Here is a 55,650-nt window from a genome sequence, read left to right on the forward strand (position 1 = left end):
ATGAATGGTCCGCCGACCGGGCGTTCGGGCTCCCGGCGGTGTTCGCGGCCATCGTGGCGCTGGTTTTCGTGGGGGCCGGATGGATGGCCTGGCGGCATGTCCCGTCGGGATTCATGCCCGCCATGGACGAGGGCGGGTTCATCCTCGACTACAAGGCGCAGCCCGGCGCGGCGCTTAGCGACACCGACCGGCTGTTGCGCCAGGTGGAGCGGATCATCGTGGCGACGCCGGAAGTGGCGAGTTACTCGCGGCGCACCGGCGCACAGCTGGGCGGCGGGCTTACCGAAGCCGACGAAGGCGACTACTTCATCCGCCTGAAGGGCGGGTCGCGGCGTCCGATCGACGCGGTGATGTCCGATATTCGCCAGAAGATCGATTCCGACGTCCCCGGGCTTCAGGTCGAGACCGCGCAGCTCATGGAAGACCTGATCGGTGATCTCACCGCGGTCCCGCAGCCGATCGAGGTCAAGCTGTTCGGCGATGATCCCGCGGTGCTGGCGACGGCGGCAAAGCAGGTCGGTGACGCCATCGGCCGCATCAGCGGGGTGGTCGAAGTCGTTGACGGGCTTCGGGTTGCCGGCGACACCGTGTCGATCGCGGTAAATCCGCAGCTTGCCCTGCAACAGGGTCTCGATCCGACCGCCGTCGCGGGGCAGTTGGAAACGCTGATCGGCGGCACGCAGGCGACACAGGTCCGGCTCGGCGAACAGCTGGTGACGGTGCGCGTGCGCGCGCCTCAAGCCCTGCGGTCACGCGCCGACGAGATCGCCAGGCTGCCGCTCGTCGCGCCAGATGGTCATTTTGTCCGCGTCGGACAGGTCGCGAGAGTTTCTATCGTCGGCGGCCAGAAGCAATTGACGCGAGAGGATCTGGCGCCGTTCGTGGCGGTGACGGCCCGGCTCGAGGGTCGCGATCTTGGTTCCGCAATGACCGAAGTCCGCAAGAGCGTCGCCAATCTCAAGCTGCCCGCTGACGTCCGGGTCGATTATGGCGGCCTCTACACGCAGCAGAAGCAGAGCTTCGCCGACCTGACGTTGGTGTTCGTCGCCGCGTTGCTGCTCGTGGCGTTGCTGATCACCTTCCTGTTCGAGCAGCCGATGTGGACGATGGCGGCGGTCGGAACCGTGTTGCTGTCGGCTGCGGCAGTCCTGATCGGCCTGTGGGTTACCGGGATCGAGCTGAACATCTCGGCGCTGATGGGCCTCACGATGGTGGTCGGGATGGTGACAGAACTCGTGATCTTCCTTTTGGCCGAACTCGATCCGTCCAACCCGCTCGACGCTGCCGGCTTGCGGGAAGCGGCCGGCAAACGGCTTCGACCGATCGTCATGTCGGCGCTGATCGCGATCCTGACGCTCAGCCCGCTGGCGCTGGGTCTCAGCCGTGGCACCGGTCTTCAGCAGCCGCTCGCGACCGCGATCATCTTCGGACTGACGGCGGCCGTACCGCTCGTCCTGTTGTTTCTGCCCGCGGCGCTCCTTGCACTGCGGTCGCGCAAGAACGGTGCCGTCACCGCCCTATGATCGCCTTCCTATTTGCCGCGGCGCTGGCCCAGGCACCGACGCTTCAGCAGCGCCTCGCGCTCCCGCTTCCCGAGCAACGCCGGCTAATGGTCGAGCGGATCCGCACCGATGTTCGTAAGAGCGCCCCAAGCGCCGCCACGCCCGCGCTTGACCGCGCGCTGGAAATAATCGGTAAGCTGCCCCGCGAGGACTTCGTGGCGCCCGAGGGTCGCCGCTTCGCCTATGTCGATACGCCGCAGCAGATCGGATATGAGCAGACGATCTCCGACCCCTATGTGGTCGCGATCATGACCGCGGCGCTCGACCTTCCGCCGGCTGCCAATGTCCTCGATGTCGGCACCGGTTCGGGATACCAGGCGGCTGTTCTTTCGAGCTTGGCTGCCAAGGTTTGGTCGATCGAGATCGTGGATCCACTCGCCAAGGCAGCGGCAAAACGCCTGAAACGGATGGGCTATCGCAACGTCGCCGTCAGAAGCGGTGACGGGTTCGCCGGATGGCCTGAGAGCGCGCCTTTCGACGGGATCATCGTCGCTGCAGGCTCTGCAACCGTACCGCAGCCGTTGATCGACCAACTCAAACCTGGCGGTCGGCTCGTCATGCCGATTGGAAAGTCGCAGGTCTTCGAGCAGCTCCTAGTCATTACGAAGCAACTCGATGGTTCGCTAAGCCGCTGCTCGCTTGGTTGGGCGATGTTTGTACCATTGACCGGCAAGGGACAGACCCCCGATGATCCACGGGCGCTGTTCGACCGATCGATTCCGCTGTGTCATGGTAATCCGATCACCTGAGTGGATGCTTGCCGACCCGCCGCTTGCGGCGCGTCTGCTACAAGGGAATGACGTTCGTCGCGACGCACGGTTAACATGCTATTGGAAAGCCCAATGAGATCGTCCGACGACGGTACGTCGATCATCGGGCCATAACTTCCGAAAAGATTTGATCGGCGATCGAAACGTAGCGCGACGATGGGAACCCCGTGAGCCAAGGCATCGAGCAACCGGTGTTCATACCCGTCATGCAACCGCGCGAAAATAAATACGGCGCGAGGATCGCAAATCCAATAATCGCTGTCGTCTGCATCGGCGAACGAGGTGACACCGTCGATCCGAAGCGCCTCGACCCATTTCGCCATTTTGCGCCGCTTCTGCGCGCATCCCACGATCGTCAGCCGCTCGCCTAGCTTGCCCGCAAGGGCGAACGCCCGGATGATTCTGATGAGCTGGCGGACGTCGCCGCTGTCCCCGAATGCGATGAAGGAACGGTCCATAAAGGCAGGACGATGCTGTGCGGCGCTACCGCAGTCCGCCTCGTTAGGTCTCAGAGCAGGTCGAACGTGGCGGCTGCGGCTCGATTTATTGGGGTATCATCCGAAGCACGGGCCAAAGTTTCTACCGACAACCCGGTTGCGAACGTTTTTTCGATCAGGTGACTGCGGCAAGGCACTCACCGTGCCGTCCGGCTGCGAGGTCATGGAAGGAGACGTTCGCCAACCGACGGGCGATACCTTGCGCACCTCGCCGGAGAACGACCGTATGCTGATAACGATGCCGCTTTCTGCGATGGTTCAGCCTGTCGGTCCGCTATCCCCGGACGTGGCAACTGACCAGTCCGCTTCCGCGCTGCCTCCGGCATCGCCGCCGACCGCCGCGACCGACATCGCGCAGACCGTGCCGACGGGGCCCTCCCAGCCCGACGCGACCGGGGAGATTGTCGTGACTGGTCGTCGTCGGTCGGCAGGTGACCCGCTTGAGGCGATCAACGCGAAGTCCTTTGAGGCGACGCAGGCCGTCGACAAGGCCGTGTTCGGTCCTGTCGCTTTGGCATACAAGCGGGCCATGCCAAGCCCTGTTCGAAGCGGCCTGCGCAACTTCTTCAAAAACCTGCGCGAGCCAGTCGTTTTCGTGAACTACGTTCTGCAGCTTAAACCCGGCAAGGCCGCCGAGACTGCTGGTCGCTTCGCGGTGAACACGACGATCGGCGTGGCAGGATTCGTCGATATGGCGAAGCGCAAACCATTTAATTTACCTCGGCGCCCGAACGGCTTTGCATACACTCTGGGCTATTATGGGGTAAAACCTGGGCCTTTCATATTCTTGCCTTTTCTTGGTCCGACCACGGTGCGTGATGCCATCGGCGGGTTGATCGACCGCGCGGTCGTACCGGGTATCGGCGGACCGCCATTTAATCAGCCTGCGTATGTCGTGCCAGCAACAGGGCTGGGCGTGCTCGATCGACGGGCTGAGTTCGATGAAGACCTGCAGCGCATTCGTGCGAGCGCAGATCCCTATGTTGCGCGTCGCGATTTTTATCTTCGGAAACGGCAGCGTGAGATCGACGCGTTGCACGCGTCGTCGCTGTCACATACCAAGGTGACCGACCCGTCCTCTGCGCCTCCGCCGGCCTCTTCAGTCATGGTGCCGATTAACCCCGCTGCGGTCAAACTAACGCAGGGTTCGCCCACGATGGATGCACCAGCGTCCTCACCGATGTTGTAAGTCAGGCAGTTGATCACGCACGCGGGCTGACGACTCTGTTCGCAGAGGTGTAGACGATAGTGGCTAAAGACTCACTAAGTTCATCGCCATTCGGCGGTATCGGCACATCCACTACTGCCAACAAGGCTCAGAGCTTGTCTTTAAGGCCTTTGGCAGCCGCGAATGATACTTTCTTGGACGCGGCGATGTCCATCGGCTTACCGGTCGCGGGGTTACGGCCCTGGCGTGCCGGGCGATCCTTCACCGAGAATTTGCCGAAACCAGGAATCGATACTTCCTCCCCGCGTCCGGCCGCCTCAGCGATCTCGATAAAGACGGCCTGTATCGTCGCCTTCGCCTGCGCCTCGGTGGAGTTGGTTGTGGCAGCGAGCTTCTTCGCGAGGTCGGACGTGTTCATACGAGGCATTCTCCGGTTGATCGTGTGCAATCATAGTGGCTGCCGGTTGTGAGACAACCAAGTTGCTCGACCACATCAACGCCGGCATTTTTCGGCGGGATCGATGGGTTCGACGATCGTGAAGGAGAGAGACGGCTGCAGGCAAATTTCGTTTCGTCCGGCTCGAGGAGTCGCGGACACCCTTGGAACGCCGACAATCGGACAGCCAAGCCCGAGGCGTGCGTGTTGACGGATCTCCTCTAAAGCGGCGCGCCTACGCGCACAAATGCGGTGATCGTTCTAACCGGCCCGACGTGAGATCGCGTAGGTTCCGCACCCGAAAGCACGAACCTCTGCGACATAACGCCCGCCCGGTCGGTCGAGGCTCCCAACTCGCTCTTCAGTTCGGTCCTGCGATCGTTGACCTCTTTCATGACGCTTAAGCAACGGGGCGAAAGTGGCGAGCTGCTGTTTCACGATCGATGTCGAATCCGATCTCCATCTCGCCTGCTTCCGACTTGCCGGCACTTTCGCGGCCGCGGACGTTGAACGGTTGATCGTCGAGCGCGACCGAGCATTCCACGCCTTGACCTCAAAGCAGAATCGCCACCTCGCGCTCGTGGACATACGGCATATGACGCCTCAAGGGTTGAGCAGCTTCGCTGCGTTCGGCCAGCTGTTGTTGCAGCGCGAACCGCGCGCGCTGCGCCTCGCCTTTCTCATCGTGACAAATCTGGCGAGCATGCAGGCCCAACTCGCCGCCCATGGTCGAGGAGCACAATTTTTCTTTGACGAGGATCAGGCGCGATCATGGCTGCTTGCCCATGACACCCCGCCTCTCGCGTTCCCGATTGTCGCTTCTGGCAGCGTGCTGCAGCTTGATCCGCCCCCATGTTCGATTGCTTAGAGAACAATGCAACCTCCTGCTAGTGACGGCCGAGAAGCGCGGCCGCGTGTTCCGGGATCCGAAAGTGGAGCGCCGCAGCCAAGCCGCCCGTCGCGAAAAGGAACCAAAGCGCGGGCGGAAGCTGCGGGGTGCGGACGTTCGGCGCCGTGCCCCACACGGACTCGCGATAGCGCTGCCAGACCCGATTGATCCGATGGCGATCACGACTCTCGCCCGAACCCGACCTACCCGGTCGCATAGAGCGCGATCGCCAGAGACATGCAGAAGATCGAGAGCCAGATCACGATCTGGCCGAAGATGTGGAGGACGAGCCCCATCCAGCCGTAGCGACGGCGAAGCGCGATCCCGCTCGCGACCGCGACGAAGAACGCGATGGTGACGGGCATCGAGATCGACGGCGAACGCTTCAGGCTCGCCTCGACGATCGGCACGAGACCGACCGCCATCACGGCCCCTGTACATTGTTCGGACACAGATTCACGGTAGCGGTTTGACGAGCAGCGGCATGAGGCCGTTAGCGTCGAGATCGAGGCGATCGGACCAGACATAATCGCCAGTGAGATTGATGCGGTCCCATCCAAGCGGCGAAAGCCGAGTCAGCATAGTGGGATCGATCGGCGTGCCGCGACGGCGCATTTCTTCAATCGCGCTGCCGAGATATCGGCAGTTGAACAGTATGATCGCAGCGGTGACGAGGTTGAGCGCAGCAGCCCGAGTTTGCTGGTTTTCCAAGCCACGATCACGAAAACGGCCGAGTCGGTGGAAAGCGACTGCCCGGGCCAGACTGTTGCGCGCCTCGCCCTTGTTCAATTCGGCGGTAACGGTGCGGCGCAGAGCCGGATCGTCGAACCAGCGCAGCGTGAACGGCGTGCGCTCAATCCGCCCGACCTCGCGCAGTGCCGCGGCAAGGCTGTTCTGCTGGCGGTAGGCGGACAGCTTCTTCAAGATCAAGGATGGCGTGACGGTGCGGTCACGCATCGCTCCGATGACACGTTCGATATCCGGCCAGTGGTTGACGATCAGGTCCGGGTTGAGCCTGTGACCGAACAGCGATGCGAGCCTGCCATAACGCTTCGGGGGTTCGAAGGCGTAAAGGCGCCGATCTGACAAACGGGGAATGCGCGGCTCGAAATCGAGCCCGAGCAGATGCATCGTCGCGAACACGATATCGGAAACGCCGCCCCCATCGACGTGCAGCGCGGTTAGATCAGCGTTGCTATCGTGGCCGAGAATGCCGTCGAGCGCATGGATAGCTTCCCCTGCCGTACCGGCGATCACAGTCTGGTGAAGTGGCGCGTACCGATCGGTGATGGTGGTGTAGATCTTGACCACCGGGTCGCGACCATAATGCGCATTGACCGCTCCGCCGGCTTCACCCGGGCCGCCTAGGTAAAAGGCCTGACCATCTGCCGACGCCCGGTGCCCCTGCCCGAACCATGCGGCGATCGGTTCGGCGTGGATGGCATCGGTCAGACAGGCGAGCGCTGCTCGAAAGGTTTCCTCGCGCATGTGCCATGTCTGCATGCGCAGCAGCGCCCGGCGTGACCCTGCGCCGCATACCTCGGCCATGCGCGACAACCCGAGATTGGTCGCCTCGGCAATTAGGGTGGCGAGGAAGGCGCGCTCGTCAGCAGGCGGCAGCCCGGTTGAAACGTGACCGAAATGCCGGGTGAAGCCGGTCCAGTGTTCGACCTGGGACAGCACGTCGGTGATACGGGTAGCAGGCAGCATACCGTAACAGGCGAGCGTCAGGTGCCGCCCTTCATCTTGCCTGCCGTCATCATCCTTCTGCTCTTTGGGAAAGCGTAATCTCTCCCCGGCGAATAGGGCGGCATCACGCCCGTCCAGATTGCGGGCAACGCCGCGCAAGGCGCTGTCGAGTTGCTCAGCGCGCTGATCGAGCCATGCATGTGGGTCGCCGAGTGAGAACGGCGGTTGGACTGTTGCGCCTGGCGATGGCGCAAGCAGCACGTCCAATGACCGATGCATCCGCGACGTCGGCACCCAGATATCACCCGATGCCAGCGCATTGGCGAGCGCGCCGTAAGTCGCCATCTCCCAATGCGTCCGGTCGATCTTTCCTGCGACCACGACATGGCGTTGCCAGCGCCGCTCGACATGACCGAGCGGAACGTCGGCGGGAAGGGGTTTGCGCCAGTCGCCATCGAGATCCGACAGGACCATCATCGCATTGCGCAATGTCGCGGTGCCGGCCCGGCCGTAGAAATCGAGCGCTTGCAACCATGCGGACGCGGTGCTCGGCCGCGACGATGATCTGCTGCATGCCGTGGCTGCCTGGGAAGCGAGAACACCGGAAGCCGTTCGGCTGCGTGAGGTCCGCCGTTCGTTCGTCGAGCAGCATCCCGAACTCTATGGCAGGCGCTGACTGTCGTCGGGCACCTCACGGGTGTCTGCGGCGTCCGGCTCCAAGCGCCTCCACGACCATCCAGCTCCCGCGAGCACCTCCTCAATCCACTGCGCGACCTGCCCCGGCTCGCCGCTGCAATACCAGGTGAGGTCGTCCCCCTCCTCGCGCACCCAAGCCACGGCATGACCGGCCCGCCGAAAGCCGTAGGAGACCTCCACTCCATCCGGCCCGAACCAACGAGTGTTGGTGAGCGCGCACCAGAGGTCGACGCCGCACGCGCCGTCCGCTCTCACCTGCTCGCCGAGAAGACGGTCGAGAACGGCCTCGAACGCCTTGTAGGGCCGGTAGGCGCGGCTGCTGGGCTGACCTTGAAAGTCGGTGCGGCTAAAGAACGGAAAGGCTGCCTCCATACGTTGGTCCGCACTGGCGCGGTCCCAGGACCATATCACCTTACGCCTTGCGCCACACCGCCGATCGCTCGGGCGGCTAACGCCGGCTTCCCGCGTCCGGAAACAACCCCGGCATCCAGCTCCCCGCCAGCTTGGCTGGAAAGGCGATCTGGAGAGGTGCCCGGGAGCTGTCGGCCGTCAGCACGCCGAGGCTCGTCAGCGCCGAGGTGACCCGGCGCGCCTGGCGTTCGCCGGTGCCGACGATGCTCTCCACCTCGCCACGCGGGAGCTCGCCTCGGTACAACGCTGCGTCGATCACCTGGATGGCCTTGGCCGGCAGCCTTCCCCGATCCGTCTCTTCGGCCGCCCAGCGCCGGATGCGACTGCGCAGCTGCTCGGGCTCGACCAAGCCGGCCATGAAGTCGACCTGGTCGATGCAGGTTTTGAGGAAGAAGGTTGTGAAGCTCGCCAGCTCCTCCTCGCTCAGCGTGCCCCTGCCATCGAGGTCGTTGCGGCGGGCCAGGTCGCAGGCGGCAAGGTGTCGCTTGTAGGCCTGCACGTTGCGGCCGAGGCCGCGCGCGATCGACCACACGCCGCCCGTGTCGAGCGCATCGAGCAGCATGCCATGCGACATGAGGCGGGCGACCCGACCGTTGCCGTCGAGAAACGGATGGATCCAAGCGAACCGGTGGTGCGCGGCCGCCAGCGATACGATGGCGTCGGTTGCGCGGCGCTTCTGATACGCCCAGGCGAAGTGCTCGAGGAAGCGCGGCACGGCCCCGGGACTAATCGCAATGTGCTGCCCGACCCGGACATCGCGGGTCCGCAAGGCACCGGGCTCGACCGGAACGCGCTCGCCGCCGTCGACCGGTTCGATCCAGAGCATCGACTCGGGCAGATGCTCGCAGAAGCGCCGATGGACCTCACGCAGGCCCTCCACGCTCGTCGCGCGGCCCCCCAGCCCTCCCCCATCAATCCAGCCCTGGACTGCGATGTGCGCGGTCGCTTCCAACTGGAGGTCACGCTTGGCCGGGTCGGCGCTGAAATCGTTCTTCAGCGCCCGTTCGATGTCGACGGGATGAGTGTCATGCCCCTCGATCAGGTTGCTGTAGTAGCAGTTCATCGCCCGGACGAGGTCGGCGAGCCCCATCCGCATGGCGGGTGGCAGGCTGCTGCGGAACGCGGCAGATTTGGCGGTCAGTTCGAGCGCGAGATCGACGGCTTCACGGTATCGTGAACCGCCCTCCCCTATCTTCATGGGCTGCATGGCCCCGATGCCCTCGCCCCGGTCGGCGACCGCCTGGATGTCCGGTTCTTTGGCCATGTCCCGCAGCCTCTAGATCACTCTCTTGCCTTGCTAACGTTGTCCTATGCACGTGATACCGGGCCGCTACAATGTCCGGTTTGGAGGCCGGCAAATCAGTGAACATTGAAAAGAACAAAGCTGATCCGCCCGCCCATATCGCCTTGCGATCCCTCACATGTCGAAGTCGTAATCGTGGTCGATTTCGATCTCGGGCTCCTTTATCAGCTCTTTCACGGGAACCGGCGCTTGCCGGATAGCCTCCCGGGCTGGTTTGGTAGGCTCGCTGCCAATGGATCGGAGGGCGGCGCTCATTGCGTCCAGCTGGCGACGATCGCTTGCGCCTGGATCGTCCAGTCGGGGCAGCTCGCCCGTGGCTGGATCGAACCGCTCCCTGCCGGAAAGTGAGAGCTCGGGTGCCACGTCGCTTGCGTGCGGAACGTCACCACGATGCGCTTCGATCGCGCTAGCGAGTGCTTTCTTGTCGTCGGTGTGCAGCGACACGTCCTCGCGCGCGCGGGTCTGGAGCACGTAGTAGAGGCTCTCGCTGTTGAGCAGCCTGTCGCGGCTGTCCATCACCGTGATCGCGCGATCGACCGTCATCCCTTGCGCACGGTGCATGTTGATCACGGCGCCATGGCCAAGCCGCTCGCGCATCGGGTCGTCGGGCCCGATCACATGATTCCGGTCACGGCCGCACAGGTGGAGCGTGTCGCCATCGATCGCAGTAAGGGTCACTGCGGCACCGTTCGACATCCCACGCTTCAGGTCGCTGGCCGTAAAGACCAGGCGATCACCCTCGCGCACCTCGATCTCGCCGGGAACGGAGAGCGCGGCCCCCTCCCCTCCCGATCGGAGGCTCTTGGGATCGAAGAGCCCGGTGTGACCGTCACGGGCGAGCTCGAGCATACCGCTCGCCCGATCGATCAAGCCAACCTCGTAGGATCCCGGCACAAGCCCTGACTGGTGGCGGTAGATGTCGAGCCGCATACCCTCAGCCCAGTGCCGGATCTGGCGCAGCTCCTCACGGGTAAGGTTCAGCGTATCCCAGCTGCGCAGGCTCACGGCATCCTCGCCAAGCTTGCCCTGAGCAAGCAGCTCGGCCCTGACCGTTTCCAGCACGGCTTCGCGCAGGACGTGGCCTGAGGTGAGCAAGGCGGTGCGGTCGCGCTCCTCGGGCAAAAGCTTCAGATACTCGACGACGGCCGCTCCCGCCGGATGAGCGCTCTCCTGCACCTTGTCCGCGAGCCGTTCGAAGGCGGCAACGACCCTGCCCTCGCGCGCAAGGGAAGCGGCATCACGGAGCACATCGGTCTTTTGGCGCCGGTTCTCGGTGAGCCGCACCGTCGGAGCTCCCGCCTCCTGCAGCAGCGCGAAGGGTCGCCCCGCCTCAACCGCCGGGATTTGCTTCACATCGCCTACCAAGACCAACTTGGCGACGTCGCCGTTCCGGGCGACCTCGAACAGCCCGGCAAGCTGACGCGAGGACACCATGGAGGCCTCCTCCAGCACCACAACCTTACCCTTCACCAGCGCCGAAAGTTGCTCGTTCGGCTTGGCCGGGCCGACGCGGCTACCATGCTCCTTCAGCACGGATGCGAGCGAGCGCACCTCCAGCCCCCGTCCGGTCAGGTCATCCAACAACTTGTTCTGCGGGACCAGTACCAGCATCCGCGCCCCTACTTCCGCGCCAATCTCCCGTACGAGTTCGAAGAGGAACGACTTGCCGGTGCCGGCATCGCCTTGGACGACCTGGATGCGGTTGGTGCCGGACAGCATGGCGTGCGCCGCAACGCGCTGTTCAGCGGAAAGTGTGACCTCGCGCCGATCGGCCGCGCGGTCGAGTGCGGTGTCGACCGAGGCCGCATCGAGGATGGGTGTCCCCTGCCCCACCCCGCCATGCGCGGCCGCAACCAGCGCCTTTTCCGTCACCAGCATGTCGCGGGTCGTGAGCCGGTCTGCGTGCAGGCTGCCACGCGGCCCCGAGATGAGGACACCCGCCTCGCGCAGCCGCTCGATGCGCGCCTCGATACCGCGCACCGTCGCGCCCTTCTCGGCCAGATCGAGGCTGCTCTTCAGCAGGTCCGTGTAGGTGAAGCTCGCTTCTCGCTCGCCGAGGTGCCGAACGCCGGCCGCGACCGCGTAGCCGCTCGCCAGTTCGCCGCTCCGGCGCACCGCATCCGTGCCGTGGAGCAGCGGCTCGGGTCGTGGTCCGAAGGCATGGGTGATGCGCTCGAGCAAAGCGGCACCCCAGGCACGCACAGTGCTCAATACCGACCGCGGCCGCTCGACTCCTCGCGCGGCGTCCACGACGGCGGAGATGGCGGCACCATGTACCTCGGCCTTCTCGGCCCACATGGCGCGGGCAACCGTGGCATCGCCCGCCTGTTTGGCATCGCGGGTACTGACCGCGATCGTCTCCATCGCCTTGGGGCCGGAGGCGCCGAGCTCAGCCGCCCGGCTGAGGATCTGTTCGCGCCGGGCGCTAAACGCATCGATTGCGGCACGCGGTATGCCGCTGATCTCGAATTGGCCGTGCTTGCCGGTTATCTCGGTCCGGTAGCCGAGCTGCTCCAACCGGGCACGGAAGTCGGCGTGGAAGACGGCACCGATGGTGCTAGAGTGCTTCCACAGGGCCGGATTGTGCAGGGCGACCCAGCGGCCGTCGCCGCGTTGCGCGGCGTTCGCCACGACGACATGGGCATGTGCCTGCGGATCGAGCTTTCGGCTCAGGTCATGGTGAAAGATCGCGTACACCAGGCGACCGGGCTCGATCACCGCGCCGGCCTTGCCTGACCGCACCTCCCCGAACCGCTCCTCGGCCCACGCCATGGTGCTCCGAATAGCTTCGGCAAATGCCGGCATGACCCGCTCATCGCGTCCGATCAAGGCGACCAGCGACACTGACTTCGGCGCGCTGAACGTCAGCTCGAAACCCGGCGCTCGCTCGCCGTTGCCGCCTCTTGCAATGACGGCCCCGTTGGGCAGTTTGCCGTCCAGCACCTCGGAGAATGTTCCGGCATCCACGGTGCCGGACAGACCGAGTTCCTCGGCCCCTCCCCCGCCCCATTCGGACGGTCCCGCCTGCTCGCCGGTGTAGTAGTTGTCGGCCGCGTAATAGCTCGCCGCATCCCCGCCGCCGGCGATCGAGTTTGGGCGAACGGTCACGGCGTCTTGCTTTCCAGAGGCGGAAAGGTGAGCCGGCAGGGAAACGGCTTCTTCATGCGCTTAGCATGGGCCGCGCACTCGGCGTACCGGACCCGAAATGTGTCACTGGCGAGAAGGCCTTTTGTCTCCGCCATGAGCTCGCCAGTCGTGCGCCCATCGCCTGCCAAGCTCCATGCCGCAGGTACCGCGTCACTTTCACCCAGGAGACGAATTGAGAGCCAGCGGGTAGGTGCGGTATTGGCGAACAGCAGACAGATCAGAACAAGTCCGGCGATGCCAAGGGCGGCACCTACGCCAAGCTTTGTACGCGTATCCGACTGACGCTTCTCAATCCGGTCGAGCTGCTTTCCGAAGCCCTTTGCCTGCTCCTCGACGGCTTTAGTGACATTGCCAACGGAGACGGCGAGAGCACCCTGCGCTTCCTTGAACAGGACCGTGAAGTCGGTCTGGAACTTCGCGATCAAATCGCGGAGATGTCCGGTCCCGCCGGTCTCCTTGATGGTGGTCTTGATCGCGTCGAAACCTGCGTTCAAGGCGCCGGGTAGGTCCTTCGATTGTTGGGCGATCAGGGCCGAGACGCGACGGGTAACCTCGCCGATTTGAGCGGTCTGTTCCTCCATCCGATCGGCATGGCGGCGCTCGCGCTGTTGACGCACGGACAAGGCCGCTTGGGCCTCCCTGTCGAACATGGTGGTGACCGCCTGTTCCACGAGATCACGGATGGGGATGTTGCGCCGCTTGGACTCGGCGTCCAGCCGGCTGTGGACGTCACTCGAGACGTCGATGCGCCTGCGACCAGCGTCGGTCATCGCCGCAGTCTCGAACGCGCTTCGGCCAGCATGCGGGTCGCCAGCTCGGCCCGTCGTTGCCGCAACTGGGCAAGACCCTTCTTGCTGTCGGGGCCACGCCCGACCTGCGCTTCCGCGACGACCTCCAGGCCGGCACGGACCTTGGTCAGCTGGTCGAGAAGGATCTCGTCCAGCGGCAGCAGCTCGTCTTCGAGTGAGCGCACCAGCGTGTCCGCTACCCAGGCGCTGCGCGTCTTGCCGACCTGGCCCGCGCGGCGCTCAATGCCGGCGAGCTGGTCGGGTTGCAGGTACACCGTGATCGGTACGCGCGCCATGCGGACACCCCTTCTGCCCGGTAGCGAGTGTGCATTGCGCCTACGGAGCGCGCAAGGAGGAAGTGCAGAGCAGCGCAAGCAAAAACTGCGGGTTTCCTTGCCCTATCCGCTCTGTGGACCAGGACGGACCAGATGGTCCGGGCGCAGTATCCGCATAGGACCATGCGGCCGGAACGACGCAAATCTGCCCTTTTCTGCACCCCTTCGGGGTGCATCGGGTGTGCCCCCTAACCCTACTTCTCAGGTCGCTGGATGTTGCTGCTGTTCGGCTGGTCGGGGCTGATCCGGCGTCCGGCGGGGCAACCAGGCCGGCGTACAAGCCGGCCAGTCGGATCAGTACCGGCTCACCTTGTCGAGACTGCCCGTAAGGCCGCGAGGGTCTCCCCGTCCATCGCTTCAACCCTTTGCACCAATCGATCCCGCATGGCGCGGCGCGCTAACCGGATGAGCAAGGCCAACTCCGGCGCTTCGAACGGGTCGTTGATCGCCAGCTCGCGCGACCGCTCGCCGGCGGTGATGGTGAGGTGGAAGATGCGGGCGTCGGCTGCCGGCAACGCCGGGTCGGGCCGCGTAAAGAAGTCGATCGCATAGGCATGAGCGACGAGATTGAACCAGTCCTCCGGCGTGATTTCGTCGAGCCTGCGACCCTCCTCATGGTAGAGGGTTCCGTGCGCAGTGAACCAGCCCGAGATACCAAGGGTGACGGCGTTCGTCATGAGCTTGTACCCTCCCCTATTCCAGCACCACGCTGATGGTCATGATGGTCGGATTCAGCACCCGGCGACTCAGTTGAATGAAGCGGCATCGCCGCGTTCCCCGGGACGGCTTCGACCGTGTCGATCGCGTGCTGAAGCCGGGCGGCGGCAAGGGTGCATCCTGCCCGATCGAGCAGCGCCATGGCCATGCGCATCAGGGCCAAAGCCGTCCTGGTATACCGGTGCTCGACTTCGCTCATCGGGTCGCGTGATCCAGTCTGTCGGGAGGTCACGGACGCCAGTCAGCGGTCCTGCTCGGCGACGGGTCTCAACGTCAGATGCGGCATCAGGTTGCGCCGGATCTCGTCGTCACTGCCTAGGCCGTACCAGGTCGCGCAATGCTCTTCTTCGGAAAGCCGATGCCAGGCTTTGAGCGCCACTTCCTCGCTGATCGCGATGCCGTCGGAGGCCATCGCCGTCACGATCCGGCGCAGGTCGTGCCGACCGTCGACAAGCATCCGCTGCTCCCACTCGAGAGGCTTCAGAACCGCTTCATAGCGCAGCCGTTCGTGTCCGGACTGATGGGTCATCCGGCGTCTTCCGAACTCGTCATCGTCGCAGGCATTCCGAGCCGTTCACGCTGCTCATCGCGGGTTACGTAGCGGTCGGACTTGGCGCCCACGATGTCGGATTCGGAGCCATACCCAGCGATCACGAGAGCGGCCCGGATGAGCTCGCCAATGTCATGCGACCCGGCCTTCGCTTCGAGGCTCGCGAGCATGGGGTAAGGCAGGTCCAGCTTGACCCGGATCATCCAATCTCCCGCCGCGGTTCGGGTCGGATAACCGCCATGTCCGGGCTCGCTCCAGTCGGTGCCGGCAAAGATCAGCCGCAGGTCCGTAGAAGGGTCCGCCGACGCATAGGGCGGGGTCTCATGGGAGGGCAGAGGCGTCGGTTTAAAGTCGCTCAGGTCGAGGGTCATGATGGAGCTCCATTCAGTGTCTCAGTCGTATGCGAATTGGGCGGATCGACCCCTCAGAGTCCGTAAGTGCAGGGCGTCGAGAAGGTCGGTGCCAGCGCGTCGCGCCGCGACCAGAAGGTGGACTTGCCGTTGGGCGTCAGCCTGGTCGCAGGCACCGCGATCTCGACCATGGGTCCGCGGATCTGGATGACCGTGCCGCAGTTGGTTACGGTGCCGATCGCGAGCTCACGCCGAAACGTCTCGCGGTGCTTCTGCTCGGCTTCGCGATCGGCGACGTAGCTGTCCTGCGCGCGCTGGAACCATGCCGCCGAACGGATCTGGTCGGGGCGGTAGGCGTAGACCGCGGTGCGGGTCGGGACCATCGACACGCGGCTCATCAGCCGGCTGTCGAGGTCGCCTTTGGTAGCGACTTCGGTCGTGTCGTAGGTGATCGCGACGAAGCCGCCGAGCACCTGGTCGGCGCCGCGCGAGCACACCGCCGAGCTGCCGGACCAGAAGTGCTTGGACTCGCCCCGGGGCGGCAACCTGCGACCGAGCGCGCGATCACGGAAGGTGCGCGCCGCGTCGCCGTCTTCCGGTTCGATCCGACCGCCCTTGGCGGCGCATTCCTGCGCGAATGCATCGCGGGCGCGCTCGGCCGTCGCCGAGCCGTTGGCGGTGATCTTTTCGGAGAAGAAGCGGTAGCCGATGATCTCGTCGGCGTCGTCGAGCAGCGGAAAGACCTGCGGCGACGGGCGGGTCCGAAGCGACCCGCTCGTCTTCATGTCGGTATCGCCGCCGATGGTGATGAGGAAGCCGGCAATACCGGGTGACTGCTGCGCCATGGCCGGAATGCCCGCCAGAGCCGCTGTGAGCGCCGCTAAGACCTGAAATGCACCCTACCCTGCCATAACTGCCTCCTCGTCGTCTGGAGGCGTTCTCCGGCCCGTAAGCCGGGTGTTAGGAACCCGGGCTCTCGCGCGAGCGCTGCCGCCTTTAGGCGGAGCCCTGGACATGCGCGACAGCCACCCGGCCGACAAACATGTCGACCGGCCGAGAGACTCTGAGGTTCCTACGCCTCACCGCCGGGACTGACCGGGCGGCGCGCGGATGCTATCACGTCATTGGCACGGGAAAACGGGAAGGTTGCTCGCTCCCCTGCCCTACAGGCAGCGGCGCACGGTCCGGACCAGTTGCGCCAGCTCCGGTGCCTCGAACGGCTCAGGCACCGTCAGCAGCCGCGAGTGACCGCCATGGACGAGGCGGATGCTGTACGTGCGAGCGTCAGGGCGGAATGATGCAGCCCCATTCGGATCCGGGCAGGTGAACAAATCACTCGCCTCGGCCGCGGTGAGCAGCACGGCGACCAGTGTCGGATCGAGATCGGCGAGATGGCGAACCCGTTCGCCAGCCCGGCTGGGAAAGTGCGCGATCCCGCCGAAGATCGTCACGCCGACCAGATCCCCGCCTGTTTCCGGCTTAGAGCCGGTCACGCAGGCGCCCTGCCCTGCCTGGCGGCACGCCGCTCGCGAGCTCGACGGCGTCGTTCCTCGTCGCGCGCGACCTGGGCGGCATCGATCACCGGTGCTTCGACAAGACGAAACCCTTCCGCTCGCCGAGCAGCTTCTCTCCGTCGGACTCGCTCTGCCTGAACCTCGAATCTCAGATCGGAGCGGGTGACCACGTAATCCAACACGTGCTCATGCTGCCTGATCAGCGCGGCCAGCGCATGGACGGTCACCTCGTGGCCCACGGCCGCATCCACAGCTTGTAGCCAGCGAGGTGACGCATATCGGTGCCGTTGGACCCAAACATCGCGGCCGAGTTCCAGGCCTACTACCAGCGCCCACGCGACCGCATAGAGGCGGCTCGCCACCACAGGCGTCGTTCCGGTCACCTTGTCGACGACGGTGAGCGCGATCAGCCCGGCCCAGAAGGTTAGGATGCTGACGACCGGACATGGGTAGGTCCGGCTGACCTCCAGGCGAGCGACGAAGCGATCCAGCACCGGCACGGACTCTTTCCTGTCCGCCAATGCACATCTTTTAGCATTTCGGTCGTTTTCCATCGGATCACGCTCGCAAAAAGCTAGTCACGCGATATACGCTTTACGTATACTAGGCAAATGGTAGATGCCTGAAATGCGTTCTCCTGCCTCGTCTGACCTGCATGGTCGCATCGTGCACCTGCTCACAAAGGCACGCCGGGATGCGAAGCTGCGGCAGGTCGATCTCGCTGGGCGGCTTAGTTGGCAACAGGCTTACGTGTCGCGGTATGAAACCGGCGAGCGCCTGCTTGGCGTTGACGAGTATGTTGCCGTGGCACTGGCTATCGGAGTCGATCCGGTCATGTTGCTGAAGCAAGCTCTCGAGATTGCAGTTGGTAAGAGGGTTGATGAAAGACCAACTGAATAGCCGGCATCCGCTTAGTTGGCCGCGCCGGTGCGATCGACGAGCTGCGAGTCATGGACACGGTTCGTTGAAGACGCCGATATCACCCCACCCGTCCTTCGTCACCGCGCCACTGCACTGACTGGGGCCTGGATCAAGCAAGTCGCTGCCCGGTCCTGACGATTTACGCTAGCGCACGGCACTGGGGGTGAAATGCGACCCCAGAGCCTGCCTTTCTGAATCTCCAAAATTCAAAGAAAAGCATCTCGCGGGGTTAGAGGGTTCAATGAGAGGTTAAGAGGTTAAGGGTGCCGCTGTAGCTGCTCAAGTCAGCGACTTTCCACGATTCGTTATGGAAGGTGCGTTCCCGGAGTATCGTTGCAGCGTTCCTGAAGGATCATTGCTCGCGTTCCCGATGTATCGCCTCGCCGTTCCGGGAGTGTCGATGAGCGTTCCCGGAGTATCGATGATCGACGGACGGGTGGGAAATGAGCGCTCTGATTGAATCAGTTTGTGATGGCGTTGCGCCGGCGACGTTCAAATTGTCCGGGTCTGCGGTGCGCGACGAGGCCGTAGGGAGGATCAGTCACTCGCCACGCGATACATCCGGAACGCCATCGTCCTTGCGGATAATCTCGATGCCCGTGGAACGCGGCTTTTGCGGGACCAGTCTGCTGCAATGGACGTCGACCTCTTGCCGCTCTTTGGATACCTCCACGACGCGGCAACAGCTCTCGCCCACCAGGATCAGTTCGGCGCCCTGCAAATCCAGGCTGTAGCGGAAACCACCGTACATTCCGGGCACCGGGAACTATCAATCCCCGGAGGTCTCTAGCATGGGTGCCAGTCGTGGCAGGCGGAGTCCGCTTTTTGCCTCCAGATCACCGACGCGGCCACGGATGACGGCGTGAAAGTTCGCGCAGGCTCCGCCAAGCGCCCCGTGTGATCAGAGCCATCGTTACGGATGACGGTCCATAGCCATGCGCCACCTGATGCAGCGGCGCGAAGCCGGATGTGCCGCCCGGCCAAGAAGTGTTGGCGAGCGCCGGCGTTGTCCGGGCCATTCCAACAACCGTCGTTCAGTTGTAGCTCCGTGCCGCGTTTGCCAAATATCGCGTTGCTGCTCGATGTTCGGACGCAGAACTCCGCGCTTGCCGACGCCGTCCCACTCGGTAGCCATGACTCGGAGGTGACCTCGTTACCGCAGCGTATGTCGGTTCTTTGCATCAAAGCGCCGGACATAGCCGATGAAGGCGTTCTGGTAGCTCACCGGGGTTCGGCCTGCGTCCGCTTCGATCCAGGTGCGGAAGTCTGCGTGGAGTGTTTGATAGTCCCAGCCCGGGCATTCGGCGCGCAGCGTTGCCAGCGTGGCGTCGGTGATCTCGCCGAAGGTCGAGCGGGTGGAAAGGCTTTTCACGCTGCGGCGGATCAGCGCTGCGGCATCGACGCCGGGTTCGGCCGCAGGCTCCGCAACGGCATCGGCCTGCGGTGCGGGGGAGGATGCCTTGCCTGCTTTCGTCGTTTTGGCTGACAGCAGTGCCTTCGTTTCGCCCTCGCTTCTCCGACGCATGCGCAGCGCGGGCTCGCGCTTGCCCTCGGGCTGCTCAATCAACAGCGCATAGCCGGGCAGCTCGTCGCGCTCGGCGATCTTGGCGATCTCGAACTTGAAGCGGCGGTACTGCCCCTCGGCGCCCGACTTCTCGAACAGCGTCGGCATGGAAATGGCAAAGCCAGTCTCGCCGGCGCCGCCCGCGTGTTTGCGCGCGACCTTGTACAGCCAGCGCTCGCGCCCGCCGGTGATGTCGAAATAGGCGCGGTCGATCGACAGCACGCCGCCGGTCATCATCACGCCCTCCCAGAACCAGTTCGATAGCTCGATGGTCATACCGCGCGAGCGCTCGGTCTTCTCGTCGACCAGCTGCGTCCAGCCATCGAGCCAGCTGAACGTCGCCTCACGGCGGTTATCAGCGCGAATGTTGGTCTTGACCGTGGTCGACACCAGCCGGTCGAGTGCCTGGCCGAGCAGCTCGTAGGCGCGCCCGGTCGGCTGCCGCCCGATCGCGCGCAGCAGGTCGTAGGGCATCAGGTGGAGCTTGCGCGGCACGTCGTTGACGCCGCGGCGCGCCATGTCGGCGAGCATCGAGGCGCAGTAGATCAGGATGTCCGCGTCCCAGATCGTCGCCATGCCGTAATCAGGATTGGCCGAGACGTGGACCCACAGCTTGCCGTCCGGCGATCGGTAGTCAATCGGCTTCACCCGCTTCGACTTGGCTAGGCTGAAGAATGGCCGCTCCATCATCTCGCGCTGGTCACGCAAGGGCAGGTCGGCGAGATAGGGTAGGAACAGCTCGAACTGTTCGGAAACCGCCTCGCGGCGCGCGCGCGTCACGCGATGTTTCCCGGGGAAACATCGACCAGCGGTTTACAAAACCGATGCTCTGCCCCTGCGTGTTTCCCGGGGAAACATCAGCGCTGGAGTCCCTTCCCGGTTGCCTCGAGGTGGGCGAGCGCGTCGCGCAAGGCGGTCACAAGCTCGTCCGTGTCGGCGCCCGATCCCGCGTGCAAGCGGATCGTCACGCCCTGCCGGTTGGCCGATTGCACCGTCAGGGCCGTGCGACCGTACTTGGTGGCGTAGCGGTACGGCTCTGGCTTCTCCTCGCCCGCCATGAGCTTCGGCGCGTCGAGCAGCCGCCGCAGCACGTCCGCGGCAGGGTAGGGAAGGTCACCCGCTTCGCGCCGCGCCGCCTGTTCCTTGGCGACCTGCCGCGCCATGGCGGTGATCGCCTTGCCCGTATTCTTGTCGTCGAGCGCCTGGGCGAGCGAATAGGCCGGCTTCAGCTGCACGTCGCCCGGGGACGCGAAAGCTGAGATCACCACCTCGGGGATCGTTGCGACCTTGAGCATCTTGGACAGCCAGCCCTTTGAGAGCTTCAGCCGCTCGGCCATCCGCGTCTGGTGGTTGCCGTAGTGTGCCTTCAGCGCGTCGAGGTAATTGCGCGCCCGCTCCAGGTCGGACACGTCGGCGCGCGCGCGGTTCTCGAGATCCGCGAGCCGGAACGCGGCCTCGTCGTCGAGGCTGGCGACCTGTGCCACGAACTGCATGTCAGGATAACTGTGCGAGCGCAGCCAGCTGATCGACCAGTGCCGCCGCGTGCCGGCGATCACTTCGAACTCATAATCGGCATCGCCGTCGACGCGCCGTACCACCGCGGGCACCTTCTGCCCTCCCTCGGCGACGATCGAGTCGATCAGCTCGCGGCAATTCTCCTCTGAGAGGTGCGCGTACGTGCGAGCGTTGCCGGGCCAGATGCGCACGCGGGCGGGATCGAGAAGGAGTTGCGTGACCTGCCGCACCTCGCCGCTCGCGACGCGCGCAAGCGCAGACTCGCGACCAAGCAGCGTAGTGGCCCGTGGGCGCTCCGGTTGAGCCTCGCGCGCTGCTGCAGGGGAGGGGGCCTCGCCTCGCTCGGCCGTGTCGTCCGCGAGCAGCGCCGCCAGATAGTCCGATTGCTTACGCGCCATGCCGCACCTCCCTCGCAGAACGTAAGCAGGACATTGTGCAATAGGAAAGGTTAGGCCGCGGCATGAATAACCGCCTCCTCGCTAGCCGGTTCGACCCGCCCCCAGCCCTGGCGGACCAGCTGCTCCACCTGCCTAAGCGCCTCGTCCAGATTGGCGCGGCTGCGCTTGTGCGTCTTGGGCGTGCCGATCGGCTTTTCCAGCTCATACACGGTCATCATTCGCATCGCCGCGTGGCTGATCTCGGCCGACTCTAGGATCGGAACGGGAAGGAGGGCAGGGCCGAAGCTCTGCTCCATGATCGCGCGCACCATGGCGTGGCTGGGATCGTTGCCGTCGAACTTGGAGCAGATCAGCCGGACAAATTGGTAATCGACCTCGATGCCGGCCCCGGTCAGCTGGTGCAGCACCTGATCCATCATCGACAGGAACTGCACGGTCGAGCAGAAATCCGGCGTCGTCGCCGCCAGCGGCACCAGCAGAGCGTTTGCCGCCTGCATCACTGCCAGGCTGATCGTGCCGAGGGCAGGGGGCGGGTCGAGCAGAACGATGTCATAGTCGCGCGCGAGATCCGACAAACCGCGCTTCAGCTTACGGAAGCGTGCCGCCAGTACCGATCCGCCGTCGCTGCCCGCCGCGGCGAGCTCATACTCCACGTCGAACAGCTCGAGGTTGGACGGGATCAGGTCCACGTTCGGCCATGGCGTCCGCTTCACCGCGTAGAGCAGGTCCGCCTGGGTCGGGTCGATCGAGAGATAGGGGTAGAGCGTCTCGTCGCGCTTGATGTTGAAGTGCGGGTTGAAGCCGAACAGCGTCGTCGTCGTCGCCTGGCTGTCGCAATCGACCACCAGCACGCGATAGCCCTGCACCGCGAAATAGTGCGCGAGGTGCGTGGTAACGGTCGACTTGCCGACGCCGCCCTTGAAGTTCTGCACCGCGATGATCGCCGGCACGTCGAGCGGCGCGCGGACAGGGGAGGCGCCCAGCACCTCGCGCATCCGCAGCATTTCCTCGACCGTGTAGCCCAGCCGGCGTCCGCTTTCGGAAGCCGGGGCAGGGGGGAGCCGCCCGTCATCCTCCGCCATGCGGATGCGGTTGGTGGAGCAGCCGAGCAACTGCGCCGCCTCGGCGATGCCGAAGCGCACATTGAGGCCCTTGCGGCTCTCGGGCAGAAACGCCTTGCGTCGGAGGCGCTCGATCATCCGCTCGCCGGCATCGGCTAGGTCGCCGATCTGCGTCAGCACTGCACCATCCTGCGCCAAGACAAAGCCCCTTGAACCTTTTCACGCGCGACCTTGCCAGATTTCATTCAGGACGGCAAGGAAGCGGCTGAAGGGGAAACAATGCCGATCCTGCACTGGCTAACACGCGACCGCGACGTGAAGGCGGCCGATGCCGTACCGTACCGCCTGCTGGAGCGCGACGCAGCGCTTTCCGCGGGTGCGCCCGGCAGCGGCAACATGCTGATCCACGGAGACAATCTGGAGGCGCTCAAGAGCCTGCTGCCCTATTATCGCGGGCAACTGAAGTGCATCTATATCGATCCGCCATACAATACCCGCAGCGCGTTCGAGCATTACGACGAAAATCTGGAGCACAGCCAATGGCTGGCGATGATCTGGCCGCGGCTGGAGCTGCTGCGCGAGCTGCTGAACGAGGACGGCAGCATTTGGGTGTCGATCGACGACAATGAGGGGCACTACCTGAAAGTCATCATGGACGAGGTGTTCGGGCGCGCCTCTTTTCTGTCTACTATGATCTGGCGCAAGAACTACTCACCTAAGTCAACAGCTCGCCACTTCTCGGAGGATCACGACTATATCTTAGTCTACGCGCGGAGTGGCGGCGTGGAGAGCGGTTGGATCGAATGGGAGTTCACTGCAGACGCACGCAAGCTAATTCAGGAGTCGGAAACATACGCGGTCCTGAATAGACAGGCCGTGCTCGGGTTCCGATCGAGCTACGCCCTTAAGCTTTACGAGATCGGCGCGCTGCGTATCCACCAGCGACAGCTGACCTGGCGCTGCGATATCACTGCGCTTCGCGCTGCACTCGGCATAGCTCCGGACGTATATAAGGATTTCGCGCAATTGCGCCGCAAGGTGTTTCAGACGGCGAAGAGTGAGATCGACCAGCTCGCGCACTTCCGGGTTGAGTGGAAGGAGACGCGGCAGGGGAGAGCCGTGGCCGAAGTCGAGTTCCGTTTCGAGGCATAGGACGCACCCGCGCAGATCGGGACGGTGGAAGGGCTGGAGCGGCACTCGGCGGGCCGGCGCGCGCGCCGCGAGGGTGCGGTCGAGACAATCGCGGTCGCTGAGCCGCCGCGCCAGGTCAGCCCCAGGTCCGGCTGCCTGTCGTCGTGGGGATAGCGACGGACGAAACTGGTGGTGCGGCCGGCCAAGCGAATGACGCTGGCTCGAACGCGCGGCCGGCTGCCGTCTCGGACCTGATGCGTCAGGCCGCGGGGCGGATGAGGTCGGCCGACGCGGAGCGGCCGCGCGCGAAGTTCGCAAGCTTCCCTTCCGGCTCGCTGCGTTGGTCGGGAGCCGAGGAGTTCCTGGCGATCGGTCGCTCCCATGGCGGGGGATGGGACGTGGATCTCATTGCCGAGGCTTATCGCGGGCATATGGGCGATCGCCTTGCCAAGCTGAGCGGCGCCAAGCTGCAGAAGTCGTGGCAGGGTTTTTGCGAGAGCTATGTCGCGCGAAAGGGCCGGCCGAGCTGAAATTGCACCGGTGCAATTTCGATCTAGACGGGTGGCGCATAGCCCCCAAGGGGTCAGGCGAGCAGCACTCCCCGCAGTCGGGCAGTCCTGTTTTCGAAATGTGGCCTACCGTTGACGGAAAAGTGCAAATGGGGCATGCCATGCTCTCCTAGCGAAAGGACGGCCTATGGCGACCGCAATTGCGCGGGTTAGACCGGATCAGACCCGAATCAGCGCGCTCGCCGAGCGATGCTCGAACATCCTTGAGAAGCTGCGGGATGGCGCGCAGAGCAAGCGTGCCGACGAGCGACGCGAACCGATCTTCACGATCGGAAAGGCGGCTGATCTGGTGGGACGTACGCCGGCGGCGATACGCTAGGCTGAGAAGGATGGTCGCCTGCCTGAACCAGGGCGCACCGAGACGAACCGCAGGGTCGGTTATACGCTGGCACAGCTGAACGACATGCGCGGGGTGTTCGGCACGCGCCCCTGGCGCGCGGCGGACGATCCCTGCGCCGTGGTTGCCGTCCAGAACTTCAAGGGCGGAGTGGGCAAGTCGACGATTTCGGTGCATTTGGCCCAGTTCCTGGCGATCCGGGGCTACCGGGTGCTCCTGATCGACTGCGACAGCCAGGCGTCGGCAACGACCTTGTTCGGCTACGTCCCTGACCTCGACCTTCAGGAGGAGAACACGCTCTATCCGTTCCTGCGACAGGACGAGCTGGTCAGCCTCGAATATGCCATTCGCGCCACGCATTTCGACGGTCTCGACCTAATTCCGGCCAATCTGCGGCTTTTCCAGTCGGAGTACGAACTCGCGGCCAGAATGGCGCGGGGGCAGGGGACCCTGCTGGATCGGCTGCAACAGGGCATCGCTTCGGTTGCGGACCGCTACGACGTGGTTGTGATCGATCCGCCCCCGGCGCTTGGCGCGATCTCGCTTTCGGTGCTGCGGGCCGCCAACGCTCTGGTCGTGCCGGTGCCCCCCACCGTCATGGATTTCTCTTCGACCGCCGCTTATCTCGCGATGCTCGATGAGACGATGCAGGTTCTCCTTGAGCACGGCATGAACACCGATCTCGCCTTCCTCCGCTTCGTGGCGTCGAAGGTGGACGAGAACAAATCCATGCAGCGCGAGCTGATGGGACTGATGGGGCAGCTCTACGGCAATGCGCTGGTTCGCACGCCGCTTAAGGATTCGGCAGAGATCGACAACGCCAGCGCGCGGTTGATGACGGTCTATGAACTGGAGGGCCCGACGACGAGCAGGTCTGTGCGCGACCGGTGTCTGACGTATCTCGACGGCGTGAATTCCGAGATCGAGACGGATATCCGATCGATGTGGCCGAGCCACGAAGGCCGCCTGCGGCGGGAGGGACTGGCATGAGCGCGGATGGAAATTGCACCGGTGCAATTTCGGGTGAAGGAGAGGCACCATGAGCGCGAAAAACCGTAGTTTTGCGGCTAATCTGGCCGGTGCGATCGAGGCCCCGGATGATCCGCCAGCGCGGCCGTCACGGCTTGGCATGGGTGTGCTCGCCGGACGCAGCACGCGACTTGCTGAACTGGCCACCGGCGCGCTCGTCAACCGCGCGACCGAGCTGGTCGACCCCGCCCGGTGCCGGATGTGGCACGGGCACAACCGCGACTATGCCGCACTCTCAGAGGAGCGTTGCCGCGACCTGATCGACAGTCTCAAGGCGCAGGGCAAGCAGGAGATGCCGGCGCTGGTACACCGTGTCCGGGACGATCCTGATCACGACTTCGAGGTGATCTCGGGCGCGCGGCGGCACTGGTCGGTGAGTTGGCTGCGCAGCCACAACTATCCCGAGTTCCGCTTTCTCGTCGAAATCCGCGAACTCACCGACGAGGAGGCTTTCCGGCTATCCGATATCGAGAACCGCGCGCGCGAAGATATCTCGGACTTCGAGCGGGCTCGCGACTATCTCCGCGCCCTGGACGCCTATTACGGCGGGAAGCAGCAGGAGATGGCGGAGCGCATCAACGTCACGGCGAGCTGGCTCAGCCGCTATCTCGACATGGCGCGCCTGCCGGCCGAGATCATCGCCGCGTTCGCGTCGCCTCATGACCTCGGCATCAAGCACGTGACGCAGATCAAGCCGCTTTTGAAGCCCGAGGATCGCCGTTCGCGCGTGCTCGCCGAAGGGCGCCGGATCGCAGACGCGCGCGCGAGCGGGGAATCGGTTCCGCAAGCCCCCGCAGACGTGGTGCGGATGCTCGCCGCGGCCGCCGAAGCCCCCAAGAAGACAGGCTCCCCCAAGAGGATAGGAAAGGTGTCGAGCACCGTCAAGACGAGTGGCGGGACAGAGATCCTCCGCGTCAACGGCCACGGCCGAGCCGGAGTGACCCTGACCTTGCTTCCCAAGACGGGCGCGAGCCGCGCCGATGCGGAGCAGGCGCTTGGCGAGATTCTGGATCGCTTCTGGCCGGCGAGTTGACCGGACATGGATCCGTCTCACCCGCCTTCGGTGGTGCTGAGCCCCAGGCGTGCGAGGCGCTCGTCGATCGCACGCATCTCGGCATCGAAGTCGGACAGCACCGCATCGAGCGGCGGCCTCGGCGGGGGAGGGGCGAGCGGACGCCCCCGGCGGGCCGGCACGAAGCCGAAGGACTGGGCAAGGTCCGGGGGGAGGTAGGCACGCCAGCTCTGGCGCCCGCTCACCTCGACAAGCAGGCCGGAGGCTGCGGCGCGCGCCAGCAGCTTGCCGGCTCCGGAGATGGTCAGCCGAAGCCGGATCGCCACGGCACGGGGGCTCAGCACCGGCTGGACCTGGGCGAGCGCGAGGACCCGCAAGAGCGAGCCAGGCCGGCGCGCGCGCGATAGGGCATCGGCCGCGCGCAGGCGGTCTTCTTCGATCGCCTTGAGCCGCTGCAGGCCGGTTTCGGCGGCGCGGCGCAGCTGCTTCAGGTAACGCCTCACGATCGCCTCACGATCGCCGGGCTGCAGCCGCAGTGCTTTGTCGGCGCATACCAGATTGGGCAGCGTGTTGCGTGTCGCGCCAAGCTCGTTGAGGAGCATCGGCATCGCGAGCCAGGGGGCGCTGGTGCGATCGGCCCGCGCGTGGCGGGCGGTCAGCTCGAGCGCGCGCAACAGCACCGGCCTTGTGCCCCAGTCGGAAGGGGGATCGAACGTGAAGGGCAGGGCCTCCCGCCAGTGGCGACGGGGGGTCACGCGAAGGTTCGCTTGCCATTCTGTGAGCTGGGACAGGTCGTCGCCGACGGTCGGCTGCCGCGTCCGGGAGGGCAAGGGAAGCCCGCAGGCCTGGCCGAAAATGTCGATTTCGTCGATTTCTGCTCCTTGTCCATGCAGCGCTTCGGCATAGCCGCTCCACGCGGCCCGGCGCACCCAGGCGGATCGGCAGCTCGTGGCGGAAATCCATGCATCCAGGCTGGCGACGGCGGCTGCTGTGGTCTCGAGTTCGTGCGCGAGCGAGCCCGTCCAGCTGGGTATCGAAAGATCGGGAACGGGTACGGCCATCGGGCAGATAGTAGACGCAAGGGCAGTGTTTGGTCTAGCGTGTCGGTACGCACAGTGTTGATAATGGACCCTTATCAACACCCCATTGTTGAAGCTTCTATATGCCGGTAAGGATTAGGAGCCGGCTGTCCGTACGCCGGCGGGCCTCGACACCGGGGCGTAACAGGGAAGACGAGGCGTGTACGAGCATCTGAGTGACCTTGCGCAGCGGCTCGGCCGCCACATGGCCGAGCATAGCGCCAAGGGTTTGCCGACGCACTTCGACGATGCGTTGCTCGAGGCGTTCCCGGGCGAGACCCGGAAGACGTTGGGGACGGCGCTGGCCGAGCTGGAAGCGGATCGCCTCGTCACGCTCTCGCACGTGCTGGGTCCGCACCTGCCGCGGGTGCGCACCACCGTGGAGCTGTTCATCGCCAGCGACCCGGCGATCACCGGACATGATCCGGTCGAGGACTCGGTCGTGCTCGCGCGGCTGCTGCTGGAGAAGCCGGACCTTGGCGGGAACGCCGCGAAGCTCGAGGAGGCGGCGGGCTGGGAACGTCGCCGCTTCAATCCTGCCTTTGCCCTGCTGATCCCGTGCGTTCACGACGGCCGCGTCCGCAAGTCGCTCCAGGACAACTATCCCACCATGGGCATCCTGCTTGCCGACGAGGATCTGGTCCAGCTGCGCCGCTACGTTCAGCGCAACAGCGGATGATCAAGTTGACCCACAATGGAAGGCCGTTCGACGCCCGCAAGTTTGCCGCGGACATTGAAGCCAAGGCGATCGAGCTCGGGATGCAGGCGCTCGAGGAGAAGGCGAGGGGCGCCGCTGCCTCGATCGTCGATCCCGAGACTGGTAGTCACGCCAATGTGTTCGTCGATCGATTGTCGGGGAACAGGGTTGCGATCCGCACGACCGGGTCGCCCGCCTTCGCGCGTCTTCTCGAAAAGCGTCTGGGTGTCGACCCGGGAGATGTTCAGGTCATGAATGCCGCCGACGGGGCAAAGCACCCGAAAATCTATCTGGCCCACGCCAGCGAGGACAAGGACCGGGTCCGTCCAGTCGCCGAGTATCTCATGGCGAACGGCGTCGACGTCTGGTTCGACGAGTGGGAGATCGAGCCCGGCGACAGCCTGCGGCAGAAGATGGAGGAGGGCCTCGGCGCGATGACCCACTTCGTCGTGGTGTTGACCGAGACGTCGATCACCAAGCCATGGGTGGCCAAGGAGATCGACGTCGGCCTCGTCCAGCAGGTCGGCGGCAAGAGCCGGTTCGTGCCGCTGGTCGTCGACCTCGATCCCGCGAAGCTCTCGCCCTACCTCCAGGCGATGCTGTTCCTCAAGATCGATCCCGCCAGTGAGGCGGACCTCAAGGGCCTGGTGGACCGGCTGCATGGTGTGAGCCGCAAGCCACCACTCGGGGACGCGCCGCGTTACGTGCAGAAGGCTCCGAGTGGGCTCGAAGGCTGGTCCCCCGCCGCGATCGCGATCGGCAAGCACATTGTGGAGACCAGCGCGAACGCGACGGCCGTCGACCCCATCGTGACCCTCGCCGATCTGCCGGCGGCTCTCGGCATCGCTGCCGATGACCTGCGGATCGGGCTGCTCGACCTCAAGGACGCCGGTTACCTGCGCGAGATGAACATCAGCGGGCACTATGCCCCGCAACCGGCGCTGTTTGTGGACTTCGACGAGGCGTTCATGCCCTTCAGCCCAAGCGAGGACGCGCGCACGCTCGCCAACCGGATGGTGACAGGCGAGGAGCGGGCCGTCGACACCCGGCAGCTCGCCGAAACGCTGGGATGGGAGCCGCGCCGGATGAACAGCGCCATCTGCTATCTCGAGCGGGCCGGTGCCATCAATGCGCGGCACGCGCCCGCCTCCGCCCCCTGGCGGGCCGTGCAGCTCGTTCGCACCGACGAGACCCTGCGCTTCGCGCGTAGCCATGGCTGAGCCTGGCCTGGTTCGTGCCGAGACGGCGCCGATCAGCGAGGTCGTTGCGCAGGTCGAGGCGCTCGCGCCGGCGCGGCGGCTTGCCGACCCCCAGTTGGTCGCAGCCGCCGCCCGGGCCTGGTCGGTCAACACGATCCGCGCCTTCCTGTCGGACCTGAGAATCTGGGATCAGTGGTGCCGGCGGCGTGGCCTGACGACCGCCCGGGCCGACGCTGATGCGGTCGCTGCCTATCTGCGGGCTCTGTCGGGAGTCGAACAGGATCCGCGCAATCCGCTGAAGCGGCGGGCGCCCGCGACGATCGAGCGCTATCTGGTGAATATAGGCTGGGCCTACCGCATGGCCGGGCTCGAGGACCCAACCGCGGCGCCGCTGGTGCGGCTCGAGCTCAAGGGCTTGCGCAAGCTTCTGGGAACGCGACAGCGGCAGGCGCGGGGTATCCGGTTCAAGGGTGAGGTGAGCGACCTCGACGACCCGGCGACCGGAATCTGTCTCGCCCATCTGCTCAAGGCCTCCCGGCGCGACATGCTGGGCGCGCGCGATCGCGCGCTCCTGCGCGTGGCGTACGACAGCGGCTGCCGCCGCTCCGAGCTGGTCGCGATCCTGTGCGAGGCGATCGAGGGGCCCGACCCCGATGGATCCGGAACCCTGTTCATAGGCACGAGCAAGACCGACCGCGAACGGGCCGGCGCGCTCGCCTATCTGTCACCGGCGACCATGCAGGCGATCGAGGAGTGGCGGCAGGCAGGAGGGATAAAGACCGGGCCGCTTTTCCGGCGGGTCGAGACCTATTTCGACGGAGGGGTTCGGTCGGTGGGGGAGGGGGCTCTTCACCCGAACACGATCACCCTGATCTACCGCCGCCTCATTCGCGCGGCGTTCGACAAGAAGCTGCTCGGCACAATGAGCGAAGCCGAGCTGGAGCGCTGGGTGGCGGCTGTCTCCAGCCACTCGATCAGGGTCGGGGTCGCGCAGGACAATTTCGCCGCTGGCGAGAGCCTGCCCGCGATCATGCAAGCCTATCGCTGGCGCGACCCCAAGACCGTCATGCGCTACGGCGCGCGGCTCGCCGCCAAGAGCGGGGCGTCGGCGCGCCTCGCACGCCGCTTTCAGGAGAGCCGTTGAGCGATGGTCAGGATCACCGTGACGGAACCAGCCAAGCCGGAACGGCGTCGTCGCACGCTCGACCCGATAACCGTCTCCGAGATTGCCGCGGGCAGCCTTCAGGAAGGGCAGGAGCTCGATTTCAAGCGGGAAGTGAACCTCGACAAGCCGGAGGCGAAGATCCCGCTGCTGGACGATGTGGTCGCGTTTTTGAACCGAGGCCCTGCCCGCATCATCGTCGGCGTCGAGGAGAAGGGCGGCCGCTTCGAGAGCTTCCGCCCGATTTCGGGCGATCCGGACGAGACGGCGCTGCGCCTCCAGACGGTGATCCAGGACGGTATCACGGCCGTTCCCTTGGACGTGCAGGTCGTGCCGATCCACCTTGAGGAGGGGTTCATCCTCGACATCCAGATCCCGCGGCACGCCGGCGCGCCGTTCATGAACCGGCTTTACGGCGGCTATCTGATCCGGTCGGGCGCGCGCAATCTGCCGATCGATCCGGGGATGCTGCGCAGCAGGTTTGTCGACGAGACCGCGTGGATGAGCCGGCTCGAGGAACTGACCGCAAGCGAGGATGCCAAGCTTGCCGCCAGCGGTCGCGTGGTCGCACGCCAGGCACTGCGGATCGGGATCCTGCCACAGGAGCACTTCGACCATCAGCGCCGGGCGTTCGAGCACGGAGACCATGTCCGCTACCCAGGACCCGTATTCCACGAACATTCCGATCCCTGGTTCAAGGCGGCCGAAGATGGCCATGAGCTCTTCGCCAGGGACCTGAGGTCGCAGGGGATCGAACGCTTGTTCATCCGTGATGACTGGTTCGTCCATGCCCAGGCAGCCTTCGCCATCCAGCAGCTGAGCGGGGAGGGGATCGCCGCGCTCAACGAGACTGGCAACGAGCTCGCCTCGCATCTCGCCATCGCGATGATGCCGTTCTCGAGCGCGGGCACCTACGGTAAATTCTTCCAGGGCGAGGTCTCGTTCGAGCTGCAGGCACAGCTCACGGTGTTCGAGCTGTCCGACCTGTCCTCGCGCGAGGAACTGCGCAGCGTCGTCCTGACCGCGATCATGTTCATGTCGCAGCAGATGATGCGGAAGGTCGACCGCTCGATTCCCAAGGCGCTGCTCCTGGACGAGGCCTGGCAGATGCTTCGCGGTGGGGCGATGGCCGATTTCATCGAAACCTACGCCCGCACGTGCCGCAAGTATGGCGCCTCGTTGGTGACGGCCACGCAGTCGCTCAACGACTACTACAAGTCGGCCGGGTCCATAGCCGCCCTCGAGAACAGCGACTGGTTCGTGATCCTCCAGCAGAAGCCGGAAACGATCGCCGACTTCAAGAAGCACGATCGCTTCGAGATGGACGACTATACCGACGCGCTGCTCCGCTCGCTCAAGCGCAACGGCTTCGAATATTCCGACATCATGATCAAGGGGCCGGAGACGCTGGCGGTCGGCCGGCTGGTCCTCGATCCCTTCTCTGCCGCGCTGTGCCTGTCGGTCGCGTTGGTCGTGGGGTTCTTCGCGCAGTTCCATGCCGCCCTTGGCCGGGCTGCGCCGTGCTTCGCGGCCGCGCTGCTCGCCGCGGCGGCGCTGTACACCTGGCGGTACCGGGGATCGTCGACCTGTCCGACCTTGTCGCGGACAGCGCGGGCGTCGCGCGCATCGTGCTCGAAGCAGTGCAGGACATGCTGCTACGCGTCGCGCTTCAGACCGCGCGGGACGATTACGAGACGCGGCGCGAGCGTCAACGCGAGGGGATCGAGATCGCCAGGCGGGCAGGGCGGTATAACGGCCGCAAGCCGGACACGGCACTACACAAGCGCATCGTCGGCCTACGCCACGCGGGCATGAGCATCGCGCGCACCGCCGAGCTGGCGGGGTGCAGCATTGCCCAGGTGAAGCGGGTGACCGCGCTGCATCGGGGAACCCTGATCTCCAGCCGACAAAGCGAAGTCATCGGCGAATAGCGATCCAGATTGCGCGACGAGCTAGTCAGCTGGCGGCATGAGCTTCGACCAGCCTCAGCGCCGGCGAACCAGCACAAGTGCGTAGCCGCAGAGGATCGCCAAGCTGAACCAGGTGAGTGCGTAAACGAGGTGATTGTTCGGAAACGACACCACGGTCATGCCACCTGACGGCCAGCTGCCCGCGATCGGCGTCGCGTCTGCATCGATGAAGTACGGCATCACAGCCGTCAGGCCGCGTCGAGCGGCGATCGCCGCAACATCGCGCGAGTACCACCGATCTTCCGCTGGTCTGTTCGGTCTGAGGACGCGACCGCCCGGCTCGCTGAGGCGAAGGAGCCCCGCCACGCGCGCAGGCCCGAGTGGCAGCGCGGCCGCTCTGGTCCGGCGATCTGCGCGTTCAGGTGGGACGAACCCTCGATTGACGAGAACGGTGACGCCATTGGGTGTCACGACGGGAGTTAGAACCCAGAAACCGTTACCCTGTTCGGTCACGGCCTGCACCAGCGTCTCGCGGTCGTGCTGGAAACGCCCGACGATCATGACGTGGCGATACTGCCAATCTGATGCGGGCCGTCGGCGCCAGTCGGACAACGACGGCGCCGTGACTGGAGGAGCGTGGATCCTTTCATCCACCGCCTCGATAAGGGCGAGCTTCCACGTGCGCCGCTCAACCTGCCAGATGCCGAGAGCGGTGAACAGGAGGAGCCCGGCGAAGGCCAGGCCGGCCAGCAGCCATCGCCCTTTCGCGGACCGGCGCAGCTCGCTCACCGGGCAATCCCGCGCTGCTAGCGAACCGGTCCAATCTGCCCGCCAGGCATCGGCATCATGTTTGTGTTGAGATGGAACATGACCCAGATCGATCCGCCAATTGTGATGATGACGATCACGGCCGTGAACAGGAACGCCAGAAGCGTCCAACCGCCCTCGGACCGGGTGTCGAGGTGAAGGAAGCAGACCACGTGAACGACGATCTGGATCAGCGCGAGAGCAAAGATCACCGCCGCGATCCAGCCGGGTGCGGGGCCGGACTGTGACATCACCAGCCAGAACGGGACAACGGTGAGCACGATCGCCAGCAGCGACCCGATCCGGTAGCCGAGCCGGCTGCCATGCCCGTGCGTGTCGCCGTGCGCGTGGAGCGCGGCGTCGTAGGCTTCGGTGCTCAACGGATCACTCCATACAGATAGACGAAGGTGAAGACCCCGATCCAGATGATGTCGAGGAAGTGCCAGAACATCGACAGGCAGATGAGCCGGCGCTTCATCGGCTGGATGAGGCCGTGCTGACCGATCTGGACCAGCGAGGCGGCGATCCAGATCAGGCCCACCGTCACATGGGCGCCATGCGTGCCCACCAGTGTGAAGAAAGCTGACAGAAAGGCGCTGCGCTGCGGCCCTGCACCCTCTGCGATGAGGTGCGAGAACTCGTAGAGTTCGACGCCGACGAAGGCGAGGCCGAGCAATCCGGTGATCGCGAGCCAGAAGCGGGTCGGCCCGACGCGGCCCGCTTCCATGTGCGGCATCGCCTCGCCGAAGGTGATCGAGGAGGCGAGCAGGAAGGCGGTGTTCAACGCGACGAGCTTCAGGTCGAAGATCTCGCGCGGTACGGGACCACCGGCGTAGCTAGTGCTCACCACCCCGAACATCGCGAACAGCGAGGCGAAGATGAGCGCGTCGCTCATCAGGTAGATCCAGAAGCCGAGCACGGTGGCGCCGTTGCCGCCGTGATCATGGTCTTCCTGTTCGGCGAGATGCCAGGTCGTGCTCGCCTGGCGAGGCCCAAGTACGTGGTCGGTCATGTCAGGCTCCGGCGGCGAGCAGCTGCCGCCGCTCCCTCTCTGTGCGGGTCACTTCGTCCGCGGGGATGAAGTAGTCGCGCTTGAAGTTGAAGGTGTGACCGACGGCCACGATGAGCAGCCCCGCGAAGCTGAGCGCAGCCAGCCACCACATGTACCAGACCATGCCGAAGCCGAGCGCGAGAGCGAGGCCCGCAAGGATCACGCCGCTGCCCGTGTTGCGCGGCATGTGGATCGGGCGGAAGCCGTCCGCCGGCCGCTCATAGCCTCGTGCCTTCATGTCATACCAGGCATCGAGGTCATGGACGACGGGCGTGATCGCGAAGTTGTAGGCCGGGGGCGGCGAACTGGTCGACCATTCCAGGGTCCGGCCGTTCCACGGGTCGCCCGTCACATCCGCGAGCTGCTTGCGCTTCACGAAGCCGATCACGATGCTCATCACGAAGCCGAGGATACCGACCAGGATGATCACCGCGCCGATCGCGGCGATCACGAAATAGGGCTGGATGCTGATGTCGTCGAAGTGGTGCACGCGTCGCGGCTCGCCCATCAGGCCCACCACGTAGATCGGCGTCCAGGCGACCCAGTAGCCGATCACCCAGCCCCAGAAGGCAACCTTGCCCCAGAACTCGTCGAGCTTGAAGCCGAACGCCTTGGGGAACCAGTAGGTGAGGGCATAGCGTGGGAGGTACGCCAAGCAACGCTAAGGACGAACAATACCGGAACGGCGTGCAAGGGCATCACCTGCGGAGGCCGATGATGCCCAGCTCTTGCCACATCCACGTAAAATCATAGGTAGCCATTGGCTCGCCGACCCCGGATTTTGCTGCGCCATTCTCTATATATTTGAGGGCTCTGTTGCAAACTCTGATGCGGTTGCCAAGGTTGGGCCCTTGGATTGGTAAGGTCGGTTGTGATGGACGATTTCAAAGGGCGGCATTTTACCGGAGAAGTCATCCTATGGGCGGTCCGCTGGTACTGCCGGTACGGCATCAGCTACCGTGATCTCGAGGAAATGCTGGCGGATCGTGGCATCGATGTCGATCACACGACCATCTATCGCTGGGTGCAGCGCTATGCGCCGGAGATGGAGAAGCGGTTGCGCTGGTTCTGGCGGCGGGGCTTTGATCCGAGTTGGCGTCTGGATGAGACCTACGTCAGGGTTCGGGGCAAATGGACCTACCTGTACCGGGCGGTCGACAAACGGGGCGACACGATCGACTTCTTCCTTTCGTCGACCCGCAGCGCCAAAGCCGCGAAGCGCTTTCTGGGCAAAGCCCTTCGCGGATTGAAGGACTGGGAGAAGCCAACGAAACTCAACACCGACAAGGCACCAAGCTACGGCGCCGCAATCGCCGAGTTGAAACGAGAAGGGAAGCTCGCCGAGGAAACCGAACACCGGCAGGTAAAATATCTGAACAACGTGATCGAGGCCGATCATGGCAAGCTCAAGATGCTGATCAAGCCCGTGCGTGGTTTCAAATCGATGCCGACAGCCTATGCCACGATCAAGGGCTTCGAGGTCATGCGCGCCCTGCGCAAAGGGCAGGCCCGGGCATGGTGCCTGCAGCCAGGGATCAGGGGAGAGGTGCGTCTGATCGAAAGATCATTTGGCATTGGCCCCTCGGTCATGACCGAGGCCATGGACGTGCTCAATCAGCATTTCGCCAATGCTGCCTGATCCCCCAACAGGGTGACGCCGCTCGGCAGTCCCCCATGTTTGCAACAGAGCCGGGCGCTCCCCCGTTTGCCGTCCGAGCTTGCGTCCCCGCGCCCGTGCTGCCGCGAGGCCGGAGCGGACGCGCTCACTGAGCATGTCACGCTCGAACTGCGCGATGCCAGCCAGCATCGTCGCCATCATCCGTCCATGGGGCGTATCGACCTCGAAGGTCATGCCGCTCATGGCGACCACCGACACGCGCCAGCCCGACAGCCGGTTGAGTGTATCGAGCAGGTCCTGGGTCGAACGCCCCCAGCGACTGAGTTCGGTAACGAGGATCGCATCGATGTGGCGCGCTTGGGCCAGCTTCATGACCTGGTTACGTGCCGAGCGGTTGGCCTTCATCCCCGAGGCCGTTTCGCGGAAGACCTCAACCACTTCATAGCCGCCCCGTTCGGCAAAGGCGGCAAGGTCGCGCAGTTGCCGCTCGCACGATTGGTCGGCAGTCGAGACACGGGCATAGATGGCGGCGCGTTGTCCCAATTGAACCCCTCTGGATTTAGGCCCTAAAAAGCCTTGATTTGCGTGGGGTCAATGTTGTCCAAAACAGACTTCTGATCAACTGGGACAATGCGCCTGTGCCAAGACGCCACATCCTGACGGCGCGCCAGCGCTCGGCAATGCTCGACCTCCCGACCGATGAAGCATCGCTATTGCGACATTATATCCTGGCCGACGATGATCTGATCCATATCGAGCGCAGGCGACGTGCGGAAAACCGGATCGGCTTCGCCCTTCAGCTATGCGCGCTGCGCTATCCCGGACGCGCCCTTGCTCCGGGCGAACTGATCCCACAGGCCATCTCGGTCTTTTTGGGTGCCCAGCTCGGTATCCCGGGTGAGGCGCTCGTTCACTATGCCGTCCGCCGTCAGACCCGGCAGCAACACATGGAAGCGCTGCGTCGCATCTACGGCTACCGCATGTTTCCAGGGCGAGGTCCTCATGCACGAACCTTTCGGCAGTGGCTGGTCGCAGAAGCCGAACAGGCCCATTCGAATGAGGATCTGGCGCGCCGCTTCATAGCACGTTGTCGCGAAACGAAGATCATCCTTCCGGCGACATCGACGATCGAGCGATTATGTGCTGATGCACTGGTTGCAGCGGAGGGCCACATTGAAACGCGTATCGCCGGTCGGCTTGATGCTGACATGCGTAAACGTCTGAACACGCTGCTGACCGAGACCATGCCCGGAAATGTCAGCCGGTTCGTCTGGTTGCGCAAATTCGAGGTGGGTCATAACTCGAGGGCAGCGAACCGCCTGTTGGACCGACTTGAATTCCTGCAGGGCATAGGTTTGTCGGTAGAGAGCCTGGCCGGGGTTCCGACCCACCGGGTTGCGCGGCTACGCCGGCAGGGGGAACGTTACTTCACCGATGGTGTACGCGATATCGGCGTAAACCGGCGCCTGGCTATCCTCGCCGCCTGTGTAATTGAATGGGAAGCGGCTATCGCCGATGCGGTCGTGGAAACCCATGACCGCATCGTGGGTAAAACCTGGCGGGAAGCGAAACAGGTACACGAAGCCCGCATCGGCGACGCCCGAACAACCGTCACCGATACGCTGCGCGCGTTCACCACGCTGGGAACGGCCATGATAGAGGCCCGCAACGATGGCGTGCCGATAGAAACGGCACTGACGCAATCGCCGGAATGGGCCAGGCTCGACGACTGGGTGGCTATCGCAGCGCAGTTGAGTTCGACAATGGCTGAAGAACCGCTCGCCCATGTCGGGCGCGGATACCATCGTTTCCGCCGCTATGCCCCACGTATGCTACGATGCCTCAGGATTGGTTGCGCCCCCATAGCAAAGCCGCTTCTTGCGGCGGCAATGGCAGTCGGCGATGCGCGGTCGACAGTTCACCCTGGCATCGATTTTCTGCGTCCCAATTCGAAATGGCGCCGGCACCTCAAGGGTCAAGATGCCGGGGATGGCCGCCTTCGGGAAGTCGCTGTTCTGTTCCATTTGCGTGACGCCTTCCGGTCCGGGGACATGTGGCTGGCGCATTCCCGACGCTACGGCGATATCACGCAAGTGCTGCTGCCCTTGGCGATGGCGCAGGAACAAATGAGTCGATTAACCTTGCCACGCGATCCTCAGGCCTGGCTTGAAGATCGAACGAGGCGACTGGAAGAGGGCCTGAAGCGGCTCGGAGCCGCCGCCCGTAACGGCACGATCCCCCACGGAAGCATCGAGGACGGTGAACTTCGGATCGATCGGCTCAGCGCCGCTGTCCCGGATGAAGCCGAGGAACTCATCCTCGACCTTTATCGCCGTCTGCCTCCGGCCAGAATAACGGACATCCTCATCGAGGTCGATGCGGAGATCGGCTTCACGGAGGCTTTCACTCACCTGCGAACCGGCGCACCGTGCGAGGACAACATAGGCCTGCTCAACGTCCTGCTCGCCGAAGGCCTGAATCTCGGCTTGCGCAAGATGGCCGAGGCTTCGAACACTCATGATTATTGGAAACTGTCACGGCTTGCCCGCTGGCACGTGGAAAGCGAGGCCATGAACCAGGCTTTGGCCATGGTTGTCGCCGCCCAGGGCAAACTGTCTATGGCAGCGCACTGGGGCATGGGCGCCAGCGCGTCCAGCGATGGCCAGTTTTTCCCGACCGCACGGCAGGGCGAGGCGATGAATACGATCAATGCCAAGTATGGATCGGAACCGGGTCTCAAGGCCTATACCCATGTCAGCGACCAGTTCGCACCCTTCGCCTCGCAGACCATCCCGGCCACGGTGAGCGAGGCTCCCTATATTCTGGACGGCCTGTTGATGAACGAGGCCGGCAGACAGGTGACGGAACAGTTTGCCGATACGGCGGTCTATACCGACCATGTTTTTGGACTGAGTGCACTTCTCGATCGCCGGCTCGTGCTGCGCATCCGCGACCTGCCCTCCCGGCGCTTCTACGTGTTCGATCCGAGGGCGACGCCGACCGAACTACGAAAACTCGTCGCCGGTAAAATACGCAAGGACATCGTCGTAGCCAACTGGCCCGATCTGTTCCGCAGCGTCGCAACGGTCAACGGCGGCAGGATCACCCCCAGCCAGTTGCTCCGCAAACTGGCGTCCTATCCCCGGCAGAACGATCTGGCCCTCGCGCTGCGCGAGGTTGGCAGGGTCGAGCGGACGTTGTTCCTGATCGACTGGATTCTTGATGCGGACATGCAGCGGCGGGCACAGATCGGCCTCAACAAAGGCGAGGCGCATCACGCCCTCAAGAATGCGCTGCGCATCGGCCGCCAGGGCGAGATCCGGGATCGGACCAGCGAAGGCCAGCATTATCGGATCGCGGGGCTCAATCTGCTCGCGGCCATTATCATCTACTGGAACACGCTCCACCTTGGTAAGGCTGTCGACCTGCGCAGCCGGGATGGTCTCGATGTTCCGCCTGAATTGCTTGCGCACATCTCGCCGCTGGGATGGGCTCATATCTTGCTCACCGGCGAATACCGCTGGCCCAAGAGAGCCGAGCCGTTATAAAATTGTCCGGTAAATCTGTGATCTGTATCTGCAAGAAAGTACGATGGGCCGGTCGAAGGATAAACCGCTAACCGAACGCGCGATCCGCGCCCTGCTCGACAAGCATGCCTGTCCGGTTCCTTACCACGAAGTGAGGACGCGGTTGCTGGGTAACATCGCCTGTCCCGATCCCGCCGTGCAACCCATGGCGGTTATCGCCGGCCTGTGGGGTGGAACCTTGCCCGAGTTTGACAGCGTGGGTGACGCCAATGCGCTGCTTGGCGCTCTGGTCATGGGCCTGTGGAATGAACTGGCCAACCATCAGGACCCGAAGAAGCCATTTCGAGCCATTCGTGTTCCCCTGGAACCAACCAGTGCCAATCTGGGAAATCTGGGCTTGGTACGCGCACAGGAAGTCGAAGGTTTTGTGGAAGGCCTGTTCAATGGCGAGGAGGAAGCCGGGCTACCCGAACGCGCGCATGAAGCGGTCACGCATCTCGGGGAAATCAGAGCCATGATGGCGGGCGTCGCCGACCTCATCGAACGCACCAGGAACGAACCTGAGGATCGCGGGCAAATCAAAGAGACGATCAAGCATCTGCGTGTGATGACCGAGATCATGGAGACCGAGATCCATGCCGTGGTTCTGGCCTGTACGCGGGCGCGCGCCCAAGGCCTCCCCGGTATCACGACGCCGTTGGGAACTCGGCATTGAACCAGAATTCGGATGGGGAGCAGCGTCTTCGCGAAAAGCTGCGCAAGATCGAAGCCCTGTTCGCCGGCGCCGCCACGGCAGGTGAAAAGGCCGCAGCCGGTGCCGCCGCAGAACGTATCAGGCGCCAGTTCACCGAAACGAGCCGCCGCGAAACGTCGGAAGAGTTCAAGTTCTCCATTCCCGACCCGTGGTCCCGACAGCTCTTTACCGCCCTCTGCAGGCGCTATGGTCTCAAGCCGTTCCGCTATTCACGCATGCATCGCCAGACCGTGATCGTCCATGCGCCCGTCAGTTTCATCAATCAGGTTCTGTGGCCCGAGTTCGAGGAGCTCAGCGAGGCTCTCTCCGCACATCTCCTCGAAATCACCAATCGCATCATCCGCGAGGAGGTCTATGCGACGCCCGGAGAAGCTGATGAAATCGCCGAACCTGCGCGGCTACGATAGCAAAAATCCTTGACTGATCGCTTAGGGTGTCATTTCGCCCCCAACCGGAACTGACCCCAGGACTGGGAAAGCCCGCGCCGGCAGCGCCGACAACCTTGAGCTGGACGGGGCGTGGTAGATCGCTGAGGGCGATCGGCGTGGACGCTGGTATGGCAAGAGCGGTGGACATTGGTCCCGTATACCGCAAATCAGAACGGAATGGGAACATAGCAAAAACGCAACACGTACACCGTGCTTTCTAAGGTTCTACGGTCCGTGCTTTCATCATATGTTCCCTCCGACAGGTAAGGATACTGCCGTATTCTAAAGGTAAAATCCCAACTTTATGGGCTAATTTTGCAAACTCCCTCAAGCTGCATTGACGTTACTGGCGCTCCCGGCATTCTATCTACATACGATTTTAACTGAGCACCTGAAGTTTTATTTACATAGACTTCATAGTCTATTCTTTGCTCACCTAATGCAGTTAGAAACTTTCGTGTCCAAGCAAATGAATATGCTTTTGGCGTTTCAGCCATTTTGGCCATGGTCTCAAGCGGCTCACGACTGTAATTCTTATCTACTACATCTGCGCTGGCCGATCCGGCGTAAAACTCAAATGTTTCATGGTCACAGGTGATTGTGATCTGTTTCGAAGGTTTCTGCGCGAGTGCGTTACCTGGGGCTCCCAAAGCTAGAAGCGCAGATATCGCCAGCCAATTCTTGCGCATTCTGAGATCCCCGCCTGAAACTAAAACGAAACCCATTGCTCACGGAGAAAGCTAGATGGCGCACAATGCTGGCCTCGTCTACTAGGCGCAATAGGGTTGCCCCATACACCATATGCGCCATAGCTTTTGCGCCTGGCGCATATGGTATAGGTTATGCGCCCATGACCCCCCCCTCCCCCAAGATCGCGCGCGTCTATCTGCGCGTCAGCACCGACGCGCAGGACTTGCGCCGACAGGATTCGATCGTCACCGACGCAAAGGCCGCAGGATACTATGTTGCGGCTGTCTATCGGGAGAAGGCATCGGGCGCGCGCGCTGATCGTCCCGAGCTGCTACGCATGATTGCCGATCTTCAACCCGGTGAAGTTGTCATTGCAGAAAAGATTGATCGGATCAGCCGCTTACCGCTGCCCGAAGCCGAGCAGCTGGTTGAGACAATTCGCGCGCGTGGCGCGCGCATAGCTGTTCCCGGCGTCGTGGACCTATCCGACCTCGCGGCCGATGCCGAAGGCATCGCCCGCATCGTTCTTGAATCTGTTCAGGACATGCTGTTGAAGATCGCGTTGCAGATGGCGCACGATGACTATGCCGATCGCCGCGAACGTCAGCGTCAGGGGATAGCCTTGGCGAAGGTGGAGGGGCGCAGCGGAGGCCGCAAAGGCGACTATGCGAAGCACGCTCGCATCGTCGCATTGCGCGAGGCGGGAAAGAGCATCGCCCAAACCGCAGAGCTTGCCGAATGCGACCGTAGCACCGTCAAGAGGGCGTGGGCCGCGCATCGAGCCTCCCAGGGGCCAAAGCAGGAATCCAGCCCCGCGAAAAAGCACCATGAGCGGAAACGCTGATCGCTCAAACTATCATGATCGCAGCCGGTGGCAGCTGCCACCGGCCACCCTTTTGCCGTGCAAGCGAAATGCCAACGCTCAAACGATCAACGGCCCTACAGCTGTAGTTTCCATATTCAACATTGCAGATCGAGGGCAGCGACGAGGGGAGGACCAAGGCCGGTGGCAGCTGCCACCACCGTCAGCACGAATTGCTGCATCTACTTGGCACGCTTCCTTTGGGCGTTACTGTCTGCCGGATACGAACTGCGCATCGCCACTAATGCGGGCAAGCAGAAAACCGGCCTTTGGCCTTGGGTTTCCACAAGTGGACCCTCCCATTTTCAGCTTGCCCGCGTGGCTCAGCTTCGCCGCAAAAAATCCGTCAGCAACGCTTATCCAAAGGAGACTACCATGCAGAACATCGCTGAATTTCGGATCATCGGTCGCGTTGGCAACGTCGAACGGACCGATAAGGTCACTCACGTTTCCGTCGCTGCGAACTACAATCGCAAGGATGGCGACGAGTGGAAGACCGACACGCTTTGGAACCGCGTCACGTTCTTCCGCCAGCTGGCGGAACGCGCTGGCGAGCTGGGCAAGGGCGACTTGGTGCATATCACCGGACGGGTGCGCCAGAGCAGTTACGAGAGCAACGGCGAAACCCGCTACTCGGTTGACCTGATCGCAGAGGGAATGGGTATTTTGGCGCGGGGCGGGGCCGAATAGCCCCAACTCCTCGCCAAACGACGGGCGGCCGCAGGGCCGCCCTTTTTTGTGGACACAAGTCCCCGCTAACCCTAATATGATTAGGGTTTAATTTTGCGAGGCGTTTTGTGGCTGCCAAATTGTTCAATCGTGTTGCGAGCTTGCGGGCCGCAGCTGGACTTACGCAAGCCGAGCTTGCGGCACAGATTCTTGTCTCGCCTGAGACAATCGCGGCCATTGAGAACGGTCGACAGGATGCAACCCTGCTAACGGCGTTGCGAATGTCGCGCGCGTTGCAAACCCAAGTGCCGAACATCTTTAGGGAGCAGCCTTTCCCTAAGTTGATCGGCTCCGATCGAGGCGAGAGCCGAACAGCTTAGGAGGCCGCTATGCGCCGACAGATTGCCAACAAACTTCGGCGTGCGTCCCGCGCGCTCAGGACTGCCATGAATATCGCATGGCTTATCCTGTTGCTTGCAATCGCGGCGATCCTCCTGACTGTGGTTCTCGCAGTCGGTGCCCTAGCCTATTTCGCGTTTGGCTGGTGGGGTGTGGCGGTATTCGCTGCCTTTGTCCTTGCGGCTTGCTTCGCCCCGGAGCCATCGCCTGAACCGACCGCCCCGCAAGGCGAGCGCAAGGGCCTCAATCTCAATGACGATCCGAACCCGTGGTATATGCAGAGCCAGTATCGGTTCCACCACGGCCCAACCAACAATCACCGTGGGAACTGGTAATGCGAACAATTGTCGTAACGAACGAGCGCGGTGGCATCGGTAAAACCACGCTAACTTGCCATATTGCGTGGCACCTTGCCGAGCAGGGAAAGCGCGTCGTGGTTCTTGACCTCGACAAGCAATGCCATAGCGCGGGGATGCTCAAAGCGGACTTCGAGCAGATAGGCCCGGTCCAGTCGATTCTTGATTTTGACCCCGCCGACGAACCCCCAGCGCTGGCGTGCTTCAAGAACACGCGCCAGATTGTTGAGCTAACTACGGATGGACCACAGCAAGGCCAGCACATCGGCGCATACGTTCGCGCCATTCGTGTCGGCCTTGCCAAGCACTACGATTATTGCGTGATCGACACGGCTCCGGCTTGGGATGGACGGAACCTTATGGCGTTGATCGCGTCCGACTATGTCGCGATTCCCTTAGACCCTGACAAAACCGCGCGACAGTCGCTCAACGAAATCTCGCAAAGCATCCATCTTGCAAACAAGGTGCGAGGGGAGGGTAACGGCACCCGGTTCGGGATCGTCTTCAATCGCGTTCAGGCGACCAGCGAAGTTTCGCGCCAGCTGATGGAGCGAATTGCGCAGGCGCTTCCTTTGCATGTGGTGCCGCATACCATCCCGCACCGTGAGCACATGCGCGAGGCGGCGCTACTCGAAATTCCTGTTTGGCGATTGGCGAAGGACACCAGGCGTAGCGCGCCAGTCGTGCGCGAGGTCGTTTCTTACATTGTCGATCAAGCTGAGCTGGAGGTCGCATGACGCCTTTAGCGGACTTCATCGAGCGTCTGGAAGGTGCCGGATTTATGATTGAGGTCGAGGACCATTCGATCGAGCGGCCAATTTGGCGGCTTGCGCTGGACGACCAAGATGGTGGGACGTGCATGTGGGGCATACCCATTTGGATCGGAGGCCGCTGGGACATTTTTCTCAGAACGACCTGCTCCGCCGTTCACTCTGATGAATGGTATCGCAATTTTCACACGACACTGGCGAAGGCGATTTGGCTTGAGGACGAAGCCGGGTCGAAGATTGCCGAGAGCACGTATTTGAAAGAAGGGGTACGGCATTGAGCAAGGCAGCAACCAAACCCGCGAAGAAGGGCTTCGCCGATTTCAACATGGACGATATGGATTTCTCCGCCGTCCCTGCAAACACTGAGTTCAAGGCCGCAGGACGGTTCCAGCGCTTGCCTATCGCTGACATTGATCCAGACCCTTCGCAGGTTCGTCGCGACTTTGACCAGTCCGAGATTGATGCGTTGGCGACGACGATCAAGGAGCGTGGGCTGTTGCAGCCAATCGTGGTCGCACCGACCCCAAATGGACGCTACATCATTCGATATGGCGAGCGCCGGTATCGCGCTTGTCGCCAGCTCGGTTTCGATCAAATCGACACCGTTCTCGATCAAGCCGATGATGAGCGCGACATTGGGTTGGATCAGTATCTTGAGAATGAGCAACGGCAAGAGCTTAGCCTGGCCGATCGCGTCCACTTCATTGCGGCGCGAGTAAGTGAAGAGCTTTCAACAAAGGATCTAGCTGCGCGAATTGCAAAGCCGCATTCGGAAGTGAAGCGGCTATATTCGCTTCGCACGTTGCCCGACGACATTCTTTCAGCGCTTGCAGGGTGCTCGCCCCGATCAGCTGTTGCCATCAAGCACGCCATGTCACTGGACGAAGAGGCGGCGCGCGGATTTCTGGCTGCGAACGAAAGTCCTACTGCCGCCGAGTGCGAGAAGTTTCTTGCCGGGCTTCAAGGTGGAACGGAAGGGGCAGGGGAGCCGCAGATCGCGCCCGTCACCTCCATGCCCGACCCGCAGGCAGAGGATGAGCAACGGGTGCCGGTGGCAGCTGCCACCAGCGCGCGCATTGGGCAAATGGAGCAGGGCGATCCGAACGAGCATAATGGCGATCGGGAAGGGCAGGGGCAGGCATCGAACCAAGATGCCATGCGGAGGCGTCGCGCGACCCGTCAGCCAAAGGAGGCGAATGACGCACCGGCCATCATCATTCAGGGCCGTCGCGGTATTGTCCTAAGCGGCCAGGTCACGGTTCAGTTCGACGGTGAGAGTGCACCCCAAGCCTTCGACTTTTGATAACATTTACCCGTCAACGGTTGTCCGTTTTCCGGCATCTTGGAAATTTGAAGCGGTGGCAATTGCCACCGCTTTCTTTTTTGGGGGGTAGGTATTTATGTATGGCAGGAATGGCGACATTGACGGTGTATGGATCGCGCCCGTTATCGCGCAGCTGATAATGACCTTGCCGGATGTCATCCGATTGCCTCCCGAAAAACTTTGTGCCTCAGCCGAACGGCGCGACGCCGCTCAGCACGCGGATGCCATGCGGGAATGGCGTGTTGGGAGCTTGCGGCTGCCCGTGAACCTCCACCGCCATCGACGCTTGTCCTAGCGATAGCAGCAGGCAGAAAAGCGTCGCGTTCTCGCCTTCGATCGCATCCAGCGGAAAAGGTTTGAGATAATCGAGTATCGCTGGCGCGCGCTCGACCATGACGTCGTAAAGGAGCATGATGTCTTCCATCGAAGCTTCGCAGCGCGCCTTGGTGCGCGCCTCGATGGTTCGCCCCGCCCAACGGTCCACCAGCGGCTCGAGATCCTTGAACCCGGCGGGCAGGGTGGTCGCGATCTTCGCGTCGGTCATGCCAGCGCCTCCCGCACGGTGCTCGCCTTCACCCATTTATCGAGGGTTGAATGGAGATGGCGAATGGCGACCTCATTTTCCTGCAGATACATGAAGCCCTTTGCGCGCGATTGCATGCCTTTCTGGGTACGGGCGACATTGGCCAGATCCTCGAGCAACACCTCGACGACCCGGCTGATGAAAAGCTCCTGCCGGAAGCGTTCGGCAACGGTCGCCGCAGGCGGCACGTAGAAGCGCGATTCATACCGCGTGGTCTTGTGCGACGTCGGCCAGAAATTATGTATCCAGAAACCGCCCGGCCCGAAGTCGATATGGACGTGCGGAAAGACATGGTAGACGTCCTGCGCCCAACTCGTCGATTTGGTGGGATTGACCGCCGGATGCTCGAGAAAGCTAACCAAGGCAGGATCGTTGCTGCACGAGGTCACGCTCGCGGTGCTATGCGTATCCTGCCCCAGCCGTTCGACCTTGTTCGATGGCTTGGCAGCATAATTTGCGTTGCCATAGGTCGATATCAGCCTGTGCGCGCCGAGCATCCGCGCATCGAGCATGTGCGCGAACGGGTTTTCGGGAGAGGCGTAGGTCGTCCCGATCGTCTCGGCGTGGATCACGGGGATGTGATAGGTCTCAATGAAGGCATCGCAGATCGCCTTCCAGTTGGCATCGATATCGACCTGGATGACGATCGGATGGCCTGCGGCGGGATATGGTATGCCCGCCATCAGGTCAGCGAGCGGACCCAGAAACTCTCGCAACGAAACCTGCGGCTCGGGCGACAGGTTGATGAAGACCCATCCTTCCCAGACCTCGGCTGCGATCGGGGTAAGTCCGCAGTTCTTCTTGTCGAAATTGAAGAAGGAGGACTCATCGGGCACGCCGACCAAGCTGCCGTCGTTCTTGTAGGTCCAATTGTGATAAGGACAGACGAACTTCCCGGCATTGCCTGATGGCTTGAGGACGACATGGCTGCCACGATGCGAGCAGACATTGTGGAAGGCCCGCACATGGCCTCCCTTGGAGCGCGTGATCAGGACATTCGCATCGCAGACATCGATGTCGCGGGTGACGAAGTCCCCCGCATTTGGGATTTCCTCCTCCCGGCCCAGCAGCAGCCAGGCGCGACGGAACACCTGCTCCTTTTCCCGCGCATAATGTTCGGGCGAGATATAGGATTCGACCGATACCGGGCCGGTCGACAAACCCGCTTCCACCGTCACGTTGGATGGCGATAACTTGAAAAGCTGCTCGTTCATGTCGACTTCCTCTCTGTCCGCTCTGCTCGCAATGGGTTATCAGTGTTGAGTTGCACTGAGAAGTGACCCGGGATTTTCATTGAGAAGTGACCCGGGTGGGCGTGGATGATGTACTGCCTGCGACGAGCAGGGTCAAGCGGGTGATTTGTCCTTTCTGGATTTTGGGGCGGCGGAACTGGCTCTGAAGCGGAAGCTGTCATTGCCGGTTTCAAGGATATGGCAATGATGCGTGAGGCGATCCAGCAGGGCGGTGGTCATTTTGGCATCGCCAAAGATACTGGACCACTCGCTGAAGCTCAGGTTGGTGGTGATAACAACGCTGGTCCGCTCATAGAGTTTGCTGAGCAGATGGAACAGCATGGCCCCGCCTGAAGGGCTGAAGGGTAGATATCCCAGCTCATCAAGGATGACGAGGTCGAGGCGCAACAGACGCTCGGCCAACTGGCCCGCTCTGTTTGCGGCCTTTTCCTGCTCCAACGCATTGACCAGATCGACGGTGGAGAAGAAGCGGATCTTTTTGCGGTGATGCTCAACCGCCTGGACGCCCAAAGCCGTCGCGATGTGGCTTTTGCCGGTGCCTGGTCCGCCGATCAGTACGACGTTGTCGGCGCTATCCATAAAGTCACCACGGTGAAGTTGACGCACGAGCGCCTCGTTGACCTCACTGACGGCAAAGTCGAAGCCTGCCAGATCCTTGTAGGCCGGGAACCGGGCTGCCTTGATCTGGTAAGCAATGGACCTGACCTCCCGCTCGGACATCTCCGCCTTGAGAAGCTGTGAGAGGATCGGAACGGCAGCATCAAAGGCTGGCGCGCCCTGCTCGATCAGATCACCAGCGGCTTGCGCCATGCCATACATTTTGAGGCCACGTAGCATGACAACCACAGCGGCGCTGGCCGGATCATGACGCATGGCGTAACGCCCTCAGCGTGTCGTAGCGTTCGACATCGGCAACAGGCTCCTGGGCGAGGCGCAGGGCCTGCGGGGCATCGATTGGGGATGCCGGTGGAGCCTTGCCATCGATCAGGCGGTGCAGAACATTGAGGATGTGGGTTTTGGTCGGCACCCCAGCTTCGAGGGCCAGTTCGACGGCGCTGAGCACAGCCTGTTCGTTATGCTGTAGAACAAGGGCGAGGATTTCGACCATCTCCCTGTCACCACCGAGCCGCTTGAGCAGATGCCCCTGCAGTTGCCGGAAGGCTTCGGGCATTTCGAGGAATGGCGCCCCATTGCGCAAAGCGCCAGGCTTGCGCTGAACAACTGCCAGATAGTGCCGCCAGTCATAGATCGTCTGCCCCGGCTTCTGGTGAGAACGGTCGATAATCCGGTTGTGCTCGCACAAGATTTGCCCCTCGGCCGCGATGACCAACCGATCAGGATAGACCCGCAGGCTCACTGGCCGGTTCGCAAAGGATGCAGGAACGCTATAGCGATTGCGCTCGAACGCGATCAGGCAGGTCGGCGACACGCGCTTGGTATGTTCGACAAAGCCATCGAAGGCCCGCCCCATCGGCATCAGGCTGATAATCTCAACGGCGTGCACATCGGCAACTGTGCCGGGGAGGACGCCATGCTGGATTTCTCCCCATTGTGCGATGCACCGCTCTTCCAACCAGGCATTGAGGGCATCAAGATCTGGGAAGTTGGGCATTGGCTGCCATAACCGTCGACGCGCATCCTGAACGTTTTTCTCGACCTGACCTTTCTCCCAGCCTGAGGCCGGATTGCAAAAATCCGTTTCGAACAGGTAGTGGCTGGCCATGGCAGCGAACCGCGCATTGACCTGTCGGACTTTGCCCTGGCCGATCCGGTCTACAGCCGTCTTCATATTGTCGAATATTCCACGCTGAGGCACGCCGCCCAGCACCCGGAAGGCCTGCGTCAGTGCGTCGAACAACATCTCGTGCGTTTGCAGCAGATAGGCTCGCGTGATGAACGCCCGACTGTGGGAGAGCTTGGTATGGGCCACCTGCAGCTTGGTAGGCCGGCCATTCAGAAGGGCGTAATCTTCACTCCAATCGAACTGAAAGGCCTCACCGGGCTGGAAGATCAGCGGTACGAATGTGCCGCGCCCACTGGTTTGCTTTTCATATTGGCGTTCGGTCTTCCACGAGCGGGCGAAGGCGGCAACACGGCTGTATGATCCCTCGTAGCCCAGCTTAACCAGATCTGCATGTAGCTGCTTGGCTGTTCGCTTCTGTTTGCGCGACTTGCCAGATTCCACCCGCAGCCACGTCGTCAGTTTTTCTGCAAACTGATCAAGCTTGCTCGGCCGTTTGGGAACCTTGAACGTCGGCTCCACCGCGTCATCGCGCAGATATTTGCGGATCGTGTTGCGCGATAATCCAGTCCGCCGCCGGATCTCGCGAATGGGGATGCCTTGCCGAAAATGCCAGCGGCGGATCACACTGAGTAGGTCCATGTCGATCACTCCGATGCCTCCTGACTGTCAGCCAGGGGCGAGGAAAACATGGGTCAATTCTCAGTGAAAACTTATAACCCTCCCGGGTCACTTCTCAGTGCAACTCAACAGCCAGACCTTCCTGGCAAGCATAATCCAGAGCCGCCTCGCGAAGGCGTGTCGTCTGCTCGGGTGAATTGACCGGTGCCGCGGAACCCAACTACCACTCCTGCTTCTGTCAATGTACGATCGTTCCCGATCGGCACTCGCTCACGATTGATGTCGAGATAGGGGCTTGCGCGGGTCTCGTAAAGTTTTTCGCCGAATTTTAAGCTCGGTGAGGCTGCGATTGCTTCTCGTAACAAAAATGCCGCGATTGAATCGTAACTGTACGGTCGTTCCGTTAACGACTCGATGGCCGCGTGGCTGTCAGCCCGAGGATTTGATGAGATGCTTTCCGATGCCGCCGGCGCGCCCTTCTCCATCGCGGTCGTGTCCGACACGCAAAATTATGTGAGTCATCGCAACCAGCGCGAAGGCGGCTTCCCCTTCGACACGCGCGAGATGCTGTACGATGTGATGGCCTATCTTGCGCGCAATGCCCGGAGCGCGGGCGGCGAGATCGCCTTCGTGTCAGGTCTTGGCGACAATTGGCAGCATCCGAGCATTGCGGAGCCCGACCAGCTCAGTCTCGACCGAGGCATGAGGGCGATCGGCAATCCGGTGATCGAGGATTTGCTCCCTGCATCGCCTGAACAGTTGCTCTCGATCGAGATGCCCGCCGCTCGCGCTGCCTGGAACATCATCGCCGATCGTTTGCCGTTCTGCGTGATCCCGGGAAATCACGATTATGATCATCTGTGGACGGACCACGAGTTTCCGGCGGAAATTGGCGGAGGTATCAAGGGCAACAAGGTCGAAGGGATTGGCGGCCTTCAGGTCTCGGGGCTCGCGAACTGGACGAACATATTCGGCGCCTCATCGCCGTTCTTCGATGGAAAGGCCTGGTACGTGTCATTCCATGACGAGGGATGCAGCTCGGCGCAGATCTTCAGCGCGGGCGGCTATCGCTTCCTTCATCTGGGCCTGGAAATGTGCCCGAATGAGGAGACGCTTGCCTGGGCTGACGGCGTCATCAATGCTTACCCCGGCCTTCCGACGATCGTCTCCATCCACGAGTTTCTCAATGAAGAAGGCGAGCGCGCGTCCATCGTCTATTTGGACATGACGCTGCGGGACAGCCGACGTTTTGGTCCGGCGCGGCTGTGGGAGCGCTTCATCTCGCGGCATGACCAGATCCTGATGACCCTCAATGGCCATTTCCACGGCGTGAGACACCGGATCGACCTCAACCAGCACGGGCACAAGGTTTACCAATTCCTGGTCAATTATCAGGGCCGCAAGCAGTCGCTCAAGGATACCGGCTCTTCCGCGAGAGTGATCGACGGCATCGGCGACGGGTGGCTGCGGCTGTTGCGGTTCGATCTCGCTGCGGCCATGCCGACCTTGTACCTTCGGGCTTATTCGACCCACTATAAGGGTTTTGCACCCGATCTGCCGCGCTACGCCGAATGGTATGGGAAAGAGCATCCCGACATGCCCGCTGAGGAATTCCTGCGCCTCGACGATATAGCCTTCGATCTGGAAGATTTTCGACAGCGCTTCGGGCCGCCGGGCGCCGCAGCTGACCCGTAAGCTGGTGCGATCGGATCGGTGAACCGGAGCGCTCGATCCTAGCGCGGTCACCGCAAACTGTACGATCGTTCCGCCCAATTTCACCGCAACGCAGTCGGCTTCCCGGCTGTCGCCCAATCACGTCGGCAGCCCGGGGGGCTCTGTTGCAAACATGGGGGACTGCCGAGCGGCGTCACCCTGTTGGGGGATCAGGCAGCATTGGCGAAATGCTGATTGAGCACGTCCATGGCCTCGGTCATGACCGAGGGGCCAATGCCAAATGATCTTTCGATCAGACGCACCTCTCCCCTGATCCCTGGCTGCAGGCACCATGCCCGGGCCTGCCCTTTGCGCAGGGCGCGCATGACCTCGAAGCCCTTGATCGTGGCATAGGCTGTCGGCATCGATTTGAAACCACGCACGGGCTTGATCAGCATCTTGAGCTTGCCATGATCGGCCTCGATCACGTTGTTCAGATATTTTACCTGCCGGTGTTCGGTTTCCTCGGCGAGCTTCCCTTCTCGTTTCAACTCGGCGATTGCGGCGCCGTAGCTTGGTGCCTTGTCGGTGTTGAGTTTCGTTGGCTTCTCCCAGTCCTTCAATCCGCGAAGGGCTTTGCCCAGAAAGCGCTTCGCGGCTTTGGCGCTGCGGGTCGACGAAAGGAAGAAGTCGATCGTGTCGCCCCGTTTGTCGACCGCCCGGTACAGGTAGGTCCATTTGCCCCGAACCCTGACGTAGGTCTCATCCAGACGCCAACTCGGATCAAAGCCCCGCCGCCAGAACCAGCGCAACCGCTTCTCCATCTCCGGCGCATAGCGCTGCACCCAGCGATAGATGGTCGTGTGATCGACATCGATGCCACGATCCGCCAGCATTTCCTCGAGATCACGGTAGCTGATGCCGTACCGGCAGTACCAGCGGACCGCCCATAGGATGACTTCTCCGGTAAAATGCCGCCCTTTGAAATCGTCCATCACAACCGACCTTACCAATCCAAGGGCCCAACCTTGGCAACCGCATCAGAGTTTGCAACAGAGCCAGGTGGCCAACGCTTTGGCGAAGGCGTCGGAGAAGGTCTGGAACGGCGTCATCGACCTGCACGATGAGGGCCTGCGCCGGCGCATGTTCGCCAAGTGGCCGATCGAGGAGGTATGGGGTATCGGCAAAGCTATGGCGAAGCGTTTGCACCCGCTCGGAATCCGCACGACGGCCGATCTCGCAGCGATGCACCCTGACATCGCTCGTGACGTCGGGACTGTCGTGCTTGAGCGCTTAGTGCGCGAGTTGAACGGCGTCGAATGCAGCGACTTCCAACCTGAGCCGGAAGCACTGAAGTCTACGGCGGTGACGCGCACGTTCGGAGATCCGGTCCACGATCGCGAGGTACTGCGTGAAGCGATGGTGCGAAGGGCGGTACGCGCGGCCGAGAAAATCCGCGCTCAAAAACTCCAGGCTTGCCGGATGATCGCATTCGCGCACGGAAGCCGGTTCAAGCCTAATGCACCTTCGGCCTCCAAGGTGGCACGGCTTTCGCCCTCGACCAACGATCCGCGCGTTATTGCCGGAACCGCAGCGCGCATGGCCGAAGCGATGTTCGAGCAGGGCGCGGTCTACACTAAATGCGGCGTAATGCTGGAAGGACTGGAGCCGGAATCCGGAGCGCAGCAGGACCTCTTTGCTGCGCCTGATCCCCGTTCGCCTGCTTTGCTGGCCGCGCTTGACGGCATCAACGACAGGTTCGGCCGTAATACCCTGCGCCTCGCCTCCGAAGGAATGGGCGCCAAATCTTACGACACCAAACGGACCTTCAAGAGCCCGTCATGGACCACGCGCATCGACCAGGTGCCCGTTGCGCGCTAAACGCTGCCCAAAGCGATCGGCTCATTGGGGGGCAAGCCAGATCAAAACCATCGTAAGTGACGCGCAAAAGAGGGAAAGCCATATCGCTTGTAAACGCTCGCGCTAAATGGCGGCGTTCTGATCGCGCTATTTGTCAGTTGCCGGGTCCGATGACGAGGCAATCGCGCGCGGCCTGAACGATGTCAGCGGTGACCTCCTCGACGCGGTTGAGGGTCATGATCCGCCGCATCTGCGCGAACAGGCGCTCCATGAGCCGGAAGTTGCCGCGCGTGATGCGGATCACGGCTGCCTGCGCTTCGATCGCGTCGAGTTGGGCCGGGTCGAAGCTGATCCCGAAATCGCCGGCGTGGGTCGCGAGCAGCAGCCGCATTTCGGTCTCGGTAAGCGGTTTGAACTCGTGGACGAAGCCGATCCGCGAGTTGAGCTGGGCATAGCGGGCGAGGCGCTTCTCCAAGCCCGGCATACCCATCAGGATCAGCCCGAAGCCGTGGCGATCGGCCATGTCGCGGAGATGTTCGAGCGACTTTATGGTCAGGCGGTCGGCCTCGTCGACGATGACGAGGGGGCAGGCGATGCGGGCGGCGTCATGGGTGATTTCGTCCTGCGAGCCGCCCGCGACCGTCAGCCGGGCATAGCCCAGCTTAATGAGGTTGAGGCCCAACACCGCGTCGATCGTCTTGGGCGTGTTGCTGACCGACACGGTGTAGAAGACGGCGCGGCAGCGAGCGACCTTTTCGCCAAGGAGCGCGGCAATGGGACGGAGCGCGGCATATTCCCCCAGGTCGGGGAAGCTGGAAAACTCGCGCGCCGATCGCGTCTTTCCGACGCCCGGCCGGCCATGACACACGCCGATATAGCGGTAGTGCGCGCAGGCTTCGGCAAACTCGACGAACCGGGCATGTTCGCGGGTCGCCAGGAACGGCTGCTCGACCAGGAACTCAATCGTCAGCGGCGTAGAGCCGGAGCCCTCGGTAGGTGGTGGGCCGGGAAGCCGTATCCTCTTGGTCGCCATCGAAGGTCTCCGTGGGGGCAGGCACCTGCTTGTCGCGCTCCTTCGCGCCGCGCCGGGCGCGCTGGATCGCGCGCAACGACGGGTGCCCAGCGTGCTCGGAGCTGAGCGCACGGCAGACGAACCGGCCCTGGTGGTAGACGTGGATCTCGGTCAGGTCGCGGGGGTCATAGACCGCCTCGACCTGCTCGCCGACGAAGGCCGCGAGCGTGGGTTCGACATAGCGCCTGCCCATCAGACGGATGCCGTCGCGCAGCACTTTACGGGGCTTGGGCACGTGCACGAGCAGCATGTCGAGCTGTTCAAGGCTGTCGGGCATTGCGGGCAGGAACCCGCCCTTCTGCCAGCGCGTGATCGGCGGTTCGCCGGTGCTGCCATGCGGGCGACGATGATAGACGCCGCACACGAACGCCTCGAAGCGGGCGCGCAGCTCGTCGAGCGTGAGCACTGGCGCCGACAGCGGCTTGCCCGCGATCAGGTGGCCGGGCAGGTCGGGCAGGAACATGTCGTTGATGGTGCGGAACAGCCGCTCGATCTTGCCGCGCCCGCGAGGACGCCCCGGCAGCGAATGGATGAGGCGGATTTTGAGGGCGATGCACGCCTGCTCGATATGCTCGGAGATGAAATCCGAGCCGTTGTCGACGTAAAGCTGTTCGGGAATGCCGCTGACGATCCATTCGGGATTGGGCTTGCGCCAGATCGCCTGCCGCAAGGCGAGCGCCGTGTTGAGGGCACTGGGGGCATCGAGGCTGAGGAAGTAACCGGCGATGGCTCGGCTGTGATCGTCAACGATGACGGTCAGCCAAGGACGCACCGGGGTTCCGGCATCATCGAGCACGAGAATGTCGAGAACGGTATGATCGGCCTGCCACATCTCGTTCGAGGTCGCGGCTTCGCGCCGATGCACTAGCTCGTGCTGGTCGCGGTAGACGGCCGGATCGGAGGCTGCGGCGATCTGGCTTGCCGGTATCGCCCTGACGACACGCGCGACGGCCGCATAGCTGGGGGTTCGGTGTCCATGCGCGATGGCGAGTTCCTGCACCTTTCGGTGAATGGCGGCGACCGGGGGTCGCGGGCGCTTGGTGGCGAGAGTGCGGGTCAGTTCGACCAGATGTTCCGGCAGGTGCAGCCTGCCCCGATCGTTGCGCGGCAGACGCGCGAGACCGGCAAGTCCTTCGGCACGGTAGCGCCCGAGCCAGCGCTGCAACGTCCGCTCGCTCAGCGTGCCGGTGCGGGCGAGGTCCGCGA

General features: G+C 63.1%; 53 protein-coding genes and 9 pseudogenes (2 of these 62 running past the window's edge). 29 read left to right on the top strand and 33 right to left on the bottom strand.

All coding sequences use genetic code 11. The annotated features are described in order from the left end of the window. A protein-coding gene (locus ACM61V_RS20965) for an efflux RND transporter permease subunit (RefSeq protein WP_419714684.1) crosses the window boundary here: on the top strand, positions 1 to 1,523 show its 3' portion. It extends 1,525 nt beyond the left edge of the window; only the last 1,523 of its 3,048 coding nucleotides appear in the window; its start codon lies beyond the left edge, outside the window; its stop codon occupies positions 1,521 to 1,523. Further along, the gene (locus tag ACM61V_RS20970) at positions 1,520 to 2,311 is read left to right on the top strand and encodes a protein-L-isoaspartate(D-aspartate) O-methyltransferase (protein WP_419714685.1); all 792 of its coding nucleotides are present in this window, start codon (positions 1,520 to 1,522) and stop codon (positions 2,309 to 2,311) included. The genes ACM61V_RS20965 and ACM61V_RS20970 overlap by 4 nt, the downstream gene beginning before the upstream one ends. On the opposite strand, the gene ACM61V_RS20975 is transcribed toward ACM61V_RS20970, so the two are convergent. Next, complete coding sequence (locus ACM61V_RS20975) at positions 2,290 to 2,655, bottom strand: hypothetical protein (protein WP_419714686.1); 366 nt, start codon at positions 2,653 to 2,655, stop codon at positions 2,290 to 2,292. The genes ACM61V_RS20970 and ACM61V_RS20975 overlap by 22 nt on opposite strands. Before the next feature lie 73 nt (positions 2,656 to 2,728). Here ACM61V_RS20975 and ACM61V_RS20980 point away from each other — a divergent pair, with 73 nt between their 5' ends. Further along, complete coding sequence (locus ACM61V_RS20980; RefSeq protein ID WP_419714687.1) at positions 2,729 to 4,018, top strand: VacJ family lipoprotein; 1,290 nt, start codon at positions 2,729 to 2,731, stop codon at positions 4,016 to 4,018. Positions 4,019 to 4,145: 127 nt separating this feature from the next. Here the strand turns inward: ACM61V_RS20980 and ACM61V_RS20985 are convergent, their stop codons facing one another. After that, complete coding sequence (locus ACM61V_RS20985; protein WP_419714688.1) at positions 4,146 to 4,415, bottom strand: HU family DNA-binding protein; 270 nt, start codon at positions 4,413 to 4,415, stop codon at positions 4,146 to 4,148. 532 nt (positions 4,416 to 4,947) lie between these two features. Between ACM61V_RS20985 and ACM61V_RS20990 the strand changes: the two genes are divergently transcribed. Beyond that, complete coding sequence (locus tag ACM61V_RS20990) at positions 4,948 to 5,301, top strand: hypothetical protein (protein ID WP_419714689.1); 354 nt, start codon at positions 4,948 to 4,950, stop codon at positions 5,299 to 5,301. A gap of 224 nt (positions 5,302 to 5,525) precedes the next feature. Here the strand turns inward: ACM61V_RS20990 and ACM61V_RS20995 are convergent, their stop codons facing one another. The 8 genes and pseudogenes from ACM61V_RS20995 to ACM61V_RS21030 form a co-directional block, all read right to left on the bottom strand. After that, positions 5,526 to 5,747 (bottom strand): hypothetical protein, encoded by a 222-nt coding sequence (locus ACM61V_RS20995; RefSeq protein ID WP_115381740.1) that lies wholly within the window; start codon positions 5,745 to 5,747, stop codon positions 5,526 to 5,528. A gap of 31 nt (positions 5,748 to 5,778) precedes the next feature. Further along, positions 5,779 to 7,590 (bottom strand): annotated as a pseudogene (locus ACM61V_RS21000) (Tn3 family transposase); the annotation flags it as partial. 81 nt (positions 7,591 to 7,671) lie between these two features. Beyond that, positions 7,672 to 8,079: a hypothetical protein gene (locus ACM61V_RS21005; RefSeq protein ID WP_115381509.1), complete on the bottom strand. Its 408-nt coding sequence runs from the start codon at positions 8,077 to 8,079 to the stop codon at positions 7,672 to 7,674. 76 nt (positions 8,080 to 8,155) lie between these two features. Beyond that, positions 8,156 to 9,382 carry a Fic family protein gene (locus ACM61V_RS21010; RefSeq protein WP_419714690.1) on the bottom strand — a complete coding sequence of 409 codons (1,227 nt, stop codon included), beginning with the start codon at positions 9,380 to 9,382 and terminating at the stop codon, positions 8,156 to 8,158. 153 nt (positions 9,383 to 9,535) lie between these two features. Then, on the bottom strand, positions 9,536 to 12,529 hold the full coding sequence (mobF, locus tag ACM61V_RS21015) for a MobF family relaxase (RefSeq protein WP_419714691.1): 2,994 nt from the start codon (positions 12,527 to 12,529) through the stop codon (positions 9,536 to 9,538). After that, positions 12,526 to 13,338, bottom strand: coding sequence for a hypothetical protein (locus ACM61V_RS21020; RefSeq protein WP_115381515.1), 813 nt, complete (start codon positions 13,336 to 13,338; stop codon positions 12,526 to 12,528). The genes mobF and ACM61V_RS21020 overlap by 4 nt, the downstream gene beginning before the upstream one ends. After that, a complete protein-coding gene (locus ACM61V_RS21025; RefSeq protein WP_115381517.1) occupies positions 13,335 to 13,652 on the bottom strand; it encodes a hypothetical protein in 318 nt (105 codons plus the stop codon). Before ACM61V_RS21025 ends, ACM61V_RS21020 begins: the two co-directional genes overlap by 4 nt. 344 nt (positions 13,653 to 13,996) lie before the next feature. After that, positions 13,997 to 14,368 carry a hypothetical protein gene (locus tag ACM61V_RS21030; protein ID WP_115381519.1) on the bottom strand — a complete coding sequence of 124 codons (372 nt, stop codon included), beginning with the start codon at positions 14,366 to 14,368 and terminating at the stop codon, positions 13,997 to 13,999. Between the two features lie 77 nt (positions 14,369 to 14,445). Here ACM61V_RS21030 and ACM61V_RS21035 point away from each other — a divergent pair, with 77 nt between their 5' ends. Next, entirely contained in the window at positions 14,446 to 14,619 is a 174-nt protein-coding gene (locus ACM61V_RS21035) for a hypothetical protein (protein WP_162527087.1), read from the top strand. 30 nt (positions 14,620 to 14,649) lie between these two features. Here ACM61V_RS21035 and ACM61V_RS21040 read toward each other — a convergent pair whose 3' ends face one another. From ACM61V_RS21040 to ACM61V_RS21060, 5 genes are all read right to left on the bottom strand, one after another. Beyond that, complete coding sequence (locus tag ACM61V_RS21040) at positions 14,650 to 14,937, bottom strand: hypothetical protein (protein WP_115381521.1); 288 nt, start codon at positions 14,935 to 14,937, stop codon at positions 14,650 to 14,652. Continuing rightward, on the bottom strand, positions 14,934 to 15,329 hold the full coding sequence (locus tag ACM61V_RS21045; protein ID WP_115381523.1) for a hypothetical protein: 396 nt from the start codon (positions 15,327 to 15,329) through the stop codon (positions 14,934 to 14,936). Before ACM61V_RS21045 ends, ACM61V_RS21040 begins: the two co-directional genes overlap by 4 nt. A 53-nt stretch (positions 15,330 to 15,382) precedes the next feature. After that, positions 15,383 to 16,153, bottom strand: coding sequence for a hypothetical protein (locus tag ACM61V_RS21050; protein WP_115381525.1), 771 nt, complete (start codon positions 16,151 to 16,153; stop codon positions 15,383 to 15,385). A 318-nt stretch (positions 16,154 to 16,471) separates the two neighbouring features. Next, a complete protein-coding gene (locus ACM61V_RS21055; protein ID WP_125471571.1) occupies positions 16,472 to 16,801 on the bottom strand; it encodes a protealysin inhibitor emfourin in 330 nt (109 codons plus the stop codon). Beyond that, the gene (locus tag ACM61V_RS21060; protein ID WP_125471573.1) at positions 16,798 to 17,322 is read right to left on the bottom strand and encodes a hypothetical protein; all 525 of its coding nucleotides are present in this window, start codon (positions 17,320 to 17,322) and stop codon (positions 16,798 to 16,800) included. Before ACM61V_RS21060 ends, ACM61V_RS21055 begins: the two co-directional genes overlap by 4 nt. Before the next feature lie 118 nt (positions 17,323 to 17,440). Between ACM61V_RS21060 and ACM61V_RS21065 the strand changes: the two genes are divergently transcribed. After that, positions 17,441 to 17,722, top strand: coding sequence for a helix-turn-helix domain-containing protein (locus ACM61V_RS21065; protein WP_115381532.1), 282 nt, complete (start codon positions 17,441 to 17,443; stop codon positions 17,720 to 17,722). 562 nt (positions 17,723 to 18,284) lie between these two features. Here the strand turns inward: ACM61V_RS21065 and ACM61V_RS21070 are convergent. From ACM61V_RS21070 to ACM61V_RS21085, 4 genes are all read right to left on the bottom strand, one after another. Continuing rightward, positions 18,285 to 18,503 carry a hypothetical protein gene (locus ACM61V_RS21070; RefSeq protein WP_125471575.1) on the bottom strand — a complete coding sequence of 73 codons (219 nt, stop codon included), beginning with the start codon at positions 18,501 to 18,503 and terminating at the stop codon, positions 18,285 to 18,287. Positions 18,504 to 18,896: 393 nt separating this feature from the next. Further along, entirely contained in the window at positions 18,897 to 20,087 is a 1,191-nt protein-coding gene (locus ACM61V_RS21075; RefSeq protein WP_115381535.1) for a replication initiator protein A, read from the bottom strand. Positions 20,088 to 20,164: 77 nt separating this feature from the next. Next, the gene (locus ACM61V_RS21080; RefSeq protein WP_115381537.1) at positions 20,165 to 21,220 is read right to left on the bottom strand and encodes a ParB/RepB/Spo0J family partition protein; all 1,056 of its coding nucleotides are present in this window, start codon (positions 21,218 to 21,220) and stop codon (positions 20,165 to 20,167) included. A gap of 50 nt (positions 21,221 to 21,270) precedes the next feature. Next, a complete protein-coding gene (locus ACM61V_RS21085) occupies positions 21,271 to 22,419 on the bottom strand; it encodes an AAA family ATPase (RefSeq protein WP_115381754.1) in 1,149 nt (382 codons plus the stop codon). A gap of 258 nt (positions 22,420 to 22,677) precedes the next feature. Here ACM61V_RS21085 and ACM61V_RS21090 point away from each other — a divergent pair. The 4 genes and pseudogenes from ACM61V_RS21090 to ACM61V_RS21105 all read left to right on the top strand — a co-directional run. Next, a pseudogene (locus tag ACM61V_RS21090) lies at positions 22,678 to 23,007 on the top strand (DNA methyltransferase); the annotation flags it as partial. A gap of 54 nt (positions 23,008 to 23,061) precedes the next feature. Then, positions 23,062 to 23,942: pseudogene (locus ACM61V_RS21095) on the top strand (replication initiation protein); the annotation flags it as partial. 166 nt (positions 23,943 to 24,108) lie between these two features. Beyond that, positions 24,109 to 25,308 (top strand): annotated as a pseudogene (locus ACM61V_RS21100) (AAA family ATPase). A 49-nt stretch (positions 25,309 to 25,357) separates the two neighbouring features. After that, positions 25,358 to 26,380, top strand: a complete 1,023-nt coding sequence (locus ACM61V_RS21105; RefSeq protein ID WP_115381539.1) for a ParB/RepB/Spo0J family partition protein — start codon at positions 25,358 to 25,360, stop codon at positions 26,378 to 26,380. A 17-nt stretch (positions 26,381 to 26,397) separates the two neighbouring features. Here ACM61V_RS21105 and ACM61V_RS21110 read toward each other — a convergent pair whose 3' ends face one another. After that, positions 26,398 to 27,420, bottom strand: coding sequence for a hypothetical protein (locus tag ACM61V_RS21110; protein WP_115381541.1), 1,023 nt, complete (start codon positions 27,418 to 27,420; stop codon positions 26,398 to 26,400). Between the two features lie 178 nt (positions 27,421 to 27,598). Between ACM61V_RS21110 and ACM61V_RS21115 the strand changes: the two genes are divergently transcribed. The 6 genes and pseudogenes from ACM61V_RS21115 to ACM61V_RS21140 all read left to right on the top strand — a co-directional run. Continuing rightward, entirely contained in the window at positions 27,599 to 28,117 is a 519-nt protein-coding gene (locus ACM61V_RS21115) for a hypothetical protein (RefSeq protein WP_115381543.1), read from the top strand. After that, the gene (locus tag ACM61V_RS21120; RefSeq protein WP_419714692.1) at positions 28,114 to 29,355 is read left to right on the top strand and encodes a TIR domain-containing protein; all 1,242 of its coding nucleotides are present in this window, start codon (positions 28,114 to 28,116) and stop codon (positions 29,353 to 29,355) included. The genes ACM61V_RS21115 and ACM61V_RS21120 overlap by 4 nt, the downstream gene beginning before the upstream one ends. Continuing rightward, entirely contained in the window at positions 29,348 to 30,478 is a 1,131-nt protein-coding gene (locus ACM61V_RS21125; protein ID WP_115381547.1) for a tyrosine-type recombinase/integrase, read from the top strand. The genes ACM61V_RS21120 and ACM61V_RS21125 overlap by 8 nt, the downstream gene beginning before the upstream one ends. A 3-nt stretch (positions 30,479 to 30,481) precedes the next feature. Continuing rightward, positions 30,482 to 30,940, top strand: a pseudogene (locus ACM61V_RS21130) (helix-turn-helix domain-containing protein); the annotation flags it as partial. A 387-nt stretch (positions 30,941 to 31,327) separates the two neighbouring features. Then, positions 31,328 to 31,948 (top strand): annotated as a pseudogene (locus ACM61V_RS21135) (type IV secretory system conjugative DNA transfer family protein); the annotation flags it as partial. A 107-nt stretch (positions 31,949 to 32,055) separates the two neighbouring features. Further along, a pseudogene (locus ACM61V_RS21140) lies at positions 32,056 to 32,427 on the top strand (helix-turn-helix domain-containing protein); the annotation flags it as partial. Between the two features lie 54 nt (positions 32,428 to 32,481). Here ACM61V_RS21140 and ACM61V_RS21145 read toward each other — a convergent pair. The 4 genes and pseudogenes from ACM61V_RS21145 to ACM61V_RS21160 form a co-directional block, all read right to left on the bottom strand. Continuing rightward, the gene (locus ACM61V_RS21145) at positions 32,482 to 33,195 is read right to left on the bottom strand and encodes an SURF1 family protein (RefSeq protein ID WP_419714693.1); all 714 of its coding nucleotides are present in this window, start codon (positions 33,193 to 33,195) and stop codon (positions 32,482 to 32,484) included. 17 nt (positions 33,196 to 33,212) lie between these two features. Further along, positions 33,213 to 33,593 (bottom strand): cytochrome o ubiquinol oxidase subunit IV, encoded by a 381-nt coding sequence (gene cyoD / locus ACM61V_RS21150; protein WP_157968816.1) that lies wholly within the window; start codon positions 33,591 to 33,593, stop codon positions 33,213 to 33,215. Next, positions 33,590 to 34,225, bottom strand: a complete 636-nt coding sequence (gene cyoC / locus ACM61V_RS21155) for a cytochrome o ubiquinol oxidase subunit III (protein ID WP_115381555.1) — start codon at positions 34,223 to 34,225, stop codon at positions 33,590 to 33,592. The genes cyoD and cyoC overlap by 4 nt, the downstream gene beginning before the upstream one ends. 1 nt (position 34,226) lies before the next feature. Further along, a pseudogene (locus ACM61V_RS21160) lies at positions 34,227 to 34,895 on the bottom strand (cbb3-type cytochrome c oxidase subunit I); the annotation flags it as partial. 243 nt (positions 34,896 to 35,138) lie between these two features. Between ACM61V_RS21160 and ACM61V_RS21165 the strand changes: the two are divergent. Beyond that, positions 35,139 to 35,903 carry an IS6 family transposase gene (locus tag ACM61V_RS21165; protein WP_066522521.1) on the top strand — a complete coding sequence of 255 codons (765 nt, stop codon included), beginning with the start codon at positions 35,139 to 35,141 and terminating at the stop codon, positions 35,901 to 35,903. Here the strand turns inward: ACM61V_RS21165 and ACM61V_RS21170 are convergent. Next, complete coding sequence (locus ACM61V_RS21170) at positions 35,829 to 36,425, bottom strand: recombinase family protein (RefSeq protein ID WP_419714694.1); 597 nt, start codon at positions 36,423 to 36,425, stop codon at positions 35,829 to 35,831. The genes ACM61V_RS21165 and ACM61V_RS21170 overlap by 75 nt on opposite strands. Positions 36,426 to 36,520: 95 nt before the next feature. On the opposite strand from ACM61V_RS21170, the gene ACM61V_RS21175 reads away from it, so the two are divergent. From ACM61V_RS21175 to ACM61V_RS21185, 3 genes are read left to right on the top strand one after another with little or no spacing between them, the layout of a single operon-like run. After that, entirely contained in the window at positions 36,521 to 39,430 is a 2,910-nt protein-coding gene (locus ACM61V_RS21175; protein WP_419714710.1) for a Tn3 family transposase, read from the top strand. A gap of 43 nt (positions 39,431 to 39,473) precedes the next feature. Next, a complete protein-coding gene (locus ACM61V_RS21180) occupies positions 39,474 to 40,124 on the top strand; it encodes a hypothetical protein (RefSeq protein ID WP_419714695.1) in 651 nt (216 codons plus the stop codon). Continuing rightward, positions 40,121 to 40,570, top strand: coding sequence for a hypothetical protein (locus tag ACM61V_RS21185; protein ID WP_198356796.1), 450 nt, complete (start codon positions 40,121 to 40,123; stop codon positions 40,568 to 40,570). The genes ACM61V_RS21180 and ACM61V_RS21185 overlap by 4 nt, the downstream gene beginning before the upstream one ends. A gap of 323 nt (positions 40,571 to 40,893) precedes the next feature. On the opposite strand, the gene ACM61V_RS21190 is transcribed toward ACM61V_RS21185, so the two are convergent. Further along, the gene (locus ACM61V_RS21190; protein ID WP_198356795.1) at positions 40,894 to 41,280 is read right to left on the bottom strand and encodes a hypothetical protein; all 387 of its coding nucleotides are present in this window, start codon (positions 41,278 to 41,280) and stop codon (positions 40,894 to 40,896) included. A 161-nt stretch (positions 41,281 to 41,441) separates the two neighbouring features. On the opposite strand from ACM61V_RS21190, the gene ACM61V_RS21195 reads away from it, so the two are divergent. The 7 genes from ACM61V_RS21195 to ACM61V_RS21225 all read left to right on the top strand — a co-directional run bounded on the left by ACM61V_RS21195 (position 41,442) and on the right by ACM61V_RS21225 (position 45,640). After that, a complete protein-coding gene (locus ACM61V_RS21195) occupies positions 41,442 to 42,125 on the top strand; it encodes a recombinase family protein (RefSeq protein WP_066532672.1) in 684 nt (227 codons plus the stop codon). Between the two features lie 393 nt (positions 42,126 to 42,518). After that, complete coding sequence (locus tag ACM61V_RS21200) at positions 42,519 to 42,833, top strand: single-stranded DNA-binding protein (RefSeq protein WP_066532670.1); 315 nt, start codon at positions 42,519 to 42,521, stop codon at positions 42,831 to 42,833. 107 nt (positions 42,834 to 42,940) lie between these two features. Beyond that, positions 42,941 to 43,192 carry a helix-turn-helix transcriptional regulator gene (locus tag ACM61V_RS21205; RefSeq protein ID WP_066532463.1) on the top strand — a complete coding sequence of 84 codons (252 nt, stop codon included), beginning with the start codon at positions 42,941 to 42,943 and terminating at the stop codon, positions 43,190 to 43,192. A 66-nt stretch (positions 43,193 to 43,258) separates the two neighbouring features. Then, positions 43,259 to 43,546 (top strand): hypothetical protein, encoded by a 288-nt coding sequence (locus ACM61V_RS21210; RefSeq protein ID WP_198356794.1) that lies wholly within the window; start codon positions 43,259 to 43,261, stop codon positions 43,544 to 43,546. After that, entirely contained in the window at positions 43,546 to 44,304 is a 759-nt protein-coding gene (locus tag ACM61V_RS21215) for a ParA family protein (protein ID WP_198356793.1), read from the top strand. The genes ACM61V_RS21210 and ACM61V_RS21215 overlap by 1 nt, the downstream gene beginning before the upstream one ends. Further along, positions 44,301 to 44,615, top strand: coding sequence for a hypothetical protein (locus ACM61V_RS21220; RefSeq protein ID WP_198356792.1), 315 nt, complete (start codon positions 44,301 to 44,303; stop codon positions 44,613 to 44,615). The genes ACM61V_RS21215 and ACM61V_RS21220 overlap by 4 nt, the downstream gene beginning before the upstream one ends. After that, complete coding sequence (locus ACM61V_RS21225) at positions 44,612 to 45,640, top strand: ParB/RepB/Spo0J family partition protein (protein ID WP_198356791.1); 1,029 nt, start codon at positions 44,612 to 44,614, stop codon at positions 45,638 to 45,640. The genes ACM61V_RS21220 and ACM61V_RS21225 overlap by 4 nt, the downstream gene beginning before the upstream one ends. A gap of 208 nt (positions 45,641 to 45,848) precedes the next feature. On the opposite strand, the gene ACM61V_RS21230 is transcribed toward ACM61V_RS21225, so the two are convergent. The 4 genes from ACM61V_RS21230 to istA all read right to left on the bottom strand — a co-directional run bounded on the left by ACM61V_RS21230 (position 45,849) and on the right by istA (position 49,880). Then, positions 45,849 to 46,205: a hypothetical protein gene (locus ACM61V_RS21230; RefSeq protein ID WP_086486214.1), complete on the bottom strand. Its 357-nt coding sequence runs from the start codon at positions 46,203 to 46,205 to the stop codon at positions 45,849 to 45,851. Further along, a complete protein-coding gene (locus ACM61V_RS21235) occupies positions 46,202 to 47,458 on the bottom strand; it encodes an aromatic ring-hydroxylating oxygenase subunit alpha (RefSeq protein WP_419714696.1) in 1,257 nt (418 codons plus the stop codon). The genes ACM61V_RS21230 and ACM61V_RS21235 overlap by 4 nt, the downstream gene beginning before the upstream one ends. 132 nt (positions 47,459 to 47,590) lie before the next feature. Further along, positions 47,591 to 48,370, bottom strand: a complete 780-nt coding sequence (gene istB / locus ACM61V_RS21240) for an IS21-like element ISRsp3 family helper ATPase IstB (RefSeq protein ID WP_006955904.1) — start codon at positions 48,368 to 48,370, stop codon at positions 47,591 to 47,593. After that, positions 48,360 to 49,880, bottom strand: coding sequence for an IS21-like element ISRsp3 family transposase (istA, locus tag ACM61V_RS21245; RefSeq protein WP_032490240.1), 1,521 nt, complete (start codon positions 49,878 to 49,880; stop codon positions 48,360 to 48,362). Before istA ends, istB begins: the two co-directional genes overlap by 11 nt. A 429-nt stretch (positions 49,881 to 50,309) precedes the next feature. Between istA and ACM61V_RS21250 the strand changes: the two genes are divergently transcribed. Then, on the top strand, positions 50,310 to 51,554 hold the full coding sequence (locus tag ACM61V_RS21250; protein WP_419714697.1) for a serine/threonine protein phosphatase: 1,245 nt from the start codon (positions 50,310 to 50,312) through the stop codon (positions 51,552 to 51,554). Positions 51,555 to 51,742: 188 nt separating this feature from the next. On the opposite strand, the gene ACM61V_RS21255 is transcribed toward ACM61V_RS21250, so the two are convergent. Continuing rightward, positions 51,743 to 52,507: an IS6 family transposase gene (locus tag ACM61V_RS21255; RefSeq protein WP_066522521.1), complete on the bottom strand. Its 765-nt coding sequence runs from the start codon at positions 52,505 to 52,507 to the stop codon at positions 51,743 to 51,745. 61 nt (positions 52,508 to 52,568) lie between these two features. Here ACM61V_RS21255 and ACM61V_RS21260 point away from each other — a divergent pair. Further along, positions 52,569 to 53,393 (top strand): annotated as a pseudogene (locus ACM61V_RS21260) (DUF4113 domain-containing protein); the annotation flags it as partial. Between the two features lie 133 nt (positions 53,394 to 53,526). Here the strand turns inward: ACM61V_RS21260 and ACM61V_RS21265 are convergent. Further along, the gene (locus ACM61V_RS21265) at positions 53,527 to 54,405 is read right to left on the bottom strand and encodes an AAA family ATPase (RefSeq protein ID WP_419714698.1); all 879 of its coding nucleotides are present in this window, start codon (positions 54,403 to 54,405) and stop codon (positions 53,527 to 53,529) included. Continuing rightward, on the bottom strand, positions 54,332 to 55,650 hold the 3' portion of the coding sequence (locus tag ACM61V_RS21270) for a Mu transposase C-terminal domain-containing protein (RefSeq protein ID WP_004212864.1). 82 nt of this gene lie beyond the right edge of the window; 1,319 of the gene's 1,401 nt are visible here — the last part of the coding sequence; its start codon lies off the right edge, out of view; it ends in the stop codon at positions 54,332 to 54,334. Before ACM61V_RS21270 ends, ACM61V_RS21265 begins: the two co-directional genes overlap by 74 nt.

The sequence above is a fragment of the Sphingomonas sp. TX0543 genome (genome assembly GCF_048565505.1).
Lineage (GTDB): Bacteria > Pseudomonadota > Alphaproteobacteria > Sphingomonadales > Sphingomonadaceae > Sphingomonas.

Bases quoted from the DNA above. Each gene is read 5' to 3' on its own strand.
- ACM61V_RS20970 (WP_419714685.1), top strand. From the start codon at position 1,520: ATGATCGCCTTCCTATTTGCCGCGGCGCTGGCCCAGGCACCGACGCTT.
- ACM61V_RS20975 (WP_419714686.1), bottom strand. From the start codon at position 2,655: ATGGCGAAATGGGTCGAGGCGCTTCGGATCGACGGTGTCACCTCGTTC.
- ACM61V_RS20980 (WP_419714687.1), top strand. From the start codon at position 2,729: ATGATTCTGATGAGCTGGCGGACGTCGCCGCTGTCCCCGAATGCGATG.
- ACM61V_RS20985 (WP_419714688.1), bottom strand. From the start codon at position 4,415: ATGAACACGTCCGACCTCGCGAAGAAGCTCGCTGCCACAACCAACTCC.
- ACM61V_RS20995 (WP_115381740.1), bottom strand. From the start codon at position 5,747: ATGGCGGTCGGTCTCGTGCCGATCGTCGAGGCGAGCCTGAAGCGTTCG.
- ACM61V_RS21005 (WP_115381509.1), bottom strand. From the start codon at position 8,079: ATGGAGGCAGCCTTTCCGTTCTTTAGCCGCACCGACTTTCAAGGTCAG.
- ACM61V_RS21010 (WP_419714690.1), bottom strand. From the start codon at position 9,382: ATGGCCAAAGAACCGGACATCCAGGCGGTCGCCGACCGGGGCGAGGGC.
- ACM61V_RS21020 (WP_115381515.1), bottom strand. From the start codon at position 13,338: ATGACCGACGCTGGTCGCAGGCGCATCGACGTCTCGAGTGACGTCCAC.
- ACM61V_RS21025 (WP_115381517.1), bottom strand. From the start codon at position 13,652: ATGGCGCGCGTACCGATCACGGTGTACCTGCAACCCGACCAGCTCGCC.
- ACM61V_RS21030 (WP_115381519.1), bottom strand. From the start codon at position 14,368: ATGACGAACGCCGTCACCCTTGGTATCTCGGGCTGGTTCACTGCGCAC.
- ACM61V_RS21035 (WP_162527087.1), top strand. From the start codon at position 14,446: ATGAAGCGGCATCGCCGCGTTCCCCGGGACGGCTTCGACCGTGTCGAT.
- ACM61V_RS21040 (WP_115381521.1), bottom strand. From the start codon at position 14,937: ATGACCCATCAGTCCGGACACGAACGGCTGCGCTATGAAGCGGTTCTG.
- ACM61V_RS21045 (WP_115381523.1), bottom strand. From the start codon at position 15,329: ATGACCCTCGACCTGAGCGACTTTAAACCGACGCCTCTGCCCTCCCAT.
- ACM61V_RS21050 (WP_115381525.1), bottom strand. From the start codon at position 16,153: ATGGCGCAGCAGTCACCCGGTATTGCCGGCTTCCTCATCACCATCGGC.
- ACM61V_RS21065 (WP_115381532.1), top strand. From the start codon at position 17,441: ATGCCTGAAATGCGTTCTCCTGCCTCGTCTGACCTGCATGGTCGCATC.
- ACM61V_RS21080 (WP_115381537.1), bottom strand. From the start codon at position 21,220: ATGGCGCGTAAGCAATCGGACTATCTGGCGGCGCTGCTCGCGGACGAC.
- ACM61V_RS21085 (WP_115381754.1), bottom strand. From the start codon at position 22,419: ATGATCGAGCGCCTCCGACGCAAGGCGTTTCTGCCCGAGAGCCGCAAG.
- ACM61V_RS21105 (WP_115381539.1), top strand. From the start codon at position 25,358: ATGAGCGCGAAAAACCGTAGTTTTGCGGCTAATCTGGCCGGTGCGATC.
- ACM61V_RS21110 (WP_115381541.1), bottom strand. From the start codon at position 27,420: ATGGCCGTACCCGTTCCCGATCTTTCGATACCCAGCTGGACGGGCTCG.
- ACM61V_RS21120 (WP_419714692.1), top strand. From the start codon at position 28,114: ATGATCAAGTTGACCCACAATGGAAGGCCGTTCGACGCCCGCAAGTTT.
- ACM61V_RS21125 (WP_115381547.1), top strand. From the start codon at position 29,348: ATGGCTGAGCCTGGCCTGGTTCGTGCCGAGACGGCGCCGATCAGCGAG.
- cyoC (WP_115381555.1), bottom strand. From the start codon at position 34,225: ATGACCGACCACGTACTTGGGCCTCGCCAGGCGAGCACGACCTGGCAT.
- ACM61V_RS21165 (WP_066522521.1), top strand. From the start codon at position 35,139: ATGGACGATTTCAAAGGGCGGCATTTTACCGGAGAAGTCATCCTATGG.
- ACM61V_RS21180 (WP_419714695.1), top strand. From the start codon at position 39,474: ATGGGCCGGTCGAAGGATAAACCGCTAACCGAACGCGCGATCCGCGCC.
- ACM61V_RS21190 (WP_198356795.1), bottom strand. From the start codon at position 41,280: ATGCGCAAGAATTGGCTGGCGATATCTGCGCTTCTAGCTTTGGGAGCC.
- ACM61V_RS21195 (WP_066532672.1), top strand. From the start codon at position 41,442: ATGACCCCCCCCTCCCCCAAGATCGCGCGCGTCTATCTGCGCGTCAGC.
- ACM61V_RS21200 (WP_066532670.1), top strand. From the start codon at position 42,519: ATGCAGAACATCGCTGAATTTCGGATCATCGGTCGCGTTGGCAACGTC.
- ACM61V_RS21210 (WP_198356794.1), top strand. From the start codon at position 43,259: ATGAATATCGCATGGCTTATCCTGTTGCTTGCAATCGCGGCGATCCTC.
- ACM61V_RS21215 (WP_198356793.1), top strand. From the start codon at position 43,546: ATGCGAACAATTGTCGTAACGAACGAGCGCGGTGGCATCGGTAAAACC.
- ACM61V_RS21220 (WP_198356792.1), top strand. From the start codon at position 44,301: ATGACGCCTTTAGCGGACTTCATCGAGCGTCTGGAAGGTGCCGGATTT.
- ACM61V_RS21230 (WP_086486214.1), bottom strand. From the start codon at position 46,205: ATGACCGACGCGAAGATCGCGACCACCCTGCCCGCCGGGTTCAAGGAT.
- ACM61V_RS21235 (WP_419714696.1), bottom strand. From the start codon at position 47,458: ATGAACGAGCAGCTTTTCAAGTTATCGCCATCCAACGTGACGGTGGAA.
- istB (WP_006955904.1), bottom strand. From the start codon at position 48,370: ATGCGTCATGATCCGGCCAGCGCCGCTGTGGTTGTCATGCTACGTGGC.
- istA (WP_032490240.1), bottom strand. From the start codon at position 49,880: ATGGACCTACTCAGTGTGATCCGCCGCTGGCATTTTCGGCAAGGCATC.
- ACM61V_RS21250 (WP_419714697.1), top strand. From the start codon at position 50,310: ATGCTTTCCGATGCCGCCGGCGCGCCCTTCTCCATCGCGGTCGTGTCC.
- ACM61V_RS21255 (WP_066522521.1), bottom strand. From the start codon at position 52,507: ATGGACGATTTCAAAGGGCGGCATTTTACCGGAGAAGTCATCCTATGG.
- ACM61V_RS21265 (WP_419714698.1), bottom strand. From the start codon at position 54,405: ATGGCGACCAAGAGGATACGGCTTCCCGGCCCACCACCTACCGAGGGC.